Origin of the sequence: Desulfosarcina variabilis str. Montpellier (assembly GCF_048565275.1) — a bacterium.
GTDB lineage: Bacteria > Desulfobacterota > Desulfobacteria > Desulfobacterales > Desulfosarcinaceae > Desulfosarcina > Desulfosarcina variabilis.
The window spans coordinates 7,263,586-7,321,256 of record NZ_CP159846.1; the positions used below are offsets into that span (position 1 = coordinate 7,263,586).

Here is a 57,671-nt window from a genome sequence, read left to right on the forward strand (position 1 = left end):
TTGCCGTATCTTCCGCTTCCATTTCGGCAAACTGTTTCAACCGGCACCCGACCTTCATTCGATTGATAATCAATACGGTCATCGCGACCACCCCCACGGCGGCAAGAATGTCGAACAGCCCGCCGGCATTTCCGGATAACTGACGTTCCGGAATACGGCTGATGAACCAGACGCCGGCAATCGCCAGCAACAGGACCAGGGGCACCTGGACATCCGCCAGAAGCCAGTCACTCGCATACCACGGCGGGTTCGGGTTGCGCCCGCCGATCAGAAGCACCGTCAGCCAGAGGACGGCCAGACAGATCAATAGGGTTCCGATAAAAAGTGACATGGTCACCTCCTCGCCGCCCATGCGGCCGGCTCATAATGATTCGTCAAGGACTGCCCCGCAGGCCTGTGGCCTTGTTCGGATCACGGGGACAGCACTGCTCCGGGATCAATTCGATCCGTCCGGATTGATTGTCTATGGTTCCAGAAAAAAGAATCAGATGCGCAAAGCCGTCCAATGTGTCATAATCGCTGACCACGACCCCCAGCCGCCTGGCCCGGGATGGGCTGTAGATCCGAAACGCCACAAGATGGCGCTGCCCCTGGACAGCACGACTGACGCATTCCAGCGACCGTACCCAGTCACATCCCAGTTTCAGTTTCTCAACCAGATGCGCTGACAATGGCGGCGGCAGCGGCCCTGGTGGTGATCCGGCAGGCAACACGTCAACGCCCCGATCCTTTTCCCAAAATTTCCATTTCATAAAAGGCCATCCTTGCCGGCCGGCCCCCTTGCGCCGGCGACATCCACCATTCCGATGCGCACTGACCTGGCGATCATTTATCACGGCAACATTACATCAGGCTTTCATCAACATTACAGTTTTGAAAGGATTGGATTTATCAAACAGGCAGGGGTGGAAGGGGCGCTGTGGGCAGGCGCAGCTCGAACCGGGACCCGGATCCCGGTGTGCTGGAGACGTGCAATTCACCGTGGTGGGCATTGACCACGGCCTTGACCAGGCTAAGGCCCAGGCCGAGGCCCTTGTGGGAAGAACGGGCGCCACGGAAGAGCCGGTCCCAGATGCGATCGATCTCCCCGGGATCGATACCGATACCCGAATCGGCGACACGCACGACAATGGTATCCGGCAGCGTTTGAATGGATACGCGGATGGTCCCCCCTTCGGGAGTGAACTTGACGGCGTTGTCGAGCAGGTTCGCCAGCACCTGGCTGATCCGGTCCGCATCCACGTCAAGACGCGCCGCATCGGGGAAATCCGTCTCCACGAGAATATCCTTCTCGTCGGCCACGTAGCGATACATGTCGGTCACGCTGGCGGCCAGGGTCACCAGGTCCGCGGACCGTATCTGGAGACGCATGGCGCCGGTTTCGGCCTCGGATATGTCCATCAGCATGGCCAGCATCCGCAGGATACGATCCGATTCCTCCACGCAATCCTGCAATGCCTCCCGGCAGGGTTTGTCGGATGATTCGGCCTGAAGCGCTTTTTCGGCATGGTTGCGGAAGCGGGTCATGGGGGTACGCAGATCGTGGGCCACACTATCCAGCGATTCGCGCATGGCCTGGATCAATTTGTCGATCTTATCGATCATACGATTGAACAGACTGCCCAGTTCCTCGAGTTCATCCCCGGTTTGGGCACTGGCAACCCGGGCGTCCATTTTTCCCGATTCAATGGATGCGACCGTTGTAATGAGGTTTCGAAGCGGCATCAGCACCCGCCGGGACAAGACCGCGCCACCGGCAATGGCCAGCAGAATCAGCGGGATGGCGACGGTCACAAACACCTCCCGAAAACGCGCCAACACCGCCAGGCGGTCCTCGGTGCTGATGCCCACCTGCAAAAGGCTGCCGTCCGGCTGCCTGGCAGTGAGAATTTCCAGCGCAGCGGTGCCGACTCGGCTGGGCAGGCTCAGCCATGTTCCGGGTGCGGAAAGGGGCATCTGCCGCAGGGCCGAAAGGTCGAAGTCATCCCAGTGGTGGGGAAAGAAGATCAGATCTTCCTGGGTGGGGGCGGCCGGCACACGGATAAAAAAGGGATTGTTCTTGCGGAACCGGTTGTTCTCGACGACCATGTCGCGAAACGCCGCCCATCCACCGGTCTCGTACTGGCCGCGCAGGCTCTCGATCTCAGCCATGATCATCTCCCGTTCCTGACGGGCCAGGGTGCTGTCAACCAGGAGATAGGCGACTGCGGCCAGGGTCATGAAGCTGATGAAGAAAAGCAGCGTGTAGCCGGCGGCGATCTTGAAACCGATGGCCCTAATGGGTATCCACAAGCGGCGCTTTGATGGCATAACCGATTCCGCGGATGGTATGAATGAGTTTGTCGGGATAGTCCTTGTCGATCTTGTTTCGCAGCCGGTGCACCAGCACATCCACGACATTGGTCTGGGGATCGAAATGAAAATCCCAGATGTGTTCGATGATCATGGTTTTTGAAACCGTGCGTCCCCGGTTGCGCATCAGATATTCGAGCAGGGCGTATTCCTTGGGTTGCAGATCGATCGTCCGCGGACCCCGGCGAACCTCACGGTGGATCACGTCCACGGTCAGATCACCGCAAACCAGGCGGTTGGCTTCGACGGTTTTGGAGCCCCTGCGTACCAGGGCCTGCACCCGGGCCAACAGTTCGGCGAAGACGAACGGCTTGACCAGATAGTCATCGGCCCCGCGCTGGAGTCCGGTGATGCGGTCATCCACGGTATGCCTGGCGCTGAGCACCAGAATGGGGATGTCGATGCCCCGGTGGCGAAGGGTGCTGATCAGACTCAGACCGTCCAGCCCCGGCAGCATGATGTCCACTATGGCCGCATCATAGTCCACCATCAGGGCCATGTGCAGGCCGGCTTCGCCGTCGTCCGTACAGTCCACGGCAAAACCGGCCTCCCGCAGACCATTCTCCACAAAGGATGCGATTTTGGGATCATCTTCAACCAGCAAGACCCGCATTGACGCCACCGCTTTCGTTGCTGACCGACACACCCGACAGTAACAGCACAATACTGATACCTAAGGTAGGCGGTTAGCTTTTAGCAATTAGCTGTTAGCCCTTATATGTTAAACATCTATTTCAAATATAGATGCGATCACTCTGCCGGTATTATCGTTCCGGTTTAATCAGGGCCCGGAATTCGGTATAACCTGCCGATCTTAGCGCTTTCGCGCGGATTTCATCATTGCGGAAAAGCCTGGCGGCATCAGCAATGAGATCCAGCTGGACGCTTTCCTTGCCCAAGGGTCCCAGAATCATCAGGATAATCCTTGCCGGCTTACCGTCGGGCGCATCAAAGTCAATTCCTTCCACGGAAATCCCCAATCCCACGAGGTAGCCGGACAGCTTCTCCAGGCGGGCATGCGGTATGGCCACCCCTTTTCCGAGTCCGGTGGACATGATCTCTTCCCGTTGCAACACCGCCTGTTCGATAGGGCCGGCGCTCAAGCCGGATGTCCGGGCAACGGCTTGCGAGAGTTCGGCGATGGCTTCCTCTCTATTGACAGCCTTCATGCGATGGACGAAATTTTTGGCTGTCAGCACATCCACCAGACGGACGGATTTCTCACGTTTCAGAATCCGCTGCATGAATGGCCCGCTTATCATGGCCGTCACCACGGAGACCACCACCAGCGCAATGAAAAGGCGTTCGTCGATCACACCCATGCGCAGGGCAAGCAGCCCCAGAATGATCCCCATGGACCCCTGGGTGATCATGCCCGCGCTGACAGCCAGCGATTCCCGCCGGGACATGTTGCTCAACCAGGCGCCCAGGGAGCATCCCACCACCTTTCCAGTCACGGTCACGGTCAGAAGGGTCAGAATCAATGACAGATCGAAACTGCTCTTGAAATTAAAATACAAGCCGATGCTTGCAAAAAAAAGCGGCGCAAAGAAAAAAGACACGAACTGGTCGAGGACCATGCGTGTCTGCTCTTTCAACTGCGGCGAGTCGCCGATGGCCACACCGACCAGGAAGGACCCGAAAATGGCATGCACCCCGATCCACTCGGTCAAGGCAGCCCCCAGCAATCCCAAAGTCAAGGCAAAGGCCAGAACGCCGCCCGGCCAGGTCGTGTGCGCCTGCACCCACACCAGCATCCGGTGGATCAGCATTCGTCCAAGGGTGAGCATTCCCGCGGCAAAAGACAATGTCAGCAGGATGATCGCAGCGACCGGCAGGGTGTGTGTGGCCGTGGCGCCCATCATCCCCAGAATAACGGCGAACAGAATCCAGCCGGCGAGATCCCCGAGAACCGCTCCGGCGATGATGACCATTCCCAGGTCGGTCCGGTACAGGTTCATTTCCATGAGAATCTTGGCGATCACCGGCAGCGCGCTGACGGAAAGCACCGTGGCGATGAAGAGCGCATGGATCACGACGGGGGTGCCGGGGGCATGTCCGGCCCACTGAGGAAGCCACCATGCCAGGGCGAAGCCCATGCAAAATGGCACGAGCATACCAACAAGGCCAACGGTGATCGCGGTCCGTCCCTGTTTCCAGATTGTTGAAAGGTCGACTTCTACGCCGGCAACGAGCAGGAAAAGCGCCACGGCGACCGTCGTGAAACCATGCAGGACAATCGCGTTGGGGCCCTGGCCGGGAAAAAGGACCGTCAGCCAGTGCGGCGCCAGGGAACCTAAAACCGTGGGACCAAGCAGGATGCCGGCCAGGATCTCTCCGGCCACCGAGGGCAGGTTAAACCGCCTGGCCACCTCGCCCAGGGTTCGCGCAAAACCGATCAGGATTCCCAGTCCAAGCAGCAGAACCCAAACTTCATGGGCGTTCAATCGGCTCAAGGCAATCTTCCAATCCAAAAGAAACTGATATTTTTGGACATTCGGATGAAATTAAAAAATCCGGTTATCCGGAAAGTTCCAGCTGATATCTGTTCCAGCATAGGGGAATGAATTCAACTGATCTATGGACCAGTGTTAAGTGTTAAGTTTGACGGATTCGTAAAAAGTCCGATATCGGCGTTACGCTTCATCCTTCGTCACTGCGGAGTACGGTAACTACGCCTCATTCCTCAGGATTCGCAAGCCTTGATCTCGGTCTTTTTACGAATCCGTCCGAACGGCGACTTTTTACGAGTTCATCAAGTTTAAAGTGTTAAGGAAAGGCATCCTATCGATTACTAAATTTAGATCCGATCCACCACTTAACACTTGAAACTTAACACTTTTACCAAACAACCTTGTCGGGAGCTTTTCGTCTCTAACTTGAGCTTTCCAGATAACCGGATTAAAAAAATTACTATTATAAACTCCAGAAGGATATTACAAGATTCTATTCTCGTGCATATTCATTTTTTCAAGTAAAATGTTAGCCCGCCACCAGAAACGCGTGCGCCTCCTCCGGGCTTTCGTAAATATGCGGGGCAACGCCGCGTTTTTCCAATGCCCCGCCCATCTTGATGCGCAGAAAAGCACTGGTCGTATAACGGCTGACCCGCTCGAAGTAGTTCTCCACCAGAAAGGTCTGCATGCTCGTGTAGGCGTCGATCAGTTCCGGATCGATGCTGAACTGATCGTAATTGCCCACCGCATACACCTTTTTTCCCAAGGGCCTCAGTACTCGTTCGATGGCCTCGCGCACGGCATCCACATCCTTTTGGGATTTGACCGTATACCCGGCCAGGTTGGCAAGCATGATGTTGGCCTCGGGATTGTAAAAAATCCGATCATCCGTGGGGATGGTCAGCAGATCGTCCTTCAAGGCCATTCGATCGGGCCTGAAAATCCGCTCGTCCATTACCTTGAGAGGCTCCCGGACAATAGGCTTAAAATCCATCATGTTCAGGATGTCGTGCTGAAGATCGATACCCGGGGCAATCTCGACGAGTTCAGGCCCGTCCTTGGTCAGCTCGAAAACGCAGCGCTCCGTGATATACAAAATTTTCCGACCAGACCGGGCACTGTAAGGCCCGCTGAAGGTGATGTGCTGGACCTGGTCGACAAATTTTCGCAATCGGCCCTCTTTTTTGACGACCAGCTTGCCATCACTGATTTCATAGTCCACCCCACCGGCGGTAAAGGTGCCCATGAAGACGACCTTTTTGGAGTTCTGGCTGATATTGATGAACCCGCCGGCGCCGGCCAGCCGCACGCCGAAACGGCTCACGTTGACATTGCCCTGGGCATCGGCCTCGGCCATGCCCAGAAAGGCCACGTCCACCCCGCCGCCATTGTAGAAATCAAACTGGTAAGGCTGGTCGATCAGAGCCGTGGCATTGATCGCGGCGCCAAAATTGATCCCGCCCGCGGGTAGTCCGCCGATCACGCCCGGCTCTGCGGTCAGGGTCATGAAATCGAGGATTTGCTCCTCATTGGCCACACTGGCAACCCCTTCCGGAATACCGATGCCCAAATTGACCACACAATTGGGTTTCAGCTCAAAGGCCGCCCGCCGGGCAATGATTTTGCGGGCGCTCATCTGCATGCTGGGAATATCCTGGGTGGGGATACGGGTTTCTCCGCTGAAGGCCGGGTTGTAAGGCTCTCCAAAGGTCTGCCAGTGGTTTTCCGGGCAGGCCACCACCACACAGTCCACGAGAATACCCGGAATCTTGACCTGGCGTGAATTCAAGGTGCCCGCCTGGGCCACACGTTCCACCTGGACAATCACCAGGCCACCGGAATTCCTGGCCGCCGTGGCAATGGAAAGGGATTCCAGGGTCAGGGCTTCCTTTTCCATGGTGATGTTGCCATCCGTGTCCGCCGTAGTGCCCCGGATCACGGCCACATTAATGGGCAGGGCGTCATAGAACAAATACTCTTCTCCGGCAATTTCCATCAATTTGACAATCGGCTGCGTGGTCCGCGCGTTCAGCCGCCCCCCGCCGTTACGCGGATCCACGAAGGTCCCCAGCCCCACCTGCGAGAAAATGCCGGCCTTGCCCGAGGCGACGTTGCGATACATATGGCTGATGATCCCCTGGGGAAGGTTGTAGGCGATGACCTTGTTCTCCACCGCCAACCGCTGAATGCCCGGCGCCAGTCCCCAATGTCCGCCGATAATCCGGGCCAGCAGTCCTTCGTGAGCCAGGTGATTCAGGCCTTTGGGCGAGTCGTCCCCCGGACCGGTAGCCACGGCGAACATTAGGGTCAGATCGCGCGGGTTGCGGGTTTGCAGGTAGTAATTCTCGAGCGCGGCGGCAATTTCCTCGGCCGCACCGACCCCGGCAAACCCGCCGAAAACAACGGTATCACCGTTCTGGATGACCCGCACCGCATCTTCCGCGGATACGATTTTATTTCTCTTGGCCGTATGTGGCCGATTCAGTTTTAAAATAGAGAGCAGGTTGTTGGAATCGGCTAACGAGCATTCGACAACCATGATTTACTCCTTTACTTCAATTTGCCGATCAGTGCGCTGGCAATGGTGTTTTTCTGAATTTCTTTTGTGCCTTCGTAGATCTCACAGATCTTGGCATCGCGGGCGTAGCGCTCCACATCGTATTCGGCCATATATCCATACCCACCCAACAGTTGGATGGCTTCATCGCACACCTCGACGGCGGTGCGGCCGGCGACCATTTTAGCCATGGACGTAAGTTTGGGATCGATGCGCCCCTGATCGAAATTCCAGGCGGCCATGTAGGTGAGCAGCCGCGCCTGTTCGATCTTGGTGGCCATATCGGCCAGCTTGTGCTGGGTAATCTGGTATTGGGCGATTTTACGCCCAAACTGCTCACGGGATTTGACATAGGCCAGTGCGCGGTCAAAGGCGCCCTGAGCGGTTCCCAGGCCCTGGGCGGCAATGAGAATGCGGCTCTCATCGAAAAACTCCAGCACCTGATAAAATCCGCGGTTCTCTTTGCCGATCAGGTTGTCCAGGGGCACACGAACGTCTTTAAAAATCACCTCGGCCGTATCCATCATGCGAATCCCCATTTTATGCCCCACACTCTGGGTGGACACGCCGGGACGATCCGCCTCCACCAGAATCAGGCTCAAGCCGCGGTGGGACGGGGCGGCCTCAGGATCGGTCTGGCAAAGGACGCAGTAAAATCCGGCCAGGGGACCGCCATTGGTGATAAACACCTTGGATCCGTTGATCTCCCATTTATCGCCGTCCTTGACGGCCGTGGTGGCCATGGTGGTAATGTCGGAACCGTGATCCGGTTCGGTAAACGCACCGCAGGAAAGTACTTCTCCCTCGGCGACTTTGGGCAGCCATGTCGTTTTCTGGCTCTCACTGCCAAAATGCAGGACGATCTCCGATGCAAACCCGGCCAGCAGCAGGCAGGCGCCCACGGAAGAATCCCCGCGGCACAATTCCTCGGCGACCAGGATGTTCTCCATGACGCCCAGGCCCTGCCCACTGTAGGCTTCAGGGAAATGAATACCAATCAGTCCCAAATCGGCCGCTTTTTTCCAGATGTCTGCCGGATAGGCGTGCTTTTCATCCAGGTCCTGAATCATCTCTTTGTTGAATTCACCGCGCACAAAGTCTCTGACGGCTTTCTGAATTTCTTTTTGCTGCTTGCTAAGTTCAAAATCCATTTTTTCCTCCCTTGGTGGATTGATAAAATGATCGGCATATACCTGCCGACGCACAATCATTTACCAAGTTGAATGAGCAATGCATGTGCCAGATTCACAATCAATTTATAACATGTTATTATAGTGTGGATTTATTATGGATGCGGCGTACAGGCGGGCAATGCAGCAAAAATGGCATTAGTGCCATATGTGACACTACAATTTTTATAATATGCATTAACCATCTTAAATAAAAATAAAAATGTATTGGTGCCAGATATGACACCAATGATGCCACCAATGGCTTATCGGTCCGAAAGACCGAGTTTTTTAAGCTTGCGGAAAAAGGTCCGGCGGGACAACCCCAGGCTGGCGGCCGCTTTTTCGCGATGCCAGCGATGTTTTTCCAGCGCCTTGATAAACAATTCTTTTTCAAAGCCGGTCATGGCCGCCTGATAGTCAAGGTCCGCCTCCGCCTGCCCCCCATCCGGCAAAATCGTCGCCACCGGCGGTGTGGGTTGCGGCTCCAGAAAATCAAGCTGGCCAAGGGTCACATAACGATGCAGCACATTTTGAAGTTCGCGCACATTGCCCGGCCAGTGATAATTGAGCAGCGCGTCCAGCACCTGTCCCGGGATACGCGGCGGATGTTTATCCGCATATTCCTGTTTGAGAAAATGATCGATCAACAGCGGTAGGTCTTCCTTGCGCTGCCGCAGTGCCGGCAGTTGGATGGGAATGATATGGATGCGGTAAAAAAAGTCTTCCCGAATCAGCCCCTGGCGAACCATCTGGCGCAGGTCGCGATTGGTGGCGGCCACAATCCGAATATCCGGCCGGCGCAGCCCACTGCTGCCCAGGGGCGTGTACCCCCCGCCCTCGATGGCGCGTAGCAGTTTGACCTGCATGTTCTGGTTGATTTCGCCCAGCTCGTCCAGAAATAGGGTTCCCTTGTCGGCGGCATCCAGATAGCCTTGCTTGGCTTGTCCGGCCCCGGAAAAGGCGCCTTTGGCATAGCCGAAAAATTCGCTTTCAATCAGGGTCTCGGGGATGGCACCACAATTGACCGGCACAAAGCCAAGCCCTTTGCGGTCACTGAGCTCATGGATCGCCCGCGCCACCAACTCCTTGCCGGTACCGGACTCTCCATAGATGATCACATTGGCATCGGAGGCTGCGGCGTTCAGAATCAATTGGTAGACTTTCTGCATGGCCGGGCTTTTGCCGACGATATTGCCGAATTGATAGCGATCGCGCATGGTCGATCGAAGCCGCAGATTTTCTCGCACCAACGCCTGCTCGGATTGTTTCTGATCGGTGAAATCGGTGATAAATCCTTCGAGGGCCAGAAGTTTGGATTCTAGCGTAAACACCCCCACCCCCTTCTCCCACACCCATTTCTCATCACCGGAAGCGGTGCGAATACGATAAACCATTTCAAACGAATGCTGGTTGGACAGCGCCTGGGTGATGGTTTCAGCAAGTCGGTGGCGGTCATCCGGATGGATCAAATCCGCATAGGCGCAGGTTTTATTGGCCACCAGATCCGATGGCCGATAACCGGTCAATCCCAGACAGCCTTCACTGGCAAAAGCCATGGTGCGTTGATCATCCTGCCGGCAACGATAGGCCATTCCCGGCAGATTGCCCAACAATGTGGCCAGCTGCCGCTGGCTTTCCACCAGGGCTTCTTCGGCACGCTTACGCGAGGTGATATCCATGAAATTCGCGATACTGGTTTTCATGCCCGGCAGCATGCCCACTTTCATGTAGATATTGCGAACACTGCCGTCGCGATGGATTACCTTGCACTCGTACTCTTCCGGAACCGTTTGGCCTTCAATACGCCGCAAACGATGGTACTTTTTCATCCGCTCGCGGTCTTCCAGGGCCATAAAATCGGGCCACATGATATGACCTTCGATCTCGGCTCTGGAATAGCCGACGAGTTCCTCGAATTTCTCATTGGCCAGAGAAATACTCATGTCCGCCTCGACAATGATCGCCGGAGCGCCGCTTTGGGCAAACATGCTCAAGTACCGGGCTTTCTCTTGCTCCAGGCGGTCGATGCGTGCCTTGAGTACATCAATGGTGGTGTCGGTGTTATCGTTCATGGGCACAAGATCACGCGTGATCCAAGGATTGTCTGACCGCACCTAAAAAGGTTTTCAGATTATATGGTTTATTCACATAACCGTTGGCCAAATCATCAAGAATGGTCTTGACCTTGCCTTCGGGCGTATACCCGCTGGCAATCAAAACCGGAATCGACGGATCAATGGTGCGGATTTTTTGCAGACAGCGCACTCCTCCCATGCCAGGCATGTTCAGGTCAAGGAGAATCAGATCCAGGGTGGATCCATGCTGCTGTAAAACAGACAGGGCCGCCTCGCCATCTTCTGCTTCGTAAACCCGGTATCCATAGCGTTGCAACAGTTCTCTGACCAATTCCCGAATGTACGTTTCATCATCGACAACTAGAATCGATTCACTTCCGCCAACAACCGTTTGCGTATCCACGGGATGGGACGTGGTGGCGGCAGGCACCGTCAGTGCCGGGAAATAAATATTAAATGTGGTTCCCTGCCCGGGCTCGCTTTGACACGTAATGGCGCCCCGGTGGTTTTTCACGATGCCGTACACCATGGCCAATCCCAAGCCTGTCCCTTCACCGGTTTCCCGGGTCGTAAAAAAGGGTTCAAAAATGTGCGCGCTCGTGTCGGCATCCATGCCATGGCCGGTATCCGTAATCGACAGCAACACATAGGATCCGAAAGTCACTTCCAAATGACGGCGACAAAAATCCCGATCAAGATCCACATTGCGGGTGACGATGGTCAGCCGCCCCCCATCCGGCATGGCATGCCCGGCATTGATGCCCAGGTTCATGATCATCTGTTCGAATTGGGTGGGGTCTGCTTCAACACCGCAAAGATCATCGGCCAGCCGGGTGTCGATCTCGATCATGCGTGGCAGCGTATGCCTGAGAAGTTTTACGACCGGTTCCAATTCAGCGTTGAGATCCAGCGGTACCAGCCGGCTTTCAACTTTACGGCTGAAGGTCAGCAGCTGACGGGTGAGTTCGCGGCCGTGGTCGCAAGCATGCTGGATGGTGATCAGCATCTCTTTTTGCCTCGCAGACCCGTAATCATCCATGAGCAGCAGTTGCGTGTACCCTGAGATGGCCTGAAGATTATTGTTGAAATCATGGGCAATCCCGCCGGCCAGGATGCCGATGGCATCCATTTTCTTGGATTGCAGCAGTTGCGCCTCCATCTCCTTCTGGGCGGTAATATCACGGCTTTCGGGAATCAGTATGAATATCTGCCCCTGCTCATCACGTACCGGCTTGAGGGAAAAGTCAAATGTCCGCACGTCACCATCATGGCGCACATGGGTGACCTCGGTACGGATAAATGTTCCTTGCGCTGCCTGCTCCACGGCCTGCCTGGCTCTGCGCTGAATATCCGAAGCATGCCTGCAAAATGGAGACTCCCATAATTTCAATCCCAGTATGTCATCCAGCCGAATACCGGCGAAATCAAGGGCCGTCTGGTTGGCACCCCGAATGGTCCCGTCCGGTGCCAGGATACCGATCAGCTGAAAGGTCTGATTGAACACCGCCTCAAACTGGGCTTCGCTTTTTTGCAAGGCCGTCTCGATGGCCTTTTGGTCGGTGATATCGATTCCCGCGCAGACGACCAGCGGGGTATTTTTCTCCAATCCCCGGGCAACGGCGCCGGACCACTGAATCAGCCGGCGGTTCCCATCCTTGGTGATCCAATGCCCCATGACACGAACGGATTTTCTGTTTTCGATCAATCCGTCAAGCACTGCCTGCAAACGCGCTTTTTCCTCAGCCGGAATCAGCGTGTCCCAAAACGAATGCCCCTGGATTTCATCGGCCGTATATCCGCTGCAGGCCTCGCAGGCACGGTTGAAACTGACCACCCGGCCATCCGGATTCACCACAATAACCAGCGCATCCACGGTGGATAGGATCAACGCATTGAAATCATGGGCCTGACGAAGCGACCGGGTCGTTGACCGGTGTTGATCCACTTCATCGCCCAGTTGCTGGTGATAAAACTGCAATCGCTCCAGAAATCCGTTGAACAGATGACTCAAGCGGCCGATCTCATCATTGGCGTCCACCTCGGCCCGTACGGTCAAATCGCCCCGATCACCTCTGCTGATGACCGTCATCAAGTGGCTCAGCCGACGGGTAATGGAATTGCTGACGGCAAGGGTCAGAATCACACTCAAAACCACAGCCGCACCGATAAACAGCAGGCTGAAGTTACGCACGTTATAAATTGGCGCATAGATTTCATCCAGGTAACCGCTTGAGCCGATAATCCAATTCAGCTCCGGAATGTGGCCGAATTGGGTCAGCTTTTCACGGGGCTTGGAATCACCGGGGTTTTTCCACCAATAGGTGACCTGGCCGGAGGTCTCTTTTTGCATCTGGTCAAAAAAACGGGCTTCTCCGTCGGTCAGCGTCAGCACATTCCGGCCTTCCAGCTCAGGATGAACAAGAATGTTCCCCTCGCGGTCGAGAATGAACGCGTATCCGCTGGAACCGAAGTTGAGTGTTTTGACACTGCGGCGAATCTCCTGCATGGGAAGCAGTTGGCTGAACTCCTCGCGGTAGGCGGTAACGGAGATGATCCAGTCAAAGGGCTCAAAATAGGTCATATAAAGCGCCTTGGGACGTGGCGCGGTTTCACCGGGATTCTGCCATTGGTATTCAAGATAGCCGGTTTTGCGGGAAGTTTGTTGCCTGATGAATTCAAGATGGGACCAATTGTTGCCTTCCACCCCGGAACGGGGATGCACGACGGCCCCCCCCTGGCTGTTGATGCAGTAGATATAGCCGGTTTTGCCAATGGTCTGTCCCAGTAAAATGGAACGGATCTTTTGGCGAACTTGCGCTTCGGATTCCTGGCCGGCCAGATAGCGCTGGTAGATATCATCGGCAATTTCCAGGTTACGTTCCGCCACGGCGCGCAAGTAGTTCTTGATCGCCCCATGCGCGGCGACTTGTACCATATTGATAATGGTCCGCGTGCTTTGGTCGAGTTCTCTTTCAATGCCGGATAAAATGGCGCGCTGGGTTAAATACAGCGCGCCCAGCCCACCAAGGGCAAACAGGATGAGCGTCAATCCCAAATAGACTGCCAGTAATTTAAAACGCAACTGCATGTCGCGAACTTTTTGCATGCCCGGCATTGTTAGGCTCCAGAAAAGTGCATTGTCGACGGTTCTGTTCGCTCAACTATAATGATTCGGGCAAATAAATGATACCCCAAAACACGTTGCCGTGCTGTTTTAATCCGTTCAGGCGGATATGGCCAAAGTGCCGGTCCAATGCGCAACGATCAGCGCCAGCCAAACCGATCCAACGAACTTTTCATCTATTTTTTCTTTAATGGAAATTTTTTATCCAGTTAGACAAACCGCTCAGCCAGCCTTAAAATTCCAATTATTTGCTTGTTTTAATGTTATTTTATACCGTTTTTACCCATAAAAGAAGCCACTCTAAAAAGCACAAATTATCATATTTGGAAAAATATATTTGTTGACAATATGGAAACAACAATTTATAGATGAATAAAGTTCACATGCTGAATACATCAAACTAAAAACAATCATCATCCACAGCAAAGAAGGGTTCGTTGAATGTCCAAAAACATAATCATCGTAGGCACCACCGATACCAAGGGCGAGCAATTGATGATGCTCAGGGAAAAAATCGCCGCATTGGGTCACCGGCCGCTGCTGATGGATCTTAGCATGGGCGGAAAGACCGATTATACGGCCGACATTCTGCCCGAGGAGATTGCATCCCTGGCGGGCAAAAGCATGCAGGACATATTTGATGCCGACGACCGATCGGTCATTACCGCCTGGATGACCGAGGGCGCGATTGCCAAAGCCCAGGCGCTGCTTGCAGACGACAGCCTGGATGGCATCGTGGCCGTCGGCGGCATGAGCATTGCGCTGATCGGGGCCACCATCATGGGCAATCTGCCCTTTGGCATTCCCAAGGTCATCGGTACCACGGCCGCCATGCCCGCCTATGTGGGCAAGCTTTTCAATGCCGACGATATCACCGTCATGCAACTGATCATGGAAATCGCCGGCACCAACGATTTGATTCAAAATGCCATCGCCCAGGTGGCCGGCGCCATCTGCGGCATGGCCCAGTCAGCCTTCGATCATCGGCAGATGTCCCTGCCCAAGCCGTCGATCGCCATTACCCAGATCGGCTTTTCCGACCAGTGCGCCAAAAACGTTGAACACCTGCTCGAGGAAAAAGGCTACAGTGTCTTTCCGTTTCATGCCCAGGGCATCAGCGACCGGGCCATGGACAAGCTGATCAGTCAGGGCTTTTTCGACGGCGTGATCGAGATCACGCCCGCCGGATTGATCGAAGAGAAGTTCAAGGGCAACCGGGCCGCCGGCCTCGAGCGGCTGGACGCCGCCGGCCAGCGGGGCATCCCCCAGGTGTGGGCACCGTGCTGTCTGAACCTGACCGGTGTCGGCCCGACCCGCATCAACCGGGAGAAATACATGGCTTCCGGAAAGATCTGGCATATGGATGCCATCCGCTCCATGACCCGCTTTCCCGAAGACGAGCTTTTGGAAGGCGCCCGCATGTATGCCGAGAAAATGAATGCGGCCAAGGGACCGATCAAGCTGATCGTCCCCTTGAAAGGATGGTCATCCATCGACAAACCGGGAGACATCCTGCATGACCCGGATCAGGATCAGCTGTTCGTGAAAGAACTCAAACGCCATCTCAACGCCAATATCGTTGTCGAGGAAGTGGACTTCAACCTTGAAGAGATGGGATATGCCAAGGCACTGGTGTCGAGCCTTGAAGCATACATGGGATAATGCGTAAAAGCCGATCACGGCAAGCCAATATACTAATATGGACGTGTGGTTTTGAGCGAAAGGAAGAATAATGCGTAAAATCAAATTTATCGATCAAACCATAAGGGATGCCCAGCAGAGTCTCTGGGCCTATCTGATGACCAATGAGATGCTCCTGCCCATCGCACCGGTCATGGACGAGGTCGGCTACGATGAGATCGCCACCATCGGCAGCATGGGCATCACGGTCCAGGTGCGCAACCTGATCGAAGATCCATGGGATCGGATTCGCAAGCTGGCCAAACTGATCACCAAGACCCCGCTGCGCGGCTCGTACATGACGGCCAGCCTGGCCTCCTTTGATGTGGACACCCCCCAGGATGCCATTGCCCTGTGGATCAAACGCATGGCGGCCAACGGCGTGGACAGCTTCTGGGTGTGCGACTACCAGACCGACATGGAACGGTTCTATAATTTTGCCAAGCTGTCCCAGGATCTGGGCTGCAAGGTCTATCCGGCGCTGATGTACACCTATAGCCCGGTCCACGACCGGGACCACTGGATCAAAAAGACCCGCCTGATCGCCGAAATCAAAGACGTTGTGGACGGCATCATGATCGAGGATGCCGGGGGCGTGATCAACCCCGAACGCACGAGTGAACTGATCACCGCCGTCAAGGCCAACTGCGACGATCTGCCGGTCGAATTCCATTCGCACTGCAATGTGGGCATGGCCCCGCTTTGCTACCTGGAAGCGGTCAAGGCCGGGGCGGACACCCTGCATACAGCCGTACCGGTGCTGGCCAACGGCACCTCCCTGCCCTCGATCACCAATATTCTGGCCAACACCCGGCACCTGGGGTACACGGACGACATCAATGACGAGGCCTTGGAAGAAGTCTGCAAGCACTTTGAAACCGTTGCCCAGGAAGCGGGATTTCCTGTGGGCACGCCCCAGGAGTACAGTGAGTATCACTTCGAGCATCAGATTCCAGGCGGCATGATGACCAATTTGAAACGCCAGTTGGCCGAGCTGAAAATCGAAGACCGGTTAGACGAGTTTATCCAGGAGGCCATCCAGGTGCGCAAGGATTTCGGCTATCCGGTGATGGCCACGCCATTCTCACAAATCGTCGGTGCCCAGGCCGTGGAAAACTGTATCGTGGGCGAGCGTTACCAGCGCGTTCTGGATCAGTCCATCAAGTACCTGTGCGGCCACTATGGGGACCCGCCCGGCCCGATCGATCCGGCACTGATGGACCGCATCCAATCCGTACCGGAAGCCAAGGCGATCATGGAATGGAAACCGGTCAACCGCTATAAACCATTGGAAGCGCTGCGCCAGGAGGTGGGAGCAGATCTGACCGACGACGAGTTCCTGCTGCAACTGCTGATCCCGGGTGTGAATGCCAAGAAATTTGCCGAGAAAGTCGCGGCCGCTGAAAAGAAAAAAGCCTCGGCCCCGCCCAAGCGGCCAGCCCAACCAGCAGCCGTGCAGGCATCGGGCGGCATGGCCATGGATTTTCCCATGCAGTTTCTGGTGGATGTTGAAGGCGAGGAATTCAATGTGACCGTAAGAGGCCTGGGCGGGACGGACGCGGATGCGTCATCCGCTGCCGATACGGGCGGCAAAGCTGCCAAACGCGGCAATGCCGATGCGCCCGGCGCGGTCAAACCCAATATGGCCGGTTCACTGGTTTCCATCAAAGTCTCGCCGGAGCAGACCATCAACGCCGGTGATCCACTGGCGACCCTCGAGGCCATGAAAATGCTCAGGGAAGTCAACTCGCCCTACAGTGGTGTGGTCAAGGAAATCTTTTTCGAAGAGGGCGACATGCTTGATGCAGACGATGTCCTCATGATTGTGGAGCCGACCAATGAATAAAATACTGATCGCCAACCGAGGCGAAATCGCCATACGCGTCATGCGGGCGTGCCGGGAGCTGGGGATTCAGACCGTAGCGGTCTACTCCGCGGCGGATGAGCAGGCCCTGTTCACCAAATACGCCGACGAGGCGTATCTGATCGGCCCCGCACCGGCCAGCCAAAGCTACCTGAACATCGACAAACTGATTGAAGTCGCCAAAACCAGTGGGGCCGACGGCATTCACCCCGGTTACGGATTCCTGGCCGAAAACGCCGAATTCGCCGACCGGTGTGATGCAGAAGGCATCAAATTTATCGGTCCGTCCAGCCGCGTGCTCAATCTGATGGGCAACAAGATTGCAGCGCGCCATGAGATGCAAAAAGCAGGCACCCCCATTGTTCCGGGAACAGATGATCCGACCGTCGACGATGCCGAGGCCCTGCGCATTGCCGGTGAAATCGGATACCCCGTTATTGTCAAGCCCGCCGGTGGCGGCGGCGGCATCGGCATGAGCATCGTGCACTCGGAAGACGAGCTGGTAAAAGCCCTTGAAAACTCACGCACCATCGCCTCGGCGGCCTTTAACCTAGCCGATGTATATATCGAAAAATATGTCACCCATCCGCGCCATATCGAAGTCCAGATTCTGGGGGATTCCCATGGCAACGTGGTCCATTTGAACGAGCGCGAATGCTCCATCCAGCGGCGCTACCAGAAAGTGGTCGAGGAGGCCCCCTCTCCGGCATTGACCCCAGCGCTTCGCCAGCAAATGGGTGAGGCCGCTGTCAAGGCTGCCAAATGGCTTGCGTATGAAGGCGCCGGAACCATCGAATTTATCTTCTCGGAAGGTGAATTCTACTTCATGGAGATGAACACCCGCGTTCAGGTGGAACATCCGGTGACCGAAATGGTGACCGGCGTCGATATCGTCAAAGAACAGATTCGCGTGGCGGCCGGTGAGCCCTTGAGCTTTTCTCAGGATGACGTGAAAATAAACGGTTGGGCTATCGAGTGCCGCATCAATGCCGAGGATCCCGAGGCCGATTTTGCGCCAGCGCCGGGGAAAGTCAGAGGCTACCGATCACCGGGCGGAACCGGCATTCGCGTGGACAGTGGGGTGTATGCATCCTACACGATTCCCACGTTTTACGATTCAATGATTTCCAAACTGATCGCCTGGGGCAAAGACCGGAATGAGGCCATCGCCCGGATGAAGCGTGCCCTTTATGAGTATATTATCACCGGTGTAAAGACCAATCTGGATTTCCATAAAACGATCATGGACAACCCGCGTTTTGTGGCCGGTGAAATCGACACCCATTTCATTGAAAAGGAAAAAACGCTTTTCGATGATTTAAAGGCCATATCAGCGCGCGAAATGCCCCTGGCGGACAAGTTGATATCCGGCCAGGACAAGGCCAAAAAGGCCGCCCTGATCGCGGCGTCCACCGCCGCCGCCATTATTCAGAAATCCGGTTCTCCGGAAAGCTCCAGCTGACATCTGTTCCAGCATAGTAGCATGATGTAACTGGTCTATGGCCCAGTGTTAAGTGTTAAGTTTAAAGTGTTAAGGAAAGGCATTCTAACGATTCCTATATGAAATCAGATCCGATCCACGACTTAACACTTAACACTTGAAACTTAACACTTTAAAAAAACGACCTTGTTGAGAGCTTTTCATCTCCAAATTGAGCTCTCTGGAGAACCGCGTTGAAAAAAAGGCATCGTGTCAATAGCAGCACCCCGTAATCGATTACAATCAAGCAGTATGGTTAAAAATCACGTCTACCATCGATAAAAAACTCGCCTCATGGTTGGGCCCCCACCCGCGAGTATAACAATGGAGGATTTATGAGTACTAGCGAGCGCAATATCTTTAACCCGGAAATGGAAACCATCGACAGCGATGGATTACGTGCCTTGCATGAGGAACGACTCCTGCGCCAGGTCAAGTATGTGTATGACAATTCAGCGCTTTACCATGAAAAGTTCGAACAGACGGACGTCCACCCGGATAAGATCAAAACGCTGGATGACATCGTGAAATTGCCGTTTACCGAAAAGCATGAACTCCGCGAGGCCCAGCAGTCATCCCCCCCGGTCGGCCGTCACCGCGCCTGCTCCGAAGAAGATTTGTCGCGTGTCTACTCATCCAGCGGGACCACGGGTGTCCCGACCTACATCGGCTTGACCCAGCACGATATCCACAACGTGCATGCCGAGGCGATTGCCAGGGTCTGCTGGATGGGCGGCGTCAGACCCCAGAGCAAGGTGGTCAACATCCCGACCGCCCCCTTTATCGCCGACACCTTCCGCGAAGGCATCGAAAGGACCGGTGCCACGAACATTCCGGTCGGATTCAACGTGGACCGCTGCATCGCCGCCTATCAGTATCAGGGAGCGGATGCCCTGCATGCCACGGTTTCGTTCTGGTCTTATTTTCTGGGAGAGCTTGAGAAAAAGGGCATCGATCCCAAATCCCTCGGATTGCGCACCATCATCGGCGGCGCCGAAGGGGGCGCCAAACTGGTTCGCAAACGCATTGAAGAGAGTTTCGGCGCCACGGCCATTGAAGGCATGGGCATGGGCGAAATGAGTTGCGTCATCTGGGGGGAATGTGTCGAGGACCGCGGCAATGGCATGCATTATATCGCCCAGGGCAACGTGCATGTGGAATTGATCGACCCTGTCACCTTGGAGAGCAAAACCATCCGCGAGGGAGCGGAAGGAGAACTTGTCTACTCGGCGCTGCATTCCCAGGCCATGCCCTTGCTGCGCTATCGGTCCAGGGACAATGTGCGTATTCTGACCACCGACAAATGCGTTTGCGGCCGCACCGGATTCCGTATTGAGGTTCTTGGCCGGACCGATGATATGCTGACCATCCTGGGCGTCAATGTCTACCCGCTGGCCATTCGCGATGTGGTATCGACCATGAAACCGGCTGTTAGCGGGGCCATTGAAATCCAGCTGGAAAAGCCGGGCCCCGTCGTCGAGCCGCCGCTGAAATTGAAAGTCGAAGTGGGAAAGAATCCAGGTGACAAAGACGCACTTAAAAAGAAGCTGGAGGCGGCAATCAGAGAAAAGCTGATCTTCAGAGCCAATGTTGAATTGGTCGATGAACTGCCCCAATACCAGTATAAAACCCAATTGATTAAAAAGCTGTATGAATAGTCCTTTTCCGTGCCAGGCACGCTGATTGCGAGCCTGGCACGGGTTCGATCATGATGTGAAGAATTGAGATGGTTTGAGCATTCAATATGTTCCTCCAATTGACCGAAAAAGAGAGAACGATCTTTGAACTGGCTTGCCCCCACCTTCAGGTAATGAGCAATGAACTGCATACAAAGGAAGCGGTTCACTTTTGTCTTCAACTGCTGCAAGCCGTTGACGGCGATCGCCATATCGTCATTCCCGCAGCGATCCTGCATGATACGGGCTGGGCAAAGATTCCGGAAAAGGTTTCTAAAAAGATAAGAGTCCCCGACGGTGAACCGGAAGCCATCAAGGTTCATGAAGAGATCAGCGCTTTGATTGCCGAACTGATTTTAAGGGATGTAAATTATAAAAGCGCTTATATCGATGAGATCGTGTCGATTATCATTGGCCATGACAGCCGCAAAAAAGCCCTTTCGCTGAATGATAAAATCGTAAAGGACGCGGATAAATTATCCCGTTTCTCAAAGGATTTTTCTAAGATATGGCCCAAATGGGGGGATGGATCGGTGGCCGAAAACCTTTACGCTGAACTGGCCAATGGCGTGGAAAACTGGTTCTTTTTATCGGAATCAAAAAAAATTGCCCGAATTGAACTCGACCATCGCATCAAGGAACATCACGCCCAGAATGCGCCCATCGCATAATCGCGCATTCATCTATTTCCGGCAGGGCCCATTGCCCGCTCAATATCGTTTGTAGTGATAGAGGATTGCCAGTAGCTTTGCCTGTTTTTTACCGATGCTTCTTCCGGAATGGGGAACATTGGCATCATAATAGACGCAATCGCCTTCCTCCATGAGGTATTTTTTCCCATCGTAGACCAGCTCGTGAGTGCCCTCCAGAACAAAAAGAAATTCCTCTCCTTCATGCTGGAACGTCCCATGCTCCTCAAAGGCCGGTTCAATGATATAGGGTTTCATGTTTTTCCCGACCAGGCGCGTTGCCAGTGCCCGATACGTGTATCCTTTGCCCCTTGACTCGGTCTGTTCTTGCCTGCCTTCCCCGCTTTTTATGAATTCAATGCGTGGATCATCTAGCTTTTGAACCTTTTCACTGGTCAGCACATTGACCTGGACACCAAGTGCTCTGGCCAGCTTGTCCAATGTTGAGTATGGAGGCGCCTTTGTAGACCGTTCAATTTTGGAAAGATATCCCTTGGTAAGCCCGGTAACATCTTCCAAGTCCTGCAGCGTCAATCCTTTTGTCTTACGCAGCAATTTAATGTTTTTACAGATAACCTCACCGACCATAATGGGGTCCTTTTTTCTAGCTTTTAGCACAGGCATGACAAATCAACGCCTGAACGCTGCCGGCTTCGGTTTGCCGACACTTGATCCGGAAATAAAAACATATAATAATACCTGACTCCGATTTACTTCAAAGTAGAGTAAACCCAAAAGTCATCACCGTCTTATGAGAAAATCATATCGTGAAATAAGTTTATCTGTTCATACCATTTTAGATGAAGATAGACAAGTCTAAAGTATGCATTGAATGATCTGGAATATCTTGTTTTCACTATTTATTTAAAACAACTGGATTGCCTATGGAAGAGATAGGCCCATCATCTTGAAAAGGACTTTAGAGACCGCATCGCAAAAGGACGGCGAATTAATGTCGGCATCAACCGTGATGATTTCAATGGTTTTGCTCAGCGATTCCCTTAAGGTTTCGATAAAGGCTTTGTCTGCAGCAGGATGGTACAGTACGCCACCACGAATGCTCACCGAGGAGAAACCCTTCACCGGAACAAAAAACTTGACCAGATGGGGTGCTTTTGCGCTGTTTAAGCGTTTCGCCGTCTGCCGGGCAATATGCTGCATTTCTTCTTCCGTTGTTCGCGCCTGAACACGCATGGCGTCCTGAATCAACAGTTGCCGGCTGGCCAGATCACGCCTGGTCCACAGCGGGTCCTGCTGGTCCCGACGGTCGATGGGGCCACAGCCAAGCATGTCAAAACCGCAAGGCGCCAAAAGGTAAGGCCGGCCGCTCTGCAAGCCTGCGTCAAAACGATCCGGCCCGAGCGCACGGTTTCCACCCAATAAATATTCGCTGAATCCCGCCGGCACCAGATCAATAAAGGCCTCAAATCGGCCCTGGCCAACGAAATCCAAGGCCGCCATTTCACCGATCCCCGTGGCATGAAAGGAAATCACGTCAAAATCCGAGTCCAATCGATCACGAAGAAAATGGGCACAGGTATCGCAAAAACCGAACTCAGTAATGGCAATAGCCGGTTTGGGGGCGATGTCAGCCATGCTCGCTTTGGCCATGCCGCAAACGGCCGCAGCGCCGTTGACGATAAGGCGTTTGACCATGAAATTCAGCCCCACCGTATCCACGACACTGTGCATGACCGTAATATCTTTTCTACCGAAAAAGCGAGCCAGTTTGGCTGCATAAGCCGGCAAAGCGGCAGTACTCGTGATCAGTACTTTGGGCAAGCCATAGGGAAGTTTGGTTAAGGCGGGCAGACAGATCATGGCACCGGTCATCCCGGTCACCGCCAGTATCCCATCCACCTGCCCATCGGCATGGGCCTCGGTCAACAGGGCCGCCAAGCCGTTGGCCATGATCGTGGTGACCTGTTCCCGGTCTGATCCCAATAAAGTGCGCACCGCATCCAATGTCGCCCCACCGGCGGCGGCAACGCGTTGGTTATCCACATCTGCTGTCAGTTGGGGTAGAATGGCACCATTGCCGATACTGATGTCCACAAGATGCGCATCAAGACCGCGGGCCAGGATTTCATTTTTGGCCAGTTGCAAGGCCGGTTCCCGTTCGTCCAACATACCAATCAGAAAAACAGCCATTGTTTCTTCTCTCTCATTTCAGAAAAAGAGCAGACTATACCGAGCTATCCGCCAGCGGCTTTTCAAGCATCCCCTGCTCAACGTATTGCTTGATCATCTTGAGAAAAGCCAACGCCGCCTGTGACAAATTGCTGAGCTTCAGGTAAGCGACACCGTATTCGATAATCGGCTTAAAATCCAAAATGCGAACTTCTTTGAGCAAGCCATCAACCAACTCTTTTTGGACAACATCACGGCAGAAAAAGCTGGCCCCTTCATCACTGCAGGCAAAATCCTTGATAAACGGTATACTGGATGATTCCATGACCACCTTGGGCGTCACCCCGATTTCATTCAATCGGCTAAGGACGATTTCTCTTGAGGCAGAGCCTATGATCGGGACAATCAACGGAATCTCATTTAGCTCTTGGGCAGAAATTTCATCTTTAGGCAGTAGACGACTCTTTTTTGCGGCAACCATGATGATATCTTTTTGGCCCATATAGCGCATTTTCATTCTTTTGTCATTTGGATTGTATTGAGAAATAACCAATTCATTTTTATTGTTGAGAAGACTTTCAAACATTTCTGCTGAAGTCCCCCGATCAACAACCAGCTTGATTCCAGGATAGATGGACTTGAAGGCCTTGATCAAAAGGGGGATCACATAGATGTTTGCCGTTTCCGAGCAGCCGATTTTCAGAATTCCCTTTTTATTTTCGCCGATACTCATGATGAACGTTTCCAAACCATCGATTTGTTCGAAAATCGTTCCCACCCGTTCATAAATTTTCTGACCGGCATCCGTCAGGCGCATGGTATTTCCGGATCTGATGATCAATCGGACACCGGTGGCTTCTTCAAAATTTTTTATTTGCAGAGTGACCGCTGCCGGTGACACGCAGAGCTCAGCGGCCGCTTTGGTGATGCTCTTGAACTTTGCCGCCGTGTTGAAATACCTCAACTGGTTCAGATTCAGATTCAAAGTATTACCCCGTTTTTATGGCGTCATTGGTGTGTGGTTTTATCAAGCGGTTCAATCTTTGCATTCCTGGATAAACGATATATGGCATTGCCCGCCACATCCGTCAAGCCGCCCCAGATCATACATATTTGTTTGTTATTATTCAATTTTTATTTATGGTTAATAGCATTTAAGTTTTTTTTACTTGTTCTTTCAAGGGCATATATGATTATCATGCATACTGTGGATATACCTTGAAGTATATATTTTTTACAAAAATTTTACCCGACCGGGTTTCATGGGCCAACGGATCGACTCCCATTCAAAACGGTTAAGCGTTTCGGACCGTACCAGGCCGCTCGTATTTATTTTTCAACCATCCATGGGTGGCGCATTCGGTACGGTTTTTCTCCTCTTTTTACGGAAGTCCAATTCGATTGGCGCCAGTATATCATCCTTGTATAATCCCTGGGACGCGATCCCATTCCCCGCTAACAATGTTTCCATATTTTCAACTTTTATACCTTTTTTTGCCCCGGTTGATCGACGTGTGGCCCAACCCACCCGGCAGCGGATTCAATAAAATCTTATATATCTGTTTTTAAAGCTATAAAGTCAATAATCAGTGCAAAAGCAACATTTATCCGCCTAAGTTCAAAATTTTTAGTTTTTCTACACATTATAGCATTTTTTGCTTGTTTTCAACCATTTCGATTATTTCTTTCTATATTATCTGAATTTTATTTTTTTTTTGATTTTTTAATATTTTTATTTGACTTTTTGGAAACTTTTTAGTTAAACGTTTATACAGACGATCATTCTTCTCACAAGCCTTTCAAGGAATCTAATGAGAATAATTCTTTTCTTCATTTTTTATATTTTGGTTGGGACGCAGCGGGGAAAAATGGTTAATCGGCTCTGACACCAATAAGGGGGAGGATCTAAATGGACAGCAGACAAAAAGCAATTCTGGTAACCGGCACATGTGACACGAAGGGCGACGAAATTCTTTACATGAAGGAATATATTGAGTCGAAAGGCCTTCGCTGTTTGGTACTGGACCTGGGTTTAAAAGAAGACCCCAAGAATTTTCAACCTGACTTTACCCGGCAGCAACTGGCAGAGTCGATCGGTTCTTCCCTGGATGAGCTTATCGAGGACGCCAAGGCGGGCCGGTATGAAGCCGCCGTGGAAAAGCTGGCCAAAGGCGCGGAGTCCATTATTCATAATCTCCAGAGAGATGGAATGATCGATGGCATCCTGGCCATTGGCGGAAGCATGGGTACCGCCATTGGGCTACGTTCATTGCGCTGTCTGCCCGTGGGATTCCCCAAAGTACTGGTCTCCACCGTGGCGGTCTCCGATTATCTTCACCCGCATTTTATTAAATCCGACGTTATCCTGGTCCAACCGATATCAGATTTCTTCGGGCTCAATCAATGGTCCAAAAGGGATCTGAAACGGGCGGCATCGACGATTTGCAATATCGTTCTGGAAGAAGAGGCATTAGAAGAAGGAAAATGGTTAGGCCTGACGGCGATTGGATGGGTCGCATCGGTTGTTCCGCCGATCAAAAGGCTGATGGAAGAAAAGGGCTTTAAAGTGGCCATTACCCACTCGGTAAGCATGCAAACCGGAATTTTGGAGGATCTCATCCGGCAAGGGGTGGTCAAAGGCATGATCGATCTTTGTCCGTTTGAATTGCTGCATGAAATCACAGGTGGTGCATGCCACTCTCGAAACCGATTGAAGGCTGCGGCAGAAATGGGCGTCCCCACGATTGTGGCGCCAGGATCCATTGGCGTTTTTACCATGAACACCTTGCAGATGCCTGAATATAAAAAACAGGGCCGGTTTACCATTGAGCACAACGAAATATTGGGCACTGCAAAGCCGACCATTGAAGAAATGATAAAAACGGCGGAATTGATGTGTGAGCGTTTAAATGCCTCAACAGGCAAAGTCGCCGTGCTTGTTCCCAGCCAGGGATTTTTCAATTATGACCGGAAAGGAAAAATGTACTACAACCCTGAAGGTCGATCCGCGTTCATCAACGTGCTTAAAGAGAAACTGGATCCCAAAATAAATCTTGAAATTCTCGACTGTCACTGGGAAGACCTGGAATTTATGGTTCGACTCGGAGAATTGTGTGTCGAGTACTTTGCAGATATCGAATAGATTGGGGCGTCACCTTGCCGACATCAACACTGCAAGCGGCCCACGGCCGAGATGCAAACAAACCCCATGAAAAATACGTTTGCACCATTTAAATTTAACAATAATCTTTATGAGGTAAATGATGACCACAGAAAATAAAAATATCCTCTTTGCCACTGATATGTCCAATGATTGCCGCGATGCTTATGCGTATGCGCTTAATCTAGCCACCAAATGCGATGGCAGGATCACCCTGTTGCATGTCATCGAATCCCAACCCACCTCCTTGGAAAATAGAATAAAAAACCTTTTTGGCGAAGATCGTTACGAAGAAATCATGCGCGAACATGAATCGGATGCAAGATCCATTTTGATCGGTAAGCGTAAAGAAAGTGATCTCGTGAAAACCGCCTTGAGTAAGCTTACGGATGATTTTTCCGGTAGACGGCCGGAAGGTTCGCTCCAGGAAGATAAAATCCTGGTCAAAAAAGGTGATGTCGTCGAAGAAATTATCGCCACCGCCAATGAAGAAGAATGCGATCTGATCATCCTCAGTTCCCATGCCAGTTCACCGAATGAATCATTTGTTTCCAAAAAGATGCAGGACGTCATCCGGCTATCCAAAGCACCGGTAACGGTTGTTCCGCCTTCGGGCATTGGCATTGTGGAATTGTAAACCGGCTTCGTTAAGACGATAGAAAGGAATTACGCAATATGCTTAAAAACATCAAAAGGCTATTTTACCTCACCTGTTGGATCATTTCATTGTCGATAGCCCTTGGGCTGCCTGCCCAGGCGGCAACGATGGGTTCGCACTACCCGTTCGGCGGCGAAGGTGTCACCGCGGGCAGCGCGCCACCCCCAGGATTTCATTACCGCGGCTATCTGACACTGACCAACCCCACCACATACAAGGACGATAACGGCGATGCTCTGCCCGTCGAGGTCGATGTGGACGTCCTGGCCACGGTGCACCGCTTCCTTCACGTCACAAAGTTTCAAATCCTGGGCGCCAACTACGCTTACGAAGTGGTCGTGCCGATTGTCGAAAAGGATGTTGTCTTCGGTGATCTGTCCGACAGCAAATCCCTGTCCCTGGGTGATGCGTTTTTCGAGCCCATCGCCCTTTGCTGGAATCGATCGCGCTGGGACGCGACCTTTACCCTGGGCGTTTACGCCCCGACCGGTGAGTACGACAGCACAAAACTCGCCTCACCCGGACTGGGGTATTGGTCAGGCATGTTATCACTGGGCGGGACGGTGTTTTTTGACGACCATCGGTCATTGTCGCTCAGCGCCATGACCCGTACGCTGATGCATACCGAGCAGGATGAAACCGATATAACGCCCGGCTCGGAATTCGTTGTCGAGTACGGATTGGGCAAGGAGATCGGCATTAACGACAAGCTCTCCATCCGGCCGGGCATCTGCGGGACGGCCTATTGGCAGATTGAAGACGACAGTGACGATAATCCGGCGACCGTTGACGATGAGCGCAAGGAGGCCTTTTCCTTGGGCGCGGAAATGAATTTTTTCTGGCTGCCGCCCAAGCTGCTTCAGCTTAACGTGAGAGTACTGCGCGAATTCGGCGCGAAAAATACCACCCAGGGATCACAGGTTTGCCTGACGCTAACCAAATCCTGGTAGTAGTCCCACCTTCCCTAATTGCATGGTCCCTTCACACCTTTCCCAAAACAGTCCTCGCTGCGATGGTGAGAAGGGGCCATGCTTTACCTAATTGTTTACTTTGCCATGCTAAACTGACCATCCTTGACCTGGACGATCACCATGGAATCCACGCCCAATCCGTTATGATCCTCCGGTGTCAGATTGTACACGCCGGAAACCCCCACATACCCTTTTGTCTGTTCGATGGCGCTGCGCAGGGCATCGGCATCGGTGCCGGCCTTTTTCATGGCCTCGGCCACGATCATAATGGCATCCCAGGCATACCCGGAGTGGGTGTTAATGGGAAACTGCTTGTCGTACTGATACTTCTGTGTGTAAAGCCGGATGAATTCCTGGATGACCGGTTTCTGGGCGTCACTGTCAGGCAGTTGATCGGCCACCATCAGCTTGGTGGCCGGCATCCGGTCGCCCTCGCTGGCAGTGCCGGCCAGTTCGATGTATTTGGGGTCGGGCAGGCCGTGGCACTGAAACAGCGGCAGGTCGATGCCCAGCTGGGCCTTGTTTTTAGAGACAATCGAGCCGGCCGGACCGATGGTCCAGACCACAATGGCCTGGGGACTTGCATTTTTGATATTGGTCAGCTGGGTGGTCATGTCGGTATCCTTGGGACCGAACCCCTCCTGGGCCACCACCGTAATGCCGTATTCCGGAGCCATTTTGGTCAGCCAGCGGGCGCCGTCCTTGCCGAACCCGTCGGATGCTGTCAACAGGGCAATCTGGGTCAGCCCCTTGTCTTTCAGGTACATGTAAAGCCGTTGTACGGCCACCGACGAACGCTGGGGAGATTTGAAAACCCAGTCAAAGGGGCCCAGCTTATCGCCCCCCATGATCACCGGGTCGCCGCCCACGGTCATAAAAGCCGGGATCTTCCCGCCATGGATGATTTTTTTGACCGCCATACCGGTCCCCGTGCGCGTGGGCCCGATGATGGCCGAGACCTTGTCCTTGTAGATAAATTTTTTAGCGATATTGATGGCCTTGGCCGGATCGCCTCCGGTATCGCCGATGACCAGTTCGATCTTCCTGCCGTTGACGCCGCCTTCACCATTGATCTTGTCCACCACCATGTCGGCCACCAGTTTGGTGGGCGTGCCGATAAAGGCCGCCGGCCCGGACAGATCGAAAAACGCGCCGATTTTAATCGTATCCGCCGCTACGGCATTCCCCCCGGCCAGTACCAGCATCAATGCAGCAACCCATGCCGCCAGTCTTACCAGTCCTCTCATCTTTGCTCCTCCTTGTTTGTTAAACGATCTCGTCGGTAATCCTCGTATCAAACACCCGCTGGCTCTTGCGCTCGGTGCGCGGCAACTGGCCGTAATCCACCAGTTCCACATCCACCGTCACCAGCAGCTGCTTTTTGATCTGGTACACCGTCTCATGCATCAGTTCCGGACTTCGGCCGGCCTCCACCCCCTGTCCCCGCTCGATGGTCAGCTTCATGAAATCCTTGCCCATGCCCTCATCGCGGGTCAAATGCATCTGGTATTCAGACCCCAGCCCGGGAATCCCCGACAAAATCGTATCGATGGTCGATGGATAGATGTTGACCCCCCGATATTTGATGGTGTCGTCACTGCGTCCCTTGATGCGTGAATGCCGGGGCATGACCGATCCACAGGTACAAGGACCGGGAATGATGCGGGTGATGTCGCGGGTACGGTAGCGGATCAGCGGTGCCGCTTCCTTGGTCAGCGTGGTCACCACCATCTCGCCCCACTCGCCGTCGGGCAGCGGCTGAAGGGTTTCCGGATCGATGATTTCCAGAATATAGTAGTCGCCCCAGTAGTGAATGCAATCGTGATCCGGACACTCGATGCCGGCCCCGGGACCGTAGAGTTCCGTCAGACCGGTGATGTCGAACAGCTCGGCGCCGCCGAACAGCTCGGAGATTTTTTTGCGCATGGACCGTGAACTGCGCTCGGAGCCATAGATGATCTTTTGAATATTGATTTTATCGGCCACTCCCCGGCGATGAATCTCTTCGGCGGTCAACAGCGCCATAGAGGCGGTGCAGCAAAAAACCGTGGAACGGACATCCTCCATGAACTGGATGTGCATGTCAAGGTTGCCCGGCCCGACCGGTACGGCCATGGCCCCCACTTTCTCACAGCCCAGCTGAAAGCCGGCGCCGGCGGTCCAGATGCCGTATCCCACGGCAACCTGTACCCGATCCAGGGGGGTAACGCCGGCCATTTCGTAACAGCGGGCAAAAAAGTGGGTCCAATCGTCGATGTCCTTCTGGGTATACCCGATAATCTTGCGTTTACCGGTGGTTCCCGAACTGGCATGAATGCGCACGATCTGCTCGAACGGCACCGCACGCAACGGGAATGGATAGCCTTCGCGCAGATCCTGGGCCGAGGTAAAAGGCAAACGCCGAATATCATCGAGGCTGCGTATGGAATCCGGCGTGACACCGGCATCGTCCAGGCGCTGACGGTAGAACGCCGAGCCTTCGTAGGCATGCTGGACGGTCCACTTGAGCCCCTTTAGTTGGTGGGCCGCCAGGGCGGCGCTGTCTTTGAAATCAGGCATAAAGGTTTTGTTGTGCATTGCGGGTTTCTCCAGGCGAATGTTGGTCAGTCCGGCGGCTCCCAATCGGCTGGCAGCGGGTTTTTCCTGGCTGGCAGCGCCCAAAAAGGCGGCCCTCAGTCCAGGATCGACCAAAAGGTCTTCACTGCGCCCCTTTTGGACAATGCGCCCACCGGCCATCAGAAAAGCACGGTGGGAGGCCGAAAGTGCCCGTGCGGCATTCTGTTCCACCAGCAGGATGGTCACGCCGGAACGGGACAATTGGTGAATAATGGCAAAGATCTCATCGGTAATCAACGGCGCCAGCCCCAGGCTGGGCTCGTCCAGCAAAAGCAGCCGCGGCCGGGCCATCAGCGCCCGGCCCATGGCCAGCATTTGCTGCTCTCCGCCGGACAGGGTACCGGCGGTCTGTCCCTGGCGTTCGGCCAGGCGGGGAAAGCGGTTGTACACCCCCTGCATGCGCCGCCTTGTCTCCTTGCGGTCGATTTTCAGCGCCGCAATTCCCAGCTCAAGATTCTCGGCCACGCTCAGATGGGGAAAAATCTCCCGTCCTTCGGGCGTCAACGCCAAGCCATGTCTTACCATACGGGCCGGCGAGGCATGCTTGACCCGTTGTCCGTCCAAAAGCAGGCGGCCACCGGATGCGGGCATGAGTCCCATGATACATTTCAAAAGGGTGGTTTTTCCGGCACCATTGGCCCCCACCAGGGCAACGGTCTCACCGGTGTGAACCGTCAAATCAACGCCGAACAGGGCCTGGGCGGCGCCGTAGTGAGCGGTGAGGCCTTCGATGGCCAGCAAGGGAGTGATCGTGTTCATATCAGGCCGTCGCCTCCATCCGTCCTAAATAAGCCTCCAGTACCAACGGATTGCTGCGCACCGCCGCCGGCGTGCCGCTGGCGATACAACGGCCGCTGTCCAGCACCACCACCTGATCGGCCACATCCATGACCAGATCCATGTCGTGTTCCACCAGAAGCATGGTGTGGCCGGCGTTGCGTTGCTGCCGGATGTGGCGGGCCACATGCGCGGTCTCCTCATTGTTCAATCCAGCCACGGGTTCATCCAACAGCACCAGGTGCGGCGCACTCACAAAGGCGCGCGCCATCTCGACCCGTTTTTTCTCGCCGTAGGAAAGCGCTGCCGCCGGCCAGTCGACCTTATCCGCCAACCCGAAATCGTCCAGTGCCTCCAGCCCCAGAAGCCGCAGCTTGCGTTCCTGGTGACGCAGGCGCGGTAAGCGCAGCATGGAAAGCAGAAAGGACCGTTCGGCAGTCACGGTCAGGCCCGCCAACACATTGTCCAAGACACTCAACCGGGAGAAAAGCTTCAGGTTCTGAAAAGTCCGTGAGATACCCAATCCTGCAATGGTATGGGCCGGCAGGCTTTCAATGGCGCGTCCATCCAGCCGGATGCGCCCCTGATCGGCCTGATCCACCCCGCTGATGCAATTGATCAGGGTGGATTTGCCGGCACCGTTGGGACCGATCAGCGCGGTGATGCGTCCTGTCTCAAGCCTGAAGGATACGTCCTCAAGGGCCGGCAGGCCGCCGAACCAACGGCTGACCTTTTTCAACTCAAGCATGACGGCTCCCTAAAACGTCCGATATCGGCGTTACGCGACGCCCTCGTCACTGCGCTGCAGGACTGAACCTTGTCTACCTCAAGCATGCTTTTTTCCTAAAATAATGCGGGTCCTCACTGCATCAACAATTCCCGTGACCAGTCCCTGGGGCAAAAATAATAGAATCAGCACAAGAATCAGGCCGTGAACGACATCCTTGAAATTTTCCAGGGTCTCGATCCATTCGGGCAGCATCGTGATCAGTGCCGCGCCGAACAGGGTCCCCCAAATGGACCCCATGCCGCCCACCACCACCATGATCACAAAATCCACGGAGACAAATATGCCGAAGGAGTCCGGGCTCACAAATGTATAACAGTGCGCGAACAGACTGCCGGCCAGAGAGGCCAGAACCGCCGACATGACAAATACTTTTATCTTGGCGCGGCGGATGTCCACGCCCAGCGCGGCAGCGGCGGTTTCATCCTCGGCCAAAGCGGCCAGGCCACGTCCGACGCCGCTGCGTACCAGATTGAGGCTCAGCAGCAAGGCCAGCATGGCAAAGGTCCAGGCCAGGTAATGAAAAGTGATTTCGTTATCAAATACCAGGGAACCGATGCCAAGGTAAGGAATGCCGGCCAGCCCACTGGGTCCACCGGTCACCGTATCCCACTGCACCAGGATGGTGTAGATCACGATGTTAAACCCCAAGGTGGCCATGGCCAGATAATGCCCACTGAGCTTGAGGGCGGGCAGGCCGACCAAAAGGGCCACGAGCGCGGCGGCCAGGGCCACGACAATCATCATCGGCCATGCCGGCAGGCCGTAAGTCGCCGTGCCGATGGCCGACCCATAGGCACCGATGGCAAAAAAGGCCGCATGCCCCAGGCTGATCTGTCCGGCATAGCCGATAAACAAATTGAGCCCCAGTACCACCATGGTGTACATGGCGATCAGGTTGGTCAGCCCCAGATTGTAGGGGTTGGTCTCCACCAGCGGCCACACCAGTAAAAGCAGGCTGATGCCGAACACGGTCAGCCCTGTGCGGTGCAGGTAAATGAAATAAAAAAATTTTTCTTTAGTCGTCATTAATTAAACTTCCCGCTTATCCAGAAAACTCAAGCTGCTGTATCCTCTCGCTCCCATGCTCTGCGTGGGAACGCCAGTTGGACAACAACGAACAGGACATGCGGTTCCCACGCAGAGCGTGGGAACTAGTCAACTGGAACTTCATGGAGAACCGGATTAAACTTTTTCTCCGACGGTTTCGTAAAAAGTTCGAGATCAAGGCTTGCGGCTCCTGAGGAATGAGGTGTAGTCAGTCCTACTCCGCAGTGACGAGGGAGCCGCGTAACGCCGATATCGGACTTTTTACGGAATCGTCGTTATTTGCCCAACAGCCCCTTGGGTTTTATGAACAAAACCAACAGCAGCACCACAAACGCCACCACATCCTTATACGCACTGCTCCAGTATCCGGCCGACAACGATTCCAGCAACCCCAGTCCCAGCCCACCAAGAACCGCGCCGGGGAACGAGCCGAATCCGCCCAAAATGGCCGCGGCAAAGCCCTTGAGCCCCAGCATCACGCCCACATCGTAACTCAAGGTGGTAATGGGGGTGATCAACACACCGGCCAGGCCCCCCAATCCGCCGGCCAGGGCAAAGCTGGCCGCCTTGACCCGTCCCACGGGAATGCCTACAACCTGGGCAGCCATCTGGTTGGAGGCCACGGCGCGCATGGCCAGCCCCAACCGGGTGAAGCGAAAGAAGACGACCAAAAAGCCGATAGCCAGGGCCGTAATCACCAGAATCGCCAGGGCCTGGGGCAAGATGGCCGCACCGGCAATACGCAAGGGGTCATCGCCGGCCAGGGACGGTACGGCCATGCGATTTTTTCCCCAAACCAGTTTTATGATTCCGCGTAGGATGATGGAGATGCCGATGGTCAAGAAAATCAATACCAGATGATTTTGAGAGCGTGACGGCCGGATGCCGATCCGTTCAACGGCGATGCCCACCAGCACAACGGCAGTCACCGCACAAGGCAGGGCCACGATCATGGGCAGGCCGCTCCAGAAAAGGCCGCTGAACAAAAACATGCCGCCCAGGGAAACAAAATCGACCTGGGCGAAATTGACGATCCCGATGGTATTGTGCACCACGCAAAACCCAAGGGCGATCAGAGCATAAATGGCACCACTGGTAATTCCGGCAAAAATGAATTGTAACAGGTCCTGAAAAGCAATCACAGCGCCTCCACATTTCTAATCCGCATCCGCATGAAGCGGCCCTACCCTATTCCAGGCAGATGTCGAGGTCAAGTGCGCGTTTTCTTAAACCCATCCGGATCGATTTGAAATACTTGCGGATCGAAATATTTGGGTAGCATCGATATCGTCAATGTCAGATCGCCCCCCCCCTGGAGATAAAAATCAGTCGATAAACGCTTTCAAAACACTGTGGGCCGCCTTGATCTCGTTGATCAGCCGATCGTAGTGCCGCATCCTTATAATCGAGCGACTGACGAGGTAAACGCCCAGAACCACCAGGGCAGTATTGAGCACCAGCAAAGGGATCATGAAATGGAGCACATGCAGTATATCGTAATACTTCGATGTGGCGATCAGTACGCTGGTCACCGACAGCGGCAGGGCCAGCACCGCAATACCGGTGCGCATCACAGCCAGGGAGGTTCGCTTTTCAGCCAAAACCAGCTGTGCTTCGTTAATGGCAATGGCATCAGATGCCCCTTTTTCCTGTTTCACCCCCACTCCTTTTCCGATCATTCGGCGACGCCTTGCATCCAGATTGATAAAGACTTTCCAATTTCGGTCAGTTATGTAAAATATGGTATATAAAAGGGTATAAATTGACCATATCATGCCGCGATCGTTTATCCTGCAAGATATCCGCTGAAAAAACAAGTTTTAAACCGGTATCTGCAAAGGATCAAACCTGGTGCACAGGCTGTGATTTTGCACCGGCATATGGATGAAAGAAAGTCAACGGATGGAAAGCAAGCCGCCCCCCTTTAAAAAGTTGGCTGTTATCGGTGCCGGTGCTGTCGGCGGCGTGACCGCCGGACTGATGAAACAAGCCGGCTGGGACCCGATCCTGGTTTGCAAGCACCAGGCAATCGTGGATCGCATCGCCGAGCAAGGGCTGTCCATCAAAGGGATCAAGGGCAAGCACCGCATTTCACTCAAGGCCATTCGGGCCATCCAGGATCTGCCCGATGACATCGATATTTTTTTCCTGGCCACCAAGGCCAACGATTGCCTGGCCGCCGCCAAAACGCTGAAACCGCTGATCAAGGATGAAGCGCTGCTGGTCTCCATGCAAAATGGCATTGCTGAAGAGAAGTTGGCCGAAGTGGTCGGCAGTGACCACGTCATCGGTTGTGTCGTGGGATGGGGGGCCACCTACCTCGATATGGCGGAATTGGAAATCACCTCACCGGGAGAATTCGTCATCGGCAACTGGGACCCACAAAGCGGCATGGCGCGTTTGGGTCCCCTTCGGCGAATTTTGGATACCGTGCAGCCCACCCGGGCAACAACGAATATTCTCGGAGAACTCTATGCCAAGCTGATCATCAACGCCTGCATCAATTCCCTGGGGGTGATCACGGGTGACCCGTTGGGCCTTCTGCTGGCCGAACGTCGCATTCGGCAATTATTTGTGACCATGGTCCGTGAAGCCATGGCTGTTGCCGATGCCATGGGCATCCGGGTTGAACCGGCAGCCGGCGGCAAGCTGAATTATTACCGGTTTCTCAAAGGCCGCAAAAGACTATCTCAATTCAAACGGGATATCTTGATTCGCATCATCGGATTCAAATATCGGCATATCAAATCATCCAGCCTTCAGTCTTTGGAGCGGGGGCGGCCCACGGAAATCGACTATCTCAATGGCTATATTTGCGACAAGGCCCGCGCCCATGGGGTGCCGGTTCCACTCAACGACGCCATCGTCACCATGGTGCATCAGATTCAGGACGGCAGCCGGCTGATATCCATGGTCAATCTCGATGATCTTGCATTAGCGCCACGGTAAAAACGGATTCCACCAGTCACCATTTATGGGGAGAGCAGCATGAGCTTCTATCGCAAAGATCTTTTCCACAACGCCGGGCTGACCATGCCCGCCGTCCCGACCTATGCGGACATCGAGCGCTTCGCGGCACGCCTTCATGACCCGGAGAAGAAAATGTATGGACTGTGCCTGCGCGGCAGGCCCGGATAGGGAACGAACATGTGTTATTTCAATACATTGGTCAACACCTCGGGAGGACGCTGGTTCGATGAAAACTGGAAGCCCACCATCGACACGCCGGAATGGAAAGCCGCATTGACGCGCTACAAACGACTGGTCGATCGGTACGGGCCACCTGACACGGTGGATAACAATTTTAACGAGAACTTGACGCTCTTTTTAAATGGACACTGCGCCATGTGGATTGACGCCACCGTGGCGGCCGGGCTGCTCTTCAACCCCAGGCATTCCAGTGTTTATAACCAGCTGGGATTCGCCTCGGCCCCCATCGTCACTACCGACAACGGGGCAAACGGGCTCAGCCGCCGAGCCCTAAATTACGATCTTCACAATTATTCCGGCCACCGCGCCCACCGGTACCAGGTAGTGGATGGGCAGATGGAATTTTTGCAACAGCACCAGAGATACAACCGTCAAACTCACCGCAAACCAGTCGATCACGCCGCCAGGCAGCAGCACGTTGTGGCCAAACCAGACCGCCAGGTTGAGAATCACGCCCACCACGGCAGCCGTCACCCCGGTCAGAGCTGCCTGCACGCGCTGGTTGCCGGCCATGGTCTCAATAAACGGGGCACCGGCGAAAATAAAGAAAAAACAGGGCAAAAAGGTCACATAGGTGGTAATCAGGGCACCCGAGATGCCGGCCATCAATGGATTCAGCCCGGCGGGATTGTTCCATGCGCCCAAAAAACCGACATACTGGGTGACCATGATCAGCGGTCCGGGCGTGGACTCGGCCAGTCCCAGTCCGATGAGCATCTGCTGCATAGCCAGCCAGCCCTGGGTCACGGCCACATCGGCAATATAGGCCAACACGGCGTAGGCCCCGCCAAAGGTGACAAAGGCCGCCTTGGTGAAAAACAGACCGATCTGGGTCAGACTGTCGTTGTAACCCCGCAGCATCCACACCGCCCCCATGACCAAAATCCACAACGCGGCGAAGACCAGAAACACCCGCAGCACATACCCGGCCGTGGCTTTGGCGCGCCCAGCAAATTCAGGCTCATCCGCAATACGGCATTCGCGTGTATCGGGATCAAAATCACCTTTACAGAAAACATCCGGCAGGCGTTTCTGCATGACAAGTCCGCCCAGGGCCGCCGCCGCCACAATGGCCGGGAATGGTACCTTGAGAAAAAAGATGGCCACAAAGGCCAGAAGACTGAACAGATACAGCACCGGGTGCTTGAGCGCCTTGTGGCCGATACGCAGCACCGCTTCGACAACCACAGCCACCACCACCGGTTGAATACCGTAGAAGGCTGCGGCAACGGCTGGAATGTCGATGTGGGCCACGGCCAGGTAGCTGAGCAGTAGCATCACAAACACCGAGGGAATCACGAAAAGCGACCCGGCGACAATGCCGCCCCAGATGCCGTGCAGCCGCCAGCCGATGTAGATGGCCAGCTGCTGGGCCTCAGGGCCGGGCAGGAGCATGCAGAAATTAAGCGCCCGCAAAAAAGGATTCTCACCGAGCCAGCCCCGGCGCTGGACCACCTCCTGGTGCATGATGGCGATCTGGCCGGCCGGCCCGCCGAAACTGATAAAGCCCAGCTTGGTCCAGAACTTCAGGGCCTTGCCAAAGGAGACAGGTTGATTTGTTTTTTCCATTTGCGCCTCCTTTTCAGACGGCAACAGGCCTTATAAAACTTCCTTCAAGAAGATCCGAAATCGCCACCAGGAATTCTCATCGGCGTTCTGGCGGTACCGATCTGTGCCAAACACCGTAAACGCATGGGGTGCACCGCCATAGGTGATCATTTCATGAGGAATATGGTTTGCTTCCAGTTCAATTGCCAGTTTTGCGAAATCCTGCATGGTGATCGCCGTGTCGGCCGTGCCGTGCAGAATCAGCAATTTGCCTTTGGTGTTACTGTAGTCCTGCCCCTCGGGGGTGGCCAGCCCGCCATGAAAAGTGACGAACCCCTTGAAATCGGCTCCGGAACGGGCCAGTTCAAGCACGGCCGCCCCGCCGAAGCAGTAACCCATGACCACGGCATGATCCACATTGGCCCCCTCGGACCGCGCCGCATCGACCGCACCATCCATGAGCCTGCGCATACGCGCACGGTCTTTGTACAACTCACCGGTATGCTGACGCCGATCCTCTATTTTATCGGGCCTGATACCGGCCCCGAACAGGTCGGCGGCAAACACCGCATACCCCAGGTCAGCCAGCATCCGGGACCGCACGACTTCATAATCGGTCAACCCATCCCAGTCGTGGAAGAGAAGAATCAAGGGCGCATCGGCGGATGGAGAAATATAGTATCCTTCGAAGGGCTCGCCCGCGACCGTATAGGTCACCGACCGGCCGTCAACGGCCAGGGCCATGGCAGGAAACAACAGAACAAGCAGAAATATGTGTAGTATTTTCATGACAGACCTCCGTCACTGTTATTTTAATAAATATGAACCCGGTTCAGGCAAAATTCCATATTTATACAAATTAGGATTCTTTTTTCACGTGGCAAGCTGGCGGACAACAAAAATACAGCATCAACAGTTGGGGTGAAACTGGCTGCTGGACAAGATAGTTGGGGATGATCGTAAAGAGAGACGTCGAGAAAGGGGTCTGCCGAACCGGACATCCAATGGACGTCCAGTCCGGCGGCTGGAAAACGAGCTGACAACTTGCAGGATGGCGCGGATCCGTCTACCGCGTTTCCAGAATCTCCCCCCGGGTACTGATGGTCACCTGTTTGGCGGGCACCTGAACGCCGGCCTTTTCCATGCCTTTTTTCACGATGGTGGGCAGGCCCGAACAGCAGGGCACTTCCATGACCACGGTGGTGACGCTTTTGATACCGGCATTTTTGAAGATTTCGGCGAAACGGTCAATGTAGTCCTGCACGTCATCGAACTTCGGACAACCGACCATGACGGCTTTGCCGTCCAGAAAATCCTGGTGAAGGGTGGGAAACGCCACGGGGACACAATCGGCCACCACCAGCAGATCGGCACCTTTTAAAAACGGTGCATTGGGCGGAATCAGCCGGATCTGCACAGGCCAATGCCCGAGCGCGGACTGCGCCGAGCCGGCTGCCTGAGCGCGGGGGACATTGGCCGACTGGCAGTTGCCGGCCGGGGCAAAGCGCTGGATCTGGGTCGACGGGCAGCCACAGGGCATGGTCTCCTGCTCCTCGGCACCAGCCTCCTGTGCTTCCAGATGTTTTTCCACGGCCTCCTCATCAAACTCCTCGGCTTCGCGCTCAATGATGTGTAGGGCGTTTTGGGGACACTCGCCGATGCAGGCACCCAGGCCGTCGCACAGGTTATCGGAAATGACCCTGGCTTTGCCATCGATAATTTTGAGCGCACCCTCGGCGCAGGAAATCACGCAATTGCCGCAGCCGTCACAGCGTTCATCGTCTATCTGGATGATTTTTCTCGTCACTTTCATGGTTCACCTGTCTTTACTGCCACCTATAAAAGGCGACCGTTCGTTTATTGGCGCGAAGTCACAGAACCAACTTCGATTGTTGTCACAGTAAAGTTTTACGGGCTTCCTCACGGCCGGCGGCAGTAAAGAATCTTTCTGCGATAATACTTTCGATTTTCTCGGGTGCAAGGCCCTTTTTCTTCTTGGCCTCCTCCAGGTTGGCAATCCAATCCGCATCGTACAGGACCTTGAAATTCAGTGTTTCTTCGTCCCGGGGATGGTGATGGTGACCGACGATATCACACACCTCGTCGACCAGGGGCGGCTTGGCGCCCAGTTTTTCCAGGATTTCACGGGCCACCGGCGGCCCCTCCTGCTCCTGATAAGTGGCCGCACTGCTGCCGTGTTTTTTTTCGGCCTGGACAATGCCGATATCGTGCAGATAAGCGGCGCACAGCACCACGGCCGGGTTGCTGCCCTCGGCCCTGCCGATGCGCTCGGCATACCGGGCCACCCGGGTGGCGTGGCCGATGCGTTTGAAATCGCCTTTGAAATACCGTTTCATTTCAATCGCCACCCGATCCTTGAGCAAATCGTCGGCTTTGAGCAGGAATTCTTCGGGCAAGGTGCCGATACACTGCTCGGCGAACTGGCAATAGGCCGCACATCCAAAATCCATGTTGGGGTTGACAAACCGGTGCTGACAGTGGGGGCATTTGCGGGCCGTGTCATCCTTGAAGAATTCAACTTGCGCACCGCACTCGGGGCATGCCACCTCGTAGATGGCACCAGGCTTCCAATATTGCGTATCCTGTCCAGGGCATTTCATGGTGGCGATCTCCGTTTCGTTTCCGGTGATGGCTGCCGGAAACCGCCGGCAGCCGTTTTTTCCTTTTAATATAAGTGCTGTGATTCAATTTCACAGGGGGGTACTATCCCAAAATGGCCTTTAGATCCCCATCCGGCGTGCCAATCGGCATGATGTTGAAATTCTTGACCAGCACATCCAGCACATTGGGCGTAATAAACGCCGGCAGGCTGGGTCCCAGACGGATGTCCTTGATTCCCAGGTGAAGCAGCGAGAGCAGGATCACGCAGGCCTTCTGCTCGTACCAGGACAAAATCATGGACAGCGGCAGGTCGTTGACCCCGCACTCGAATGCACCAGCCAGGGCCACGGCGATCTGGATGGCCGAGTGGGCGTCATTGCACTGTCCGATGTCGAGCAGGCGCGGGATGCCGCCGATGTCGCCCAGGTCCTTGTCGAAGAACCGGAACTTGCCACAGGCCAGGGTCAGAACCACACAGTCCTCGGGCACTTTCTCCACAAACTCGGTGTAGTAATCGCGGCCCGGTTTGGCGCCGTCACAGCCGCCCACCAGGAAGAAGTGCCGGATGGCCTTGTTCTTCACCGCCTCGATGACCGTGGGAGCCACGCCCATGACCGCGTTGCGGGCAAAGCCGACCATGACCTGTTTGCCGGGAACATCGTCCTCGAAACCGGGAAGTTCCAGGGCCTTGTTGATGGCCGGGGTAAAATCCTTGTCCGCGATGTGGGTCACGCCAGGCCAGCCCACCAGGCCGGTAGTAAAAATATTGTCCTGATATGACTCCTTGGGCTTCTGGATGCAGTTGGTGGTCATGACAATGGCGCCCGGAAAGGCGGCGAATTCCTTGGCCTGATTCTGCCAGGCGGTCCCGTAATGGCCATAGAAGTGATCGTATTTCTTAAGCTCCGGATAGCCGTGGCAAGGCAGCATTTCACCGTGGGTATACACATTGATGCCTTTGCCCTCGGTCTGCTTGAGAATCATATCCAGGTCTTTGAGATCGTGACCGGACACCAGAAGGGCCTTGCCTTTTTTCGCGCCCAGGGGAACGGCGGTGGGCACCGGGTGACCGTAAGTACCAGTGTTACCGGCATCGAGCAGTTCCATGGCCTTGAGGTTGACCTCGCCGCATTTGAGGGCCAGGCCCACATAGTCATTGGCGCCCAGCGTATTGTCCAGGGTGGCGGCCATGCCTTCGTAAATGTAGTTGTAAATGCTGTCGTCTTCCTGTCCCAGAATCCGCGCATGGTCGGCATAGGCGGCAAGGCCCTTGATGCCGTAAACGATCAGTTCACGTAAGGAAAGGATGTCCGGGTTCACCGACGGATCGGACTTGATGCCCACGTTCTCGCCCTGGGCCACCAGAGAAGCCTGATCACCGGCAGGGTTGAACGTTGCCGGTCCGTCGGCAAAGGCCACACTGCCGCCGGCCGCCTGCACTTTGGCTTTGAGGGCGTCGCGGTGTCTCACGGCGTCGTTGATCAAAGCGACAAAACGGGCTGGATCAAAGTCCACATTGGTCAGGGTGGAAAAGATCGCCTCGCAGGTAAAGGCGTTGACAGCCGGGTCATTGACGCCTACCCGGTTCCCTACCACCGCCACCTGAGCGATGCCTTTGACCGCATAAATAAGAAGGTCCTGCAGTGCGGCGACATCGGGTTGTTTACCGCATACGCCGATTTTTGTGCATCCTTCGCCTTTGGCAGTTTGTTCGCATTGAAAACAAAACATGGGTATTTCTCCTTTTGTATTTTTTTACCGGTTTTGCCAATTCAGCCAGTGTTGGTATGGTTATACAGGTAGGCGAAGGGGTTGACCTTGACTTACATCAAGAAAACTAGCAAAAAAGATAAAAACTTAAAAAGCCGAAAGCGTGATGCCGATGCAAACCATCCGTCAGATCCTATCGATTACCCCGCTTTTCAAGGGCCTTACACCCGATCAAATCGACGACATCACTAATATCGCCGTGGAGCGCAAATACCGACGCGGAGAGTCGATTTTTATGGAAGGCGATGAGGCCGACGGGTTCTATATCGTCGGTGATGGCCAGGTGAAGATTTTCAAGACCTCCCTGGAGGGCAAAGAGCAGATTCTACACATTTACGGACCGGGCAAGCCTTTCGGCGAGGTACCGGTTTTCTCCGGATCGCAATTTCCGGCCAATGCCCTGGCCCTTGTCGCCAGCCGGATTCTCTTTCTGCCCCGCAAGGCCTTCGTGGACCTGATCTCCCGTCATCCGTCGCTGTCCATGAACATGCTGGGCGAACTGTCCATGCGCCTGCGGGAATTTACCGTACAGATCGAAAATCTATCGCTTAAGGAAGTGCCCTCACGCCTGGCGTCCTACCTGATCTACCTGGCCCGGGAGCAAGGCACCGATGACCGGGTCACCCTTGATATATCCAAAGGCCAGCTGGCCAGTTTGCTGGGCACGATCCCCGAAACCCTCTCCCGGATTTTCGCCAAAATGACCACCCAGGCATTGATCCGGGTGGACGGCAAACAAATTCATCTGCTTGATGCGGTCGGGCTCGAGGATCTTGCCGCCGCCGGGAAACTGGCGGAATAAGCAGGCGCGGTCCTTACCGTTCACCCTCAAAAGGATTCATCTTTCTATCGAAAATACCGATAAGAAAAGTGCTTCGGGTTTGTTTTTTTGATCCTGAAGTGAACCAGTTGCTGAAAATAAACCCTTACCGGAATGGGTGAATGGAGATCGTCGACGGTTATGCTACGTCAATATTTACATTTAAGTCATATGCTTCTGTTCCTTGGAATGATCCTTTTGGTCATCATGCTACCCATCTCAACGGTGGCCCATGCCGATGCGCGAAACCCAAAAACAGTTGAAGATCCAAAGATTACCTATCTAAAGGGGCTGTCCATCGAAGCCCTACTGAAAACCGAAATCACCTCCGTCTCCAAAAAGGCCGAACCGTTGTTTGATACCGCCTCGGCTGTTTTCGTCATTACCCAGGAAGACCTTCGCCGCACGGGGGCGCGGACGATTCCCGACGCGCTGCGCATGGTGCCCGGCCTTCAGGTGGCTCACATCAATGCCAGCACCTGGGCCATCACCTCACGCGGCTTTGCCGACTGGTTCAGCAACAAGCTGCTGGTGATGATCGACGGCCGCAGTGTCTACACGCCCCTGTTTTCCGGTGTCTACTGGGATGTTCAGGATACGATGATCGCCGATATCGACCGTATCGAGGTGATTCGCGGACCGGGGGCGACCGTCTGGGGGGCCAATGCGGTCAACGGCGTGATCAACATCATCACCAAGAAAGCCTCGGAGACTCAGGGCGGTCTCGTATCCGTCGGCGCCGGCACCCATGCGCAGCCGCTGGTTGAGGCCCGCTACGGCGCACACATCGCCGATTCGGCCGATGTCAGAGTCTATGCCAAAGGATTTCAACGCGAGCCTTTTGAAACGACGGACGGCGATGATGCCCACGATGCCTGGAAATCTATGCGCGGCGGGTTCCGGGCCGATTGGCAGACCGCCGCCAAAGACGATGTGACCCTTGATGGACAGATCTACGACGGCGAGGGGGACCTCGCACTGGATCTGTCCGGATTCCTGACACCGCCCTATTCACGCTCGCTGAAAGAAACCCAGACCTTTTCCGGCGGCCACCTGCTGTCGCGCTGGTCACGCCAGTGGACGGCGGATTCAGAGCTGATGCTGCAGGCGTATTATGACCGGACCCATCGGAATCAGGTGGTGGCGGAAGAAAAACGCGACACCCTTGATTTTGAATTCAAGCATCACTGGGATCCAGAGGGCCGTCACGACGTGGTATGGGGGCTGAATTACCGTTGGACACGGGATGATATCGTCGGCACCTGGAACACCACGTTCGATCCGGACAGCCGTAGCGACAACCTGTGGAGTGCATTCGCCCAGGACGATGTCATGCTGGTCACCGACCGTCTGTGGCTGACCCTGGGGTCCAAATTCGAGCACAACGACTACAGTGGATGGGAAATCCAGCCCAATGCGCGCCTGCGACTCAAACCATCCGCGGACCATATGCTATGGGCGGCAGTATCGCGGGCCGTGCGAACGCCATCGCGGTCGGACCATGACTTTCGTGCCAATCTGACCAGCGGGGCCGACGCGCTCGGCAATGTATCGGTATTCCGCATTGAGGGAAACGAGGATTTCAAGGCCGAAGAACTGATCGCATACGAGGCCGGGTATCGCTGGCAGCCCAACCGGCGGTTTTACCTGGACCTTGCCGCCTTCTACAACGACTATGAACAGTTGCGTGACGTTCAAAACAGCTCGTCGCCATATCTGGAGACGGCACCCGCACCGCCCCATCTGGTCGTCCCCCACCTGATCACCAACGAGATGCAAGGCCATACCTACGGCATCGAAACCCTGGCGACATGGAAACCGGTGGACATCTGGCAGGTTTCGGCCAGTTATGCCTATATTGAGCTCGATCTGTATAGCCCCAATACTGACGGATCTTTGCCACCCGAGGCGGAGACCAGCCCCAAACATCAGTTCCAGGTACGTTCATACCTTGATCTGCCATGGCAATTGCATCTGGATTCGGAACTCTATTACGTCGACCGCCTGAAGGCCCTGGACATCGATGGCTATACGCGCATTGATCTGCGCCTGGAGTGGAATCCCACACGCCAATGGGCGCTTAGTATCGGCATCGAAAACCTGCTGGACGATGCCCATACGGAATTCGACGATCGTGCCGGTGTCAATGCGTCTGAAGTGCCGCGCACTGTCTACGGCCAGGCTACCCTGCGATTCTGATCGGCTGACCGACAATGACACGTAACGGATCTTCAAGCTATCGCCCACCGGCTCGCACCACCATGCGCCCCATCTCCATTCCGCGCCGATGGCTCGCGCTGGCCGTGGGAATGATGGCGCTGATGTTGGTCTGCACCCAGCCCGCCCGAAGCGATTCGTTCAGCGAATACCAGGTCAAGGCGGTATTCCTCTACAATCTGATCAATTTCGTCGAGTGGCCGGAACCGTCTTTTCACACAGCGGAACCCCTTTTTACCATCGGCATCCTGGGTCCCAATCCTTTTGGCAGGGAACTGGCACATACGGTGGCCAATGAAACCGTACACGACCGGGCCATTCGTATTGTACACTATACCGATCCGGCTGAACTCGACCAGCAGCCCTGTCAGCTCCTGTTCGTCACGATAGGCCTTGACCAGGCATGGGCGGATCTACGCGTAAAACTCGCCAGCAAAAGCATTCTCTCGGTTTCCGACCAGGATGGCTTCGCAGACCAGGGCGGCATGATCAACCTGCTGACCACCGGCAATCGTATCCAACTGGAAATCAATCTCGACAACGCCCGCCAGGCGGGCCTTAACATCAGCTCCAAACTGCTTAACCTGGCGCGGGTGGTCAGCCAGGCGCAATAGTAGCGGACAAAAGGCAATAGGATTCACCATGGCGATCATTACAAGGCTGCTCAATTTGCCAATCCGCCACAAACTCACCCTGATCGTGCTATTCACCTCCGGCCTGATGATCGGTGTGATGGCCACAGCAATTACAGTTAAAGAGGTCATTGCTTTTCGCCATGAATTGGTCGAAAACATGACCACCTTGTCTGACATTATCGGCACCAACAGCACGGCGGCCCTGGCGTTTAAGGATTCAGCGACAGCCCATGAAATCCTGTCCGCCCTTCGTGCCGAAAAGGATGTGATCGCGGCCAGTCTGCTCAATGCCAAAGCGCGTCCCGTTGCCACCTATTACCGATCGGACCGGCGGCCTTCCGTATCCCTGGATGCGTCGATCCCGGAGCCGCTTCTGCAGGAACTGGCCGCGTTGGTCGGCCGGGAACAAACGATTCGATTTCATTCCGAGGCCATGGATCTGGCACGACCGATCCTGCTCAACGAAAAGATCATCGGTCATATGGTCATCCGCATGGACCTGCATCGCCTGAAACAATCAATCCGTATCTTTGTCATCAGCATGATCGGTTTCAGCCTGCTGCTCTTCGTGGCCGCCCATCTGATCTGCGTCCGCCTCAATCGGTCCATTGTCGGCCCAATTACCGGGCTGGTTGAAACCATGCAGACCGTGTCCCATGACCAGGATTATTCAGTACGCATGCCGGTGCGGCATACGGATGAAATCGGCGTGCTGATTGACGGTTTCAACGGCATGTTGGCCCAGATTCAACGACGGGACGACGAAATCGGCCGTCACCGGGATCGACTCGAAGAACTGGTCGAACAGCGCACCAAGGATCTCAGACAATCCAACCAGAAATTGATGGCGGAGATCGAGGAACGCAAACACGTCCAGGACCAACTGGCCCACGCCCAAAAAATGGAGGCCATCGGCACCCTGGCCGGCGGCGTCGCCCATGACCTGAATAATATTCTCTCCGGCGTGGTCAGCTACCCGGAATTGCTGTTACTCAACCTGTCCCCCGACCATCCCATGCACAAGCCGCTTAACACCATTATGGCGTCGGGGAAAAAAGCCGCTGCCATTGTGCAGGACCTGTTGACGCTGGCTCGTCGCGGGGTCAAGGTCAAAGAATCCATCGATCTGGCGACATTGGTCCAGGACTACCTGGACAGCCCCGAGCATGCCAAACTGTTGTCCTTTCATCCCCATGCCACCGTCGAAGTAGTCGCCGAAGCGGACCTGTTGACCATCCTCGGATCTCCGGTTCACCTTTCCAAGACGGTCATGAATCTGGTTTCCAATGCGGTGGAGGCCATGCCCGACGGCGGCCGGGTAACGATTTCGATTGCCAATGCATCGCTGCCGGCACCGTTGCCCGGATTTCACCAATGGCGCCCAGGGCCCTATCTTTGCCTGAGTGTCAGCGATACCGGCATCGGCATTCGCGCGTCCGATATCCACCGCATTTTCGAGCCTTTTTACACCAAAAAAGTGATGGGCCGCAGTGGCACGGGATTGGGGATGGCGGTTGTCTGGGGGACCATCGAGGATCATCAGGGGCATATTTCCGTGCGGAGCCAGGAGGGTCAGGGCACGGTCTTCGAAGTGTATTTGCCGGCAGATATCGCAGTGGTGCCGCCTAAACCGGATCGCCCACCGCAACCGCTCACCATGGGGGCCGGCCAGACCATACTGGTAGTCGACGACTCGGCGGACCAACGGAAGTTCGCGGAAGCCATATTGAAGCGCCTTGGCTACCGCCCCGAAAGCGTTGCAAGCGGTGAAGCCGCCGTGGCCTTGCTGAGCGAACGATCGGTTGACCTGGTCATCATCGACATGCTCATGCCGCCGGGCATGGATGGTCTGGATACCTATCGCGCAATTATCCGCATTCACCCCGGCCAGAAGGCGATCATCGCCAGCGGCTACTCGGAATCCACGCGCGTTCGCGAGGCCCGTAAGCTGGGGGTCAGCCGCTACGTACGCAAGCCCTATACCCTGTCTGAAATATCGGACGCTTTACAGTCGGCGTTGACCGCCTGAAATGACTTTAGCCGGAAGCGGCATGATATTACGGCAAATATCCCATAACCCACCTGCCGCCGCCACCGGATCAGGTGCCTGCCAGACGGCACCCAGCACGGCAACACCGGAAAATCCCATGGATGCCGCCAGCGGTAGGCGCTTTTCGTTGACCCCGCCCAAGGCGATAATGGATTGATCGGTTTGCGATAAAAATTGTTTCAGGCCATCGTGATCAAATGCCGCCCGATAGCCGGTTTTCGAGATGCTGTCAAAAATGGGACTGAGAAAGATGTAATCGAAAAGGCTGTCACCATCGGGAATGTCCGAGATTCGATGAAAAGCGGAAGAAAGGCAGGCATCCGGCCGTCTTTGTCTAAGCCGGCGGATGTGCGGCAACCGGCCCAAGCGATCTTTTTCGGTAAAATGAATTCCCTTTAAATTGAAATGCGTCAGCAGTTCCGAGTGGCTGTGCACCATGATGCAAGGATGCAGGCCCGCCGGAATCTGGTCAAGATAATGCGCAATGCGGTCTGTCCCCTGCCCCGGTTTGCGAAGGTGCACGATAACCGGCAGGTCCTCGAGCATACGGGCCACCTGCATCGGCTCATCGCGGAGCGACTCAGGCGGAGAAATGATAATCAGGCGCATGATCGGAAATTTCAAATTTCAAATCTCAAATTTGAAATTTGAAATTTGAAATGCGGCCTACCGCCGCTTATTTTTTCTCTATCTTTTTTTTGAACTTCTTTTCGAGCTCGGCAAACAGGTCCTGCTTTTTCTGGTCCTGCTGGGCCTTGATGGACGCCACCTTGTCTTTCATGGCGTTCTTGCCTTTTTTGAATTTCTTCAATTCCTGCTCCAACCGGGATTCCTCGGCGTCCCGGGGAATGTCCTCGATGGCCAGGTGGTTGGCCACCACAATGCGATCATTGAACCCGCTTTTCACCGTATCGACAATGCCCAGTTCCTTCAGGCGATTGAGCAAATAACTACCCTTTTCTTCGGAGAAATTCAATTGTCGGCAGACCGATTCCAACGCCGGCGGGGCACCATCCTGGTAATCCAGCACGCGGAGGGCGGCCACAAACAAATGCGCTGTGGTGTACATATCGTTCGACATCATATATGGAGATCCTTTGACGTTTGGGCGTTGGCATTTGGCATTTATTCACTTTCGGGAATCGTGCTTGTTCAAGCATGGCCGGTTTTTGATTCTACTTGCAATTGCCCTGGACATGCCAGGCCAATTTCTTGACAACCTATAGCAAGGAGAGTAACATTTGTCGATAAATTGTCAAGCGCCAACTGGCCTGCGGTTTAGGCCCAAATTCCTATAATTACAAATAATATACATACACTAACAGATTGTTGACATTATCATCATCGGCGGTGCCGGTGTGGTCAAAGCAAACAGATGAGTAGGAGAAACAAGCATGACCGAAATTATCAGTGTAACGGCGAGAGAAATCCTGGATTCCAGAGGTAACCCAACCGTCGAGGTCGAGTTGGGACTGGCCTGCGGCGCCACCGGTCGGGCCGCGGTGCCCTCCGGCGCATCCACGGGAACCCGTGAAGCCCTTGAACTGCGTAATACGCGTGCCAAACGCTATGGCGGCAAGGGCGTGGTTACGGCCGTTAACAACGTCAACACCAAGGTTGCCGATGAAATCCGCGGCATGGACGCTGCCGCCCAATGGACCCTGGATGCCTGCCTGATCGAGATGGACGGGACGGCCAACAAATCCAAATTGGGCGCCAACGCGATGCTTGGGGTTTCCATGGCAGCCGCCAGAGCCGCGGCCAATGCCTTTGGCCTGCCCCTGTTCCGCTATTTGGGCGGCGTCAACGCGCGCATCCTGCCCGTGCCCATGATGAACGTCATCAACGGCGGGGCGCATGCCGCCAACAACCTGGACATCCAGGAATTCATGATCGTTCCCTTTGGCGCCAAGACCCTGGTCGAGGCCGTGCAAATGGGCGCCGAAACTTTCCACGCCTTGAAAAAAATTCTCAAATCCAAGGGACTGAGCACGGCCGTGGGGGACGAAGGCGGATTCGCGCCGGACCTGAAATCCAACGAAGAAGCCCTGGCCTTTATCATGGAGGCCATCCAGGCTGCCGGCTACACGCCGGGCAAGGACATGGGACTGGCCCTGGACGTGGCGGCCAGCGAGCTGTACGAGAAAAAGAAATATCTCCTCAAAGGTGAAAACAAATCTCTCACGGCGGCTGAACTGGTCGACTATTTCGAAAATCTGGTTGAAAAATACCCGATCCTGTCCATCGAGGATGGACTGGCCGAGCAGGACTGGGAAAACTGGTCCGTCCTCACCGAGCGCCTGGATGAATATATCCAGATCGTGGGTGACGATGTGTTTGTGACCAATCCCACCATTTTCGCCAAGGGTATCGAAGACGGCATTGCCAACTCGATCCTGATCAAACTCAATCAGATCGGTACGGTCAGCGAAACCCTGGACGCCATCGAAATGGCCAAGCAGGCCGGTTACACCACCGTGATCTCTCATCGCAGCGGTGAAACCGAAGATACCTTCATTGCCGATCTGGCCGTGGCGGTCAACAGTGGCCAGATTAAAACCGGCTCCATGTCCCGATCCGACCGCATCGCCAAGTACAATCAATTGATCCGCATCGAAGAAGCACTGGGTAAAGGGGCGCGTTACGCCCAGGATATTTTTGTTGGTGATTAGTGCATGCGCCAAGGCTGCAGGAAAGATGGTATCAAGAAATAGTGCCCCACGAATGAACGCAACGCCTTTAACACCGAAACGGGCAGCTGTTTTGACGGCTGCCTGTTTGGTGATCCTTTTTGGCGCCATACGGCCCCAAACGGCTTTTGCCTATGTTCTAAAAGGCCCCCACGTCCTTCAGCTGGTCGCCAAAGCCATCGGCAGACTGCCCCCGTTGAAGATCGAACAAAAGCTATTGATCTACCCGCAGACGAAGGATTCGTTTCCCACCGCCGTGGATGAAACCGTCATTTACGTGATGCCGCGACGGTTTCGATCGGATATCGTCTCCGACCGGATCAATCGAACCTACCTGGAAGTTGGGGACCAGTCCCTGACCGTCGTCGATGGCCGCTTGGCCATGGTTCAGGATCCGTTTGATCGTTATCAGCGCCTGCTGCGCAGCCGGACCCGAACCCAGTTGATGAAAACCCTGAGTGCACTGGGTGTGGAGACGGCCATCTCCAGTCTGGGGCGGATCGATGAAACCGTGGTGTTTGTAATCGGTGCCCACTATCCTGATGAATCCGTATCCCAACTAGCCGTGGACAAGGAAACCTTTCTGCCGTTGCGCCTACTGCTGACGGACCCAGAGCGCGATGATCCCGGGCAACGCCTGGAGATTTATTATCACAACTGGCAAAAGGTTCAGGATGGCTGGTTCCCGACCCAGATCGTTTTTTTTATTGGCGGCAATCTGGCAAGGGAGATACGAGTGGTGCAGATGCGCGTCAATCCTTCCATTCCGGCGGATCTGATGGACCTGGAGGCCCTCAGCGCATCCGTCGCCGCGACCCGGGCCGACACCGTTCAGGACGAAAAACAGGAAACCGTCGAGGCCATCCAGCAAGGGGTGCAGGACTTTCAGAAAAAATTTGATTAGCCGGTTCCCCAAACCGCGTCGTTATGTTAAATTATTTTCATTCCTGGATCATGGATGGTCACCGCTCAAATCCGAAACATCGTTTCATGGTCAACCGTCAATTTCCAACATTCTCAGATAATAACTTCTCACTACCGGTTTACCCGGGTTAACAACAACCGAGGTTTTTCTATGGGGTATGATACCAAATATATTTTTGTTACCGGAGGCGTTCTTTCATCACTTGGCAAGGGGCTGGCATCGGCATCCATCGGTGCCCTGCTCGAATGTCGTGGCCTGACCGTCACCATTCAAAAGCTGGACCCTTACATCAATGTAGATCCGGGGACCATGAATCCATTCCAGCATGGTGAGGTATTCGTCACTGATGACGGCACCGAAACCGACCTGGACCTGGGTCACTACGAGCGATTTACCAATGCCAAGCTGGGCAAGGACAACAACTACACCACCGGTAAAATCTACCATAGTGTCATCACCAAAGAGCGCCAGGGAAAATACCTGGGCGGCACCGTACAAGTCATTCCCCACATCACCGACGAAATCAAAGAAAGCATCCGCAAGGCATCCAATGGCGTGGATGTGGTGATTGTCGAAATCGGCGGCACCATCGGCGACATCGAGAGTCTGCCGTTTCTGGAAGCCATCCGTCAATTCAAAAGCGATGCCGGCAAAGACAATGTGATCTATATTCACCTGACATTAGTGCCGTACATTGGTACGGCCGGCGAAGTCAAAACCAAGCCCACCCAGCACAGCGTAAAGGAACTGCGCAGCATCGGTATTCAGCCGGACATCCTGCTGTGCCGCACCGACCGGCTGCTCAGCCCCGAGATCAAAGGCAAAATCGCCATGTTTTGCAACGTGGGCGCCGACGCGGTGATCACGGCCAAGGATGTGGACTGCATTTACGAGGTCCCCTCATGTTTCCACGAGGAGGGGCTGGACAACAAAATCGTCGAGCTGCTCAACATCTGGACTCGGGCCCCCCGTCTGGAAAACTGGGAGACGTTGTGCAAGCGGATGCGCGAGCCCGTCTATGAGGTCACCATCGCCATCGTCGGCAAGTACGTGGATCTCACCGAATCCTACAAAAGCCTCAACGAGGCCTTGATTCACGGGGGCATTCCCAGCCACTGCCAGGTCAACCTGAAATTCGTGGACTCGGAAACCATCGACGCCAACACCTGCAGCTATAGCCTGGAAGGAGTCGACGGGGTGCTGGTGCCCGGCGGTTTCGGGTCCCGGGGCGTGGAAGGCAAAATCTGTGCGGCCCAGTATGCCCGCGAGAAAAAGATTCCCTATTTCGGTATCTGCCTGGGCATGCAGATCGCCGTGATTGAATTTGCCCGTCACATGGCCGGCCTGGACGCCGCCAACAGTACGGAATTCGACACCAAAACACCCCATCCGGTAATCTACCTGATGGAGGAGTGGTTTGACGATAAATCGGGCACAATCCAGCGCCGTGACATCCATTCGGACAAAGGCGGCACCATGCGCCTGGGCGCCTATCCATGCAGGCTGGAAAAAGACAGCATTGCCTATAAAGCCTACGAAACGGAATCGATATCGGAGCGGCACCGCCACCGGTATGAATTCAACAATGCCTATATGGACCAACTCAAAGAGGCCGGGCTGAAGATCTCCGGCATGGCGCCCTCGGGTGAATTGGTGGAAATTGTGGAAATCGAAGATCATCCATGGTTTCTGGGATGTCAGTTTCATCCGGAGTTCAAATCCCGGCCCATGACGCCGCATCCCCTGTTCCGAAGTTTTATTGCCGCTGCCCTGGCCTATTCGGGAAACCGAAAAATCGGAAAATGAGGTAAAAATGAATGCTGATAGAGAAAAAGGAATTTCACCGGATTTTCTTGCTGACGATCAGACCGAGCACCTGACCTACTTAAAGTGGGACTTTGCCCTTTTTGAGAACGAAGCGGACGAAAAAATTCGCCAGAAAGATCTGGTTTGTGCGGCCTGCGGTCATCCGATCACCAAAGTGGCCGAGAAAATCGATGTTCGTGGCCGGCATGTGTATGGATTCACCAATCTGGGCTATCTGGTCCAACTGGGATGTTATCGTAACGCACCGGGCTGCGTCGGTATGAACCGGGTGTCACACGGGTATTCCTGGTTCCGCGGGTATGCTTGGGACATTCAGCTGTGCGAGAACTGCTATACTCAGGTCGGGTGGAAATACATGGGCCCTGAGGACAGTTTTTACGGCCTGGTTTTTAAAATGCTGCATGAGGCGGATCCCAAGGAAGCGGCGTCAGAAGAAGAAAAGGAATGACCATCCACGCTCAGGGTCACCATTCCGGCGGCCGCTCGATCACCGGCACCTGGTTAGGCGGCGAATACCTGATCACGGCGCTGTAGACCGGCGGGCAGGCCGCCACGCACTCGCCGCATCTGACGCACATGGACTGGTCGATGGCTTTCTTGCGGTTGCTGGTGGTAAAGACCGCATCCGTCGGACAGCGGCCGAAGCAGGTATCACAGCCGAGGGCACACTTTTCCTGATCAATCTGAAATGCGGTCAACAGACGGCAGACGCATGCCGGACAGCGACTCTCGTTGATGTGGGCCTCGTACTCATCACGAAAATAAGCCAGGGACGTGAGCACGGGATTGGGTGCGGTCTTGCCCAGGCTGCACAGTGATCCCATTTTGATCGCCCGGCTGAGGGTCTCCAGCTGCTCAATGTCCCCCTCGCGGCCTTCGCCGCGGATGAGCCGCTGCATAATATCCAGCAGGTGGCGGGTGCCGATTCGGCAAAAAGTGCACTTACCACAGGACTCCTTCTGGGTGAATTCGAGAAAATAGCGCGAGACATCCACCATGCAGACATTCTCGTCCATCACCACCATGCCGCCTGATCCCATCATGGCGCCGGCGCGGGTCAGTGCATCGAAATCAACCGTTGTATCCAGGAAATCGGCCGGCAAAAAGCCCCCCGAAGGCCCGCCGATCTGCACCGTCTTGAACTTTTTCTGGTTAGGAATGCCACCGCAGATATCAAAAATCAGTTCCCGCAGGGTCACCCCCATGGGAACCTCCACCAGTCCCGGGTAGGTGACGTTACCCACAACGGAAAAGACCGCCGTGCCCGGGCTGTCGGCGGTACCGATACTGCGGAACCACTCGACCCCATTTTCCACGATGGGTGGCACGGTAGCCAGGGTCTTGACGTTGTTGATCACCGTGGGCCGGCCGCTGAGCCCCCGCTCCACCGGAAAGGGCGGGCGATGCCGGGGCGTGCCGCGATAGCCCTCCACACTGCGGATCAGGGCGGTCTCTTCTCCGCACACAAAGGCGCCGGCCCCCTGGAACAGGTCGATGTCGAAATCGATGCCGCTGCCCAGAATATTCTTCCCCAACACCCCATTCTGACGGGCCTGCTCGACGGCCTGGGTGAGGATATCGATCGCCAGGGGGTATTCCGCACGCACGTAAAAGAGTCCCCGCGTGGCCCCCACGGCAATGGCTGCGATGAGCATGCCCTCGATCACCTGATGGGGGTTGCTCTCCAGCAGGGTGCGGTCCATGTAAGCACCGGGATCGCCTTCATCGGCATTGCAGACGATCAGTTTGTCCGTCCCCGAAGCCGCCCGGGCGAAACGCCATTTCCGGCCCGTGGGAAACCCGGCCCCGCCGCGCCCCCGCAAGCCCGCAGCCTCGATCAAATCGATCAGTGCCTCAGGCGACTGGCACAGCGCGTCGACCACGCCGCGGTATCCGCCATCAGCAATATACTCGTGAATCTGTTCGGGATCGATCCGCCCACAGCGGTTCATGATCACCCGTTTCTCGCGGTTAAAACGGGCACGTTCGGTCACCGATGGAATCATCTCGTTTTCCACGGTCGCGCCCATGATGTGCTCGAAACACGGATCGCCCTGTTCCAGAAAAAGGTTGACCAGCATTCTGGCCTTGCCCGGGTTTACCTTGGGATAGAGAATCGGCGGGAAAGCCGAGTCAGAATGGTCGATGACCACCACCGGTTCGGCGTAGCAGTGGCCCATGCACCCCACGGTGTGGATATGGGCGTCAACGCCCCGCTCGGCCAGGGCCGTCTCGAATGCCGCCTGGGTTTCCAGGGCACCGGAGGCGATACCGCAGGTGGCCATGCCGATATGAATCTTGGGCAGCGGGCTCTGGACAAAAGCGTCCTGCCGGGCCCTCGCCTCGTCGAAGAGGGCCTGGTATGCCGCTCGGATCGTACTGTCGGCATCTGCGGTCATGATCGGGCAGTCTCCCTTTCCGTTTTTTCTTTCAGATGGGTCTTGTCTTCATGGGTAAGTGTATGCATCATGGTCGCTTTCGACAATGGCTTCGACACCATAATATTTTTTAAGCCGGTTGGCCAAAGCGCGGTGCAGGTCCCTCAATGCGCAAAACAACCGCCGTATCCGCCTCTCGGATGTGGCAACACTTTTTTGTAAACGGATATATCTCAAAAAGGGAGTAGCTATCACAACTATCAGATCTTGTCCATGTCACCACCTGTATTTTGCAGGGTAACTGCATTTGGAATTTTTTTCTATTCAGTGGACATCACCAAAGCGCTATGTTCCGCTGGGCTGGCCCATACGCAGGGGCCCGCCACGGGCGGTCGGCCACAACAGGCAATCACAGGCAGAACCGGGAACGGTGAAGATGTCCAACCCGTGATCAAAGGTCTGCACCAGGATTTCCAATTGGCCGTCGCCGTCTAAATCGGCAATGGTTGGGGCCGCAGGCGCGCCATTGCCATTGCCGTTTTCTCCCGGATCAGGAAGGGCAACGTCATGAAGCAGGGTTCCGTCGGCGGCCAGGATGATCAAATGGCCGGAATCCGTGACATCGGGGGAACCGTAAGTGGAAAAGACGATTTCCGGTGAACCGTCCTGGTTCAGATCGGCCACCACCGGCTCCGAGGTGTACATAATGGCCTTTGCGCTGGTATAGTTGAAACGCCAGATCAATTGTGCATCAGCGGAATAGGCAGCCATGGTTCCGTCGTTGAGCGACACGACGATCTCCTTTTCGATCTCGCCCTGGATGTCGATGATGGCGGCTGCCGGGACGCCACCCGGCGGATACCAGCCGTCCACGGCAATGGGGGTTCCGCCGCGGGGCAGCGTTTCCCATCCGGACTTGCGCATGGCCGACCGGCTGCCGTCATCATAGGCGCCATCCAGGACCATGATCGCATAGGCCTGGGTAACATAGGGAACGCCGAACTCCACATTGGGGATGCCGATGACTTCGTTTTGACCGTCCCCATCGATATCCGCCACATGGGGAGGAGAAGCAGTCCATTGCAGCCATTCGGTCCATTCAGGGTGGGGCCAATCCCCCTCATGCAGGTGATATTATTTTATTTAATTTTAGGTAATTATTAACCCGCAGCGATTCGCCAGGGAAGTAATCGACAAATATAAAGCAAACATTGTTCCACCCATTAAAAATAAAAACGCCGGGGCATTCCCCGGCGTTTTTGTTTGTTTGTTTTAAGCGTTAACGCGGATAGAACAATCTATTAGTCGGTAACTTTCTCGGCCACCATCTGGGGTTGCACGGCCGCGGCTTTTTCCTCGGCGTGCTTGGGCCGATTGGTCAGATAGGCAAGCACAACACCCACCATCAACAGACCGGCCGACATGTAAAATGCCCAGCGCAGACTACCGGTGAGGTCTTCGATGGTACCGCCCAGGCTGGTCATGAAAAATCCCATGCCCCATCCTAAAAAGACCAGTCCGTAGTTGAATCCGAGGTATTTGGATCCGTAAAAGTCAGCGGTGAAGGACGGCATCAGGGACAGTCCGCCGCCGTACTGCCAGTAGGCAACGCCAACGACCATGAAAAGCAGAACGATATTTTGTTCGGCGATCACATAGGGCAGGATGAACATGCAGCCTGCGGATATGGCGCAGTTCAGGCAGT

At 54.8% G+C, this 57,671-nt stretch carries 46 protein-coding genes and 1 pseudogene (2 of these 47 only partly in view); 19 read left to right on the forward strand and 28 right to left on the reverse strand.

The features are described 5' to 3' along the window. The 9 genes from Dvar_RS32860 to Dvar_RS32900 all read right to left on the reverse strand — a co-directional run. On the reverse strand, positions 1-331 hold the 5' portion of the coding sequence (locus tag Dvar_RS32860) for a hypothetical protein (RefSeq protein ID WP_419657351.1). 326 nt of this gene lie to the left of the window's left edge; the window shows 331 of its 657 coding nt (coding positions 1-331); its start codon is at positions 329-331; its stop codon lies beyond the left edge, outside the window. Positions 332-374: 43 nt separating this feature from the next. Beyond that, entirely contained in the window at positions 375-752 is a 378-nt protein-coding gene (locus tag Dvar_RS32865; RefSeq protein WP_419657352.1) for a hypothetical protein, read from the reverse strand. 139 nt (positions 753-891) lie between these two features. Beyond that, the gene (locus tag Dvar_RS32870) at positions 892-2,310 is read right to left on the reverse strand and encodes an ATP-binding protein (RefSeq protein WP_419657353.1); all 1,419 of its coding nucleotides are present in this window, start codon (positions 2,308-2,310) and stop codon (positions 892-894) included. Continuing rightward, positions 2,276-2,965 (reverse strand): winged helix-turn-helix domain-containing protein, encoded by a 690-nt coding sequence (locus Dvar_RS32875; protein WP_419657354.1) that lies wholly within the window; start codon positions 2,963-2,965, stop codon positions 2,276-2,278. Before Dvar_RS32875 ends, Dvar_RS32870 begins: the two co-directional genes overlap by 35 nt. A gap of 151 nt (positions 2,966-3,116) precedes the next feature. Further along, positions 3,117-4,808 carry a cation:proton antiporter gene (locus Dvar_RS32880; RefSeq protein WP_419657355.1) on the reverse strand — a complete coding sequence of 564 codons (1,692 nt, stop codon included), beginning with the start codon at positions 4,806-4,808 and terminating at the stop codon, positions 3,117-3,119. Between the two features lie 526 nt (positions 4,809-5,334). Continuing rightward, a complete protein-coding gene (locus tag Dvar_RS32885; RefSeq protein WP_419657356.1) occupies positions 5,335-7,347 on the reverse strand; it encodes an acyl CoA:acetate/3-ketoacid CoA transferase in 2,013 nt (670 codons plus the stop codon). Between the two features lie 11 nt (positions 7,348-7,358). Then, entirely contained in the window at positions 7,359-8,516 is a 1,158-nt protein-coding gene (locus Dvar_RS32890; protein WP_419657357.1) for an acyl-CoA dehydrogenase family protein, read from the reverse strand. A gap of 284 nt (positions 8,517-8,800) precedes the next feature. Then, positions 8,801-10,609 carry a sigma 54-interacting transcriptional regulator gene (locus Dvar_RS32895; RefSeq protein WP_419657358.1) on the reverse strand — a complete coding sequence of 603 codons (1,809 nt, stop codon included), beginning with the start codon at positions 10,607-10,609 and terminating at the stop codon, positions 8,801-8,803. 10 nt (positions 10,610-10,619) lie between these two features. Further along, positions 10,620-13,727, reverse strand: coding sequence for a cache domain-containing protein (locus Dvar_RS32900; RefSeq protein ID WP_419657359.1), 3,108 nt, complete (start codon positions 13,725-13,727; stop codon positions 10,620-10,622). A 450-nt stretch (positions 13,728-14,177) separates the two neighbouring features. Between Dvar_RS32900 and Dvar_RS32905 the strand changes: the two genes are divergently transcribed. The 5 genes from Dvar_RS32905 (at position 14,178) to Dvar_RS32925 (ending at position 21,107) form a co-directional block, all read left to right on the forward strand. Continuing rightward, on the forward strand, positions 14,178-15,398 hold the full coding sequence (locus tag Dvar_RS32905) for a Tm-1-like ATP-binding domain-containing protein (protein WP_419657360.1): 1,221 nt from the start codon (positions 14,178-14,180) through the stop codon (positions 15,396-15,398). Between the two features lie 70 nt (positions 15,399-15,468). After that, positions 15,469-17,262 (forward strand): pyruvate carboxylase subunit B, encoded by a 1,794-nt coding sequence (locus tag Dvar_RS32910; protein WP_419657361.1) that lies wholly within the window; start codon positions 15,469-15,471, stop codon positions 17,260-17,262. Continuing rightward, on the forward strand, positions 17,255-18,742 hold the full coding sequence (locus Dvar_RS32915) for an acetyl-CoA carboxylase biotin carboxylase subunit (protein ID WP_419657362.1): 1,488 nt from the start codon (positions 17,255-17,257) through the stop codon (positions 18,740-18,742). Before Dvar_RS32910 ends, Dvar_RS32915 begins: the two co-directional genes overlap by 8 nt. Positions 18,743-19,095: 353 nt before the next feature. Continuing rightward, entirely contained in the window at positions 19,096-20,418 is a 1,323-nt protein-coding gene (locus tag Dvar_RS32920) for a phenylacetate--CoA ligase family protein (protein ID WP_419657363.1), read from the forward strand. 86 nt (positions 20,419-20,504) lie between these two features. Then, complete coding sequence (locus Dvar_RS32925) at positions 20,505-21,107, forward strand: HD domain-containing protein (RefSeq protein WP_419657364.1); 603 nt, start codon at positions 20,505-20,507, stop codon at positions 21,105-21,107. Positions 21,108-21,146: 39 nt separating this feature from the next. Here Dvar_RS32925 and Dvar_RS32930 read toward each other — a convergent pair whose 3' ends face one another. From Dvar_RS32930 to Dvar_RS32940, 3 genes are all read right to left on the reverse strand, one after another. After that, positions 21,147-21,713, reverse strand: a complete 567-nt coding sequence (locus Dvar_RS32930) for a helix-turn-helix domain-containing protein (protein ID WP_419657365.1) — start codon at positions 21,711-21,713, stop codon at positions 21,147-21,149. Between the two features lie 294 nt (positions 21,714-22,007). Further along, positions 22,008-23,276, reverse strand: a complete 1,269-nt coding sequence (locus Dvar_RS32935; protein ID WP_419657366.1) for a Tm-1-like ATP-binding domain-containing protein — start codon at positions 23,274-23,276, stop codon at positions 22,008-22,010. A 34-nt stretch (positions 23,277-23,310) separates the two neighbouring features. After that, positions 23,311-24,240: a LysR family transcriptional regulator gene (locus Dvar_RS32940; protein ID WP_419657367.1), complete on the reverse strand. Its 930-nt coding sequence runs from the start codon at positions 24,238-24,240 to the stop codon at positions 23,311-23,313. Positions 24,241-25,164: 924 nt separating this feature from the next. On the opposite strand from Dvar_RS32940, the gene Dvar_RS32945 reads away from it, so the two are divergent. The 3 genes from Dvar_RS32945 (at position 25,165) to Dvar_RS32955 (ending at position 28,023) form a co-directional block, all read left to right on the forward strand. Beyond that, positions 25,165-26,397: a Tm-1-like ATP-binding domain-containing protein gene (locus Dvar_RS32945; RefSeq protein ID WP_419657368.1), complete on the forward strand. Its 1,233-nt coding sequence runs from the start codon at positions 25,165-25,167 to the stop codon at positions 26,395-26,397. A gap of 118 nt (positions 26,398-26,515) precedes the next feature. Beyond that, on the forward strand, positions 26,516-27,052 hold the full coding sequence (locus Dvar_RS32950; protein WP_419657369.1) for a universal stress protein: 537 nt from the start codon (positions 26,516-26,518) through the stop codon (positions 27,050-27,052). Between the two features lie 128 nt (positions 27,053-27,180). Beyond that, entirely contained in the window at positions 27,181-28,023 is an 843-nt protein-coding gene (locus tag Dvar_RS32955) for a SphA family protein (protein WP_419657370.1), read from the forward strand. Positions 28,024-28,118: 95 nt separating this feature from the next. Here the strand turns inward: Dvar_RS32955 and Dvar_RS32960 are convergent, their stop codons facing one another. From Dvar_RS32960 to Dvar_RS32985, 6 genes are all read right to left on the reverse strand, one after another. Continuing rightward, a complete protein-coding gene (locus tag Dvar_RS32960) occupies positions 28,119-29,291 on the reverse strand; it encodes an ABC transporter substrate-binding protein (protein ID WP_419657371.1) in 1,173 nt (390 codons plus the stop codon). A gap of 19 nt (positions 29,292-29,310) precedes the next feature. Next, positions 29,311-31,419, reverse strand: coding sequence for an ATP-binding cassette domain-containing protein (locus tag Dvar_RS32965; RefSeq protein WP_419657372.1), 2,109 nt, complete (start codon positions 31,417-31,419; stop codon positions 29,311-29,313). A gap of 1 nt (position 31,420) precedes the next feature. Continuing rightward, the gene (locus Dvar_RS32970) at positions 31,421-32,185 is read right to left on the reverse strand and encodes an ABC transporter ATP-binding protein (protein ID WP_419657373.1); all 765 of its coding nucleotides are present in this window, start codon (positions 32,183-32,185) and stop codon (positions 31,421-31,423) included. A gap of 78 nt (positions 32,186-32,263) precedes the next feature. Next, complete coding sequence (locus Dvar_RS32975) at positions 32,264-33,253, reverse strand: branched-chain amino acid ABC transporter permease (protein ID WP_419657374.1); 990 nt, start codon at positions 33,251-33,253, stop codon at positions 32,264-32,266. A 296-nt stretch (positions 33,254-33,549) separates the two neighbouring features. Then, positions 33,550-34,416: a branched-chain amino acid ABC transporter permease gene (locus Dvar_RS32980; protein WP_419657375.1), complete on the reverse strand. Its 867-nt coding sequence runs from the start codon at positions 34,414-34,416 to the stop codon at positions 33,550-33,552. Between the two features lie 183 nt (positions 34,417-34,599). Beyond that, positions 34,600-34,953 carry a hypothetical protein gene (locus tag Dvar_RS32985; RefSeq protein ID WP_419657376.1) on the reverse strand — a complete coding sequence of 118 codons (354 nt, stop codon included), beginning with the start codon at positions 34,951-34,953 and terminating at the stop codon, positions 34,600-34,602. A 223-nt stretch (positions 34,954-35,176) separates the two neighbouring features. Between Dvar_RS32985 and Dvar_RS32990 the strand changes: the two genes are divergently transcribed. The 3 genes and pseudogenes from Dvar_RS32990 to Dvar_RS33000 all read left to right on the forward strand — a co-directional run. After that, positions 35,177-36,223, forward strand: a complete 1,047-nt coding sequence (locus tag Dvar_RS32990) for a ketopantoate reductase family protein (RefSeq protein WP_419657377.1) — start codon at positions 35,177-35,179, stop codon at positions 36,221-36,223. 39 nt (positions 36,224-36,262) lie between these two features. Continuing rightward, a complete protein-coding gene (locus tag Dvar_RS32995) occupies positions 36,263-36,412 on the forward strand; it encodes a hypothetical protein (protein WP_419657378.1) in 150 nt (49 codons plus the stop codon). Between the two features lie 9 nt (positions 36,413-36,421). Beyond that, positions 36,422-36,724 (forward strand): annotated as a pseudogene (locus tag Dvar_RS33000) (extracellular solute-binding protein); the annotation flags it as partial. Positions 36,725-36,754: 30 nt separating this feature from the next. On the opposite strand, the gene chrA reads toward Dvar_RS33000, so the two are convergent. The 5 genes from chrA to hcp form a co-directional block, all read right to left on the reverse strand. Continuing rightward, positions 36,755-38,053, reverse strand: coding sequence for a chromate efflux transporter (gene chrA / locus Dvar_RS33005; RefSeq protein WP_419657379.1), 1,299 nt, complete (start codon positions 38,051-38,053; stop codon positions 36,755-36,757). Positions 38,054-38,083: 30 nt separating this feature from the next. After that, on the reverse strand, positions 38,084-38,821 hold the full coding sequence (locus Dvar_RS33010; RefSeq protein ID WP_419657380.1) for a dienelactone hydrolase family protein: 738 nt from the start codon (positions 38,819-38,821) through the stop codon (positions 38,084-38,086). Between the two features lie 277 nt (positions 38,822-39,098). Beyond that, on the reverse strand, positions 39,099-39,845 hold the full coding sequence (locus Dvar_RS33015; protein ID WP_419657381.1) for an ATP-binding protein: 747 nt from the start codon (positions 39,843-39,845) through the stop codon (positions 39,099-39,101). Positions 39,846-39,927: 82 nt separating this feature from the next. Further along, on the reverse strand, positions 39,928-40,653 hold the full coding sequence (locus Dvar_RS33020; RefSeq protein WP_419657382.1) for an HD domain-containing protein: 726 nt from the start codon (positions 40,651-40,653) through the stop codon (positions 39,928-39,930). Between the two features lie 103 nt (positions 40,654-40,756). Continuing rightward, on the reverse strand, positions 40,757-42,385 hold the full coding sequence (gene hcp, locus Dvar_RS33025) for a hydroxylamine reductase (RefSeq protein ID WP_419657383.1): 1,629 nt from the start codon (positions 42,383-42,385) through the stop codon (positions 40,757-40,759). Between the two features lie 145 nt (positions 42,386-42,530). Between hcp and Dvar_RS33030 the strand changes: the two genes are divergently transcribed. The 4 genes from Dvar_RS33030 (at position 42,531) to Dvar_RS33045 (ending at position 48,125) form a co-directional block, all read left to right on the forward strand. Then, positions 42,531-43,226, forward strand: a complete 696-nt coding sequence (locus tag Dvar_RS33030) for a Crp/Fnr family transcriptional regulator (protein WP_419657384.1) — start codon at positions 42,531-42,533, stop codon at positions 43,224-43,226. A 225-nt stretch (positions 43,227-43,451) separates the two neighbouring features. Further along, positions 43,452-45,443, forward strand: coding sequence for a TonB-dependent receptor plug domain-containing protein (locus tag Dvar_RS33035; RefSeq protein WP_419657385.1), 1,992 nt, complete (start codon positions 43,452-43,454; stop codon positions 45,441-45,443). Between the two features lie 14 nt (positions 45,444-45,457). Further along, on the forward strand, positions 45,458-46,075 hold the full coding sequence (locus tag Dvar_RS33040) for a YfiR family protein (protein ID WP_419657386.1): 618 nt from the start codon (positions 45,458-45,460) through the stop codon (positions 46,073-46,075). 28 nt (positions 46,076-46,103) lie between these two features. After that, the gene (locus tag Dvar_RS33045) at positions 46,104-48,125 is read left to right on the forward strand and encodes an ATP-binding protein (RefSeq protein WP_419657387.1); all 2,022 of its coding nucleotides are present in this window, start codon (positions 46,104-46,106) and stop codon (positions 48,123-48,125) included. Here Dvar_RS33045 and Dvar_RS33050 read toward each other — a convergent pair. Continuing rightward, complete coding sequence (locus Dvar_RS33050) at positions 48,102-48,770, reverse strand: thiamine phosphate synthase (protein WP_419657388.1); 669 nt, start codon at positions 48,768-48,770, stop codon at positions 48,102-48,104. The two genes, Dvar_RS33045 and Dvar_RS33050, sit on opposite strands and share 24 nt — an antisense overlap. Before the next feature lie 52 nt (positions 48,771-48,822). Next, a complete protein-coding gene (locus tag Dvar_RS33055) occupies positions 48,823-49,230 on the reverse strand; it encodes a hypothetical protein (RefSeq protein ID WP_419657389.1) in 408 nt (135 codons plus the stop codon). A 310-nt stretch (positions 49,231-49,540) separates the two neighbouring features. Here Dvar_RS33055 and eno point away from each other — a divergent pair, with 310 nt between their 5' ends. The 4 genes from eno (at position 49,541) to Dvar_RS33075 (ending at position 54,036) form a co-directional block, all read left to right on the forward strand. Further along, positions 49,541-50,818, forward strand: a complete 1,278-nt coding sequence (eno, locus tag Dvar_RS33060; protein WP_419657390.1) for a phosphopyruvate hydratase — start codon at positions 49,541-49,543, stop codon at positions 50,816-50,818. 25 nt (positions 50,819-50,843) lie between these two features. Then, the gene (locus Dvar_RS33065) at positions 50,844-51,740 is read left to right on the forward strand and encodes a hypothetical protein (protein ID WP_419657391.1); all 897 of its coding nucleotides are present in this window, start codon (positions 50,844-50,846) and stop codon (positions 51,738-51,740) included. Positions 51,741-51,911: 171 nt separating this feature from the next. Continuing rightward, on the forward strand, positions 51,912-53,567 hold the full coding sequence (locus Dvar_RS33070) for a CTP synthase (protein WP_419657392.1): 1,656 nt from the start codon (positions 51,912-51,914) through the stop codon (positions 53,565-53,567). Positions 53,568-53,574: 7 nt separating this feature from the next. After that, positions 53,575-54,036, forward strand: coding sequence for a cereblon family protein (locus Dvar_RS33075; protein WP_419657393.1), 462 nt, complete (start codon positions 53,575-53,577; stop codon positions 54,034-54,036). 16 nt (positions 54,037-54,052) lie between these two features. On the opposite strand, the gene Dvar_RS33080 is transcribed toward Dvar_RS33075, so the two are convergent. The 3 genes from Dvar_RS33080 to Dvar_RS33090 form a co-directional block, all read right to left on the reverse strand. Next, positions 54,053-55,987, reverse strand: coding sequence for an NADH-ubiquinone oxidoreductase-F iron-sulfur binding region domain-containing protein (locus Dvar_RS33080; protein WP_419657394.1), 1,935 nt, complete (start codon positions 55,985-55,987; stop codon positions 54,053-54,055). Positions 55,988-56,311: 324 nt separating this feature from the next. After that, positions 56,312-57,025 (reverse strand): FG-GAP repeat domain-containing protein, encoded by a 714-nt coding sequence (locus tag Dvar_RS33085; RefSeq protein WP_419657395.1) that lies wholly within the window; start codon positions 57,023-57,025, stop codon positions 56,312-56,314. A 242-nt stretch (positions 57,026-57,267) separates the two neighbouring features. Continuing rightward, positions 57,268-57,671: the end of an OFA family MFS transporter gene (locus Dvar_RS33090; protein WP_419657396.1), read on the reverse strand. It continues 937 nt past the right edge of the window; only the last 404 of its 1,341 coding nucleotides appear in the window; its start codon lies off the right edge, out of view; its stop codon occupies positions 57,268-57,270.

Bases quoted from the DNA above. Each gene is read 5' to 3' on its own strand.
- Dvar_RS32865 (WP_419657352.1), bottom strand. From the start codon at position 752: ATGAAATGGAAATTTTGGGAAAAGGATCGGGGCGTTGACGTGTTGCCT.
- Dvar_RS32870 (WP_419657353.1), bottom strand. From the start codon at position 2,310: ATGCCATCAAAGCGCCGCTTGTGGATACCCATTAGGGCCATCGGTTTC.
- Dvar_RS32875 (WP_419657354.1), bottom strand. From the start codon at position 2,965: ATGCGGGTCTTGCTGGTTGAAGATGATCCCAAAATCGCATCCTTTGTG.
- Dvar_RS32885 (WP_419657356.1), bottom strand. From the start codon at position 7,347: ATGGTTGTCGAATGCTCGTTAGCCGATTCCAACAACCTGCTCTCTATT.
- Dvar_RS32890 (WP_419657357.1), bottom strand. From the start codon at position 8,516: ATGGATTTTGAACTTAGCAAGCAGCAAAAAGAAATTCAGAAAGCCGTC.
- Dvar_RS32895 (WP_419657358.1), bottom strand. From the start codon at position 10,609: ATGAACGATAACACCGACACCACCATTGATGTACTCAAGGCACGCATC.
- Dvar_RS32900 (WP_419657359.1), bottom strand. From the start codon at position 13,727: ATGCCGGGCATGCAAAAAGTTCGCGACATGCAGTTGCGTTTTAAATTA.
- Dvar_RS32905 (WP_419657360.1), top strand. From the start codon at position 14,178: ATGTCCAAAAACATAATCATCGTAGGCACCACCGATACCAAGGGCGAG.
- Dvar_RS32910 (WP_419657361.1), top strand. From the start codon at position 15,469: ATGCGTAAAATCAAATTTATCGATCAAACCATAAGGGATGCCCAGCAG.
- Dvar_RS32915 (WP_419657362.1), top strand. From the start codon at position 17,255: ATGAATAAAATACTGATCGCCAACCGAGGCGAAATCGCCATACGCGTC.
- Dvar_RS32920 (WP_419657363.1), top strand. From the start codon at position 19,096: ATGAGTACTAGCGAGCGCAATATCTTTAACCCGGAAATGGAAACCATC.
- Dvar_RS32925 (WP_419657364.1), top strand. From the start codon at position 20,505: ATGTTCCTCCAATTGACCGAAAAAGAGAGAACGATCTTTGAACTGGCT.
- Dvar_RS32930 (WP_419657365.1), bottom strand. From the start codon at position 21,713: ATGGTCGGTGAGGTTATCTGTAAAAACATTAAATTGCTGCGTAAGACA.
- Dvar_RS32935 (WP_419657366.1), bottom strand. From the start codon at position 23,276: ATGGCTGTTTTTCTGATTGGTATGTTGGACGAACGGGAACCGGCCTTG.
- Dvar_RS32945 (WP_419657368.1), top strand. From the start codon at position 25,165: ATGGACAGCAGACAAAAAGCAATTCTGGTAACCGGCACATGTGACACG.
- Dvar_RS32950 (WP_419657369.1), top strand. From the start codon at position 26,516: ATGATGACCACAGAAAATAAAAATATCCTCTTTGCCACTGATATGTCC.
- Dvar_RS32955 (WP_419657370.1), top strand. From the start codon at position 27,181: ATGGGTTCGCACTACCCGTTCGGCGGCGAAGGTGTCACCGCGGGCAGC.
- Dvar_RS32960 (WP_419657371.1), bottom strand. From the start codon at position 29,291: ATGAGAGGACTGGTAAGACTGGCGGCATGGGTTGCTGCATTGATGCTG.
- Dvar_RS32965 (WP_419657372.1), bottom strand. From the start codon at position 31,419: ATGAACACGATCACTCCCTTGCTGGCCATCGAAGGCCTCACCGCTCAC.
- Dvar_RS32970 (WP_419657373.1), bottom strand. From the start codon at position 32,185: ATGCTTGAGTTGAAAAAGGTCAGCCGTTGGTTCGGCGGCCTGCCGGCC.
- Dvar_RS32975 (WP_419657374.1), bottom strand. From the start codon at position 33,253: ATGACGACTAAAGAAAAATTTTTTTATTTCATTTACCTGCACCGCACA.
- Dvar_RS32985 (WP_419657376.1), bottom strand. From the start codon at position 34,953: ATGATCGGAAAAGGAGTGGGGGTGAAACAGGAAAAAGGGGCATCTGAT.
- Dvar_RS32990 (WP_419657377.1), top strand. From the start codon at position 35,177: ATGGAAAGCAAGCCGCCCCCCTTTAAAAAGTTGGCTGTTATCGGTGCC.
- Dvar_RS32995 (WP_419657378.1), top strand. From the start codon at position 36,263: ATGAGCTTCTATCGCAAAGATCTTTTCCACAACGCCGGGCTGACCATG.
- chrA (WP_419657379.1), bottom strand. From the start codon at position 38,053: ATGGAAAAAACAAATCAACCTGTCTCCTTTGGCAAGGCCCTGAAGTTC.
- Dvar_RS33010 (WP_419657380.1), bottom strand. From the start codon at position 38,821: ATGAAAATACTACACATATTTCTGCTTGTTCTGTTGTTTCCTGCCATG.
- Dvar_RS33015 (WP_419657381.1), bottom strand. From the start codon at position 39,845: ATGAAAGTGACGAGAAAAATCATCCAGATAGACGATGAACGCTGTGAC.
- Dvar_RS33020 (WP_419657382.1), bottom strand. From the start codon at position 40,653: ATGAAATGCCCTGGACAGGATACGCAATATTGGAAGCCTGGTGCCATC.
- hcp (WP_419657383.1), bottom strand. From the start codon at position 42,385: ATGTTTTGTTTTCAATGCGAACAAACTGCCAAAGGCGAAGGATGCACA.
- Dvar_RS33030 (WP_419657384.1), top strand. From the start codon at position 42,531: ATGCCGATGCAAACCATCCGTCAGATCCTATCGATTACCCCGCTTTTC.
- Dvar_RS33035 (WP_419657385.1), top strand. From the start codon at position 43,452: ATGCTACCCATCTCAACGGTGGCCCATGCCGATGCGCGAAACCCAAAA.
- Dvar_RS33040 (WP_419657386.1), top strand. From the start codon at position 45,458: ATGACACGTAACGGATCTTCAAGCTATCGCCCACCGGCTCGCACCACC.
- Dvar_RS33045 (WP_419657387.1), top strand. From the start codon at position 46,104: ATGGCGATCATTACAAGGCTGCTCAATTTGCCAATCCGCCACAAACTC.
- Dvar_RS33055 (WP_419657389.1), bottom strand. From the start codon at position 49,230: ATGATGTCGAACGATATGTACACCACAGCGCATTTGTTTGTGGCCGCC.
- eno (WP_419657390.1), top strand. From the start codon at position 49,541: ATGACCGAAATTATCAGTGTAACGGCGAGAGAAATCCTGGATTCCAGA.
- Dvar_RS33065 (WP_419657391.1), top strand. From the start codon at position 50,844: ATGGTATCAAGAAATAGTGCCCCACGAATGAACGCAACGCCTTTAACA.
- Dvar_RS33070 (WP_419657392.1), top strand. From the start codon at position 51,912: ATGGGGTATGATACCAAATATATTTTTGTTACCGGAGGCGTTCTTTCA.
- Dvar_RS33075 (WP_419657393.1), top strand. From the start codon at position 53,575: ATGAATGCTGATAGAGAAAAAGGAATTTCACCGGATTTTCTTGCTGAC.
- Dvar_RS33080 (WP_419657394.1), bottom strand. From the start codon at position 55,987: ATGACCGCAGATGCCGACAGTACGATCCGAGCGGCATACCAGGCCCTC.